The sequence below is a fragment of the Pedobacter mendelii genome (genome assembly GCF_014635725.1).
GTDB classification, from domain to species: Bacteria; Bacteroidota; Bacteroidia; order Sphingobacteriales; family Sphingobacteriaceae; genus Pedobacter; species Pedobacter mendelii.
Map to the genome: position 1 here is coordinate 173,014 of NZ_BMDJ01000009.1, position 41,406 is coordinate 214,419.

At 36.6% G+C, this 41,406-nt stretch carries 36 protein-coding genes and 2 tRNA genes (1 of these 38 only partly in view); 28 read left to right on the forward strand and 10 right to left on the reverse strand.

Annotated features, from left to right (window positions below; all coding sequences use genetic code 11):
- Nucleotides 1–1,576: the 5' portion of a CocE/NonD family hydrolase gene (locus tag IEV50_RS15270; protein WP_188415933.1), read on the reverse strand. The gene continues 293 nt to the left of window position 1, outside the view; the window shows 1,576 of its 1,869 coding nt (coding positions 1–1,576); it begins with the start codon at nt 1,574–1,576; its stop codon lies beyond the left edge, outside the window.
- A 201-nt stretch (nt 1,577–1,777) separates the two neighbouring features.
- Between IEV50_RS15270 and IEV50_RS15275 the strand changes: the two genes are divergently transcribed.
- The 5 genes from IEV50_RS15275 to IEV50_RS15295 all read left to right on the forward strand — a co-directional run bounded on the left by IEV50_RS15275 (nt 1,778) and on the right by IEV50_RS15295 (nt 8,992).
- Complete coding sequence (locus IEV50_RS15275; protein WP_188415935.1) at nt 1,778–2,671, forward strand: DUF6515 family protein; 894 nt, start codon at nt 1,778–1,780, stop codon at nt 2,669–2,671.
- Nucleotides 2,672–2,935: 264 nt separating this feature from the next.
- Nucleotides 2,936–4,096, forward strand: coding sequence for an esterase-like activity of phytase family protein (locus IEV50_RS15280; protein WP_188415937.1), 1,161 nt, complete (start codon nt 2,936–2,938; stop codon nt 4,094–4,096).
- A 167-nt stretch (nt 4,097–4,263) separates the two neighbouring features.
- The gene (lpdA, locus tag IEV50_RS15285) at nt 4,264–5,670 is read left to right on the forward strand and encodes a dihydrolipoyl dehydrogenase (RefSeq protein ID WP_188415939.1); all 1,407 of its coding nucleotides are present in this window, start codon (nt 4,264–4,266) and stop codon (nt 5,668–5,670) included.
- 443 nt (nt 5,671–6,113) lie between these two features.
- On the forward strand, nt 6,114–7,637 hold the full coding sequence (locus tag IEV50_RS15290; RefSeq protein WP_188415941.1) for a choice-of-anchor I family protein: 1,524 nt from the start codon (nt 6,114–6,116) through the stop codon (nt 7,635–7,637).
- Between the two features lie 152 nt (nt 7,638–7,789).
- The gene (locus IEV50_RS15295; RefSeq protein WP_188415943.1) at nt 7,790–8,992 is read left to right on the forward strand and encodes an MFS transporter; all 1,203 of its coding nucleotides are present in this window, start codon (nt 7,790–7,792) and stop codon (nt 8,990–8,992) included.
- On the opposite strand, the gene IEV50_RS15300 is transcribed toward IEV50_RS15295, so the two are convergent.
- The 5 genes from IEV50_RS15300 to IEV50_RS15320 form a co-directional block, all read right to left on the reverse strand.
- On the reverse strand, nt 8,993–9,799 hold the full coding sequence (locus IEV50_RS15300) for a hypothetical protein (protein ID WP_188415945.1): 807 nt from the start codon (nt 9,797–9,799) through the stop codon (nt 8,993–8,995). It abuts the gene before it with no gap.
- A 144-nt stretch (nt 9,800–9,943) separates the two neighbouring features.
- Entirely contained in the window at nt 9,944–13,138 is a 3,195-nt protein-coding gene (locus IEV50_RS15305; protein ID WP_188415947.1) for an efflux RND transporter permease subunit, read from the reverse strand.
- An 84-nt stretch (nt 13,139–13,222) separates the two neighbouring features.
- On the reverse strand, nt 13,223–14,290 hold the full coding sequence (locus IEV50_RS15310) for an efflux RND transporter periplasmic adaptor subunit (RefSeq protein WP_188415949.1): 1,068 nt from the start codon (nt 14,288–14,290) through the stop codon (nt 13,223–13,225).
- Between the two features lie 2 nt (nt 14,291–14,292).
- Entirely contained in the window at nt 14,293–15,633 is a 1,341-nt protein-coding gene (locus tag IEV50_RS15315; RefSeq protein WP_188415951.1) for a TolC family protein, read from the reverse strand.
- Nucleotides 15,634–15,796: 163 nt separating this feature from the next.
- The gene (locus IEV50_RS15320) at nt 15,797–16,402 is read right to left on the reverse strand and encodes a TetR/AcrR family transcriptional regulator (protein WP_188415953.1); all 606 of its coding nucleotides are present in this window, start codon (nt 16,400–16,402) and stop codon (nt 15,797–15,799) included.
- A 163-nt stretch (nt 16,403–16,565) separates the two neighbouring features.
- Here IEV50_RS15320 and IEV50_RS15325 point away from each other — a divergent pair, with 163 nt between their 5' ends.
- From IEV50_RS15325 to IEV50_RS15345, 5 genes are all read left to right on the forward strand, one after another.
- The gene (locus tag IEV50_RS15325; protein WP_188415960.1) at nt 16,566–17,003 is read left to right on the forward strand and encodes a sterol desaturase family protein; all 438 of its coding nucleotides are present in this window, start codon (nt 16,566–16,568) and stop codon (nt 17,001–17,003) included.
- 13 nt (nt 17,004–17,016) lie between these two features.
- On the forward strand, nt 17,017–17,469 hold the full coding sequence (locus IEV50_RS15330; protein WP_188415962.1) for a protein-disulfide reductase DsbD domain-containing protein: 453 nt from the start codon (nt 17,017–17,019) through the stop codon (nt 17,467–17,469).
- A 12-nt stretch (nt 17,470–17,481) separates the two neighbouring features.
- Nucleotides 17,482–17,925: a hypothetical protein gene (locus IEV50_RS15335; RefSeq protein WP_188415964.1), complete on the forward strand. Its 444-nt coding sequence runs from the start codon at nt 17,482–17,484 to the stop codon at nt 17,923–17,925.
- 40 nt (nt 17,926–17,965) lie between these two features.
- Nucleotides 17,966–18,982 (forward strand): UDP-N-acetylmuramate dehydrogenase, encoded by a 1,017-nt coding sequence (gene murB, locus IEV50_RS15340; RefSeq protein ID WP_188415966.1) that lies wholly within the window; start codon nt 17,966–17,968, stop codon nt 18,980–18,982.
- A 134-nt stretch (nt 18,983–19,116) separates the two neighbouring features.
- On the forward strand, nt 19,117–19,647 hold the full coding sequence (locus IEV50_RS15345) for an RNA polymerase sigma factor (protein ID WP_188415968.1): 531 nt from the start codon (nt 19,117–19,119) through the stop codon (nt 19,645–19,647).
- Between the two features lie 412 nt (nt 19,648–20,059).
- On the opposite strand, the gene crtID is transcribed toward IEV50_RS15345, so the two are convergent.
- Nucleotides 20,060–21,541, reverse strand: a complete 1,482-nt coding sequence (gene crtID, locus IEV50_RS15350; RefSeq protein ID WP_188415970.1) for a bifunctional phytoene desaturase/3,4-desaturase — start codon at nt 21,539–21,541, stop codon at nt 20,060–20,062.
- 185 nt (nt 21,542–21,726) lie between these two features.
- On the opposite strand from crtID, the gene IEV50_RS15355 reads away from it, so the two are divergent.
- Genes IEV50_RS15355 through IEV50_RS15365 form a run of 3 tightly spaced genes read left to right on the forward strand, consistent with a single transcriptional unit; the run spans nt 21,727 to nt 23,237 of the window.
- Nucleotides 21,727–22,257, forward strand: coding sequence for a hypothetical protein (locus tag IEV50_RS15355; RefSeq protein ID WP_188415971.1), 531 nt, complete (start codon nt 21,727–21,729; stop codon nt 22,255–22,257).
- 1 nt (nt 22,258) lies between these two features.
- Complete coding sequence (locus IEV50_RS15360) at nt 22,259–22,951, forward strand: lycopene cyclase domain-containing protein (protein ID WP_188415973.1); 693 nt, start codon at nt 22,259–22,261, stop codon at nt 22,949–22,951.
- A 52-nt stretch (nt 22,952–23,003) separates the two neighbouring features.
- The gene (locus IEV50_RS15365; protein WP_188415975.1) at nt 23,004–23,237 is read left to right on the forward strand and encodes a cytochrome b5 domain-containing protein; all 234 of its coding nucleotides are present in this window, start codon (nt 23,004–23,006) and stop codon (nt 23,235–23,237) included.
- A gap of 92 nt (nt 23,238–23,329) precedes the next feature.
- On the opposite strand, the gene IEV50_RS15370 is transcribed toward IEV50_RS15365, so the two are convergent.
- Entirely contained in the window at nt 23,330–24,250 is a 921-nt protein-coding gene (locus tag IEV50_RS15370) for a PfkB family carbohydrate kinase (RefSeq protein ID WP_188415977.1), read from the reverse strand.
- Between the two features lie 145 nt (nt 24,251–24,395).
- On the opposite strand from IEV50_RS15370, the gene IEV50_RS15375 reads away from it, so the two are divergent.
- Both IEV50_RS15375 and IEV50_RS15380 read left to right on the forward strand, forming a co-directional pair.
- A tRNA-Asn gene (locus IEV50_RS15375) sits at nt 24,396–24,469 on the forward strand.
- A gap of 86 nt (nt 24,470–24,555) precedes the next feature.
- A tRNA-Asn gene (locus IEV50_RS15380) sits at nt 24,556–24,632 on the forward strand.
- Between the two features lie 249 nt (nt 24,633–24,881).
- Here IEV50_RS15380 and IEV50_RS15385 read toward each other — a convergent pair.
- Complete coding sequence (locus IEV50_RS15385; RefSeq protein ID WP_188415979.1) at nt 24,882–25,778, reverse strand: helix-turn-helix domain-containing protein; 897 nt, start codon at nt 25,776–25,778, stop codon at nt 24,882–24,884.
- A 160-nt stretch (nt 25,779–25,938) separates the two neighbouring features.
- Between IEV50_RS15385 and IEV50_RS15390 the strand changes: the two genes are divergently transcribed.
- From IEV50_RS15390 to IEV50_RS15420, 7 genes are all read left to right on the forward strand, one after another.
- Nucleotides 25,939–26,505: a sugar O-acetyltransferase gene (locus tag IEV50_RS15390; RefSeq protein ID WP_188415981.1), complete on the forward strand. Its 567-nt coding sequence runs from the start codon at nt 25,939–25,941 to the stop codon at nt 26,503–26,505.
- Nucleotides 26,506–26,517: 12 nt separating this feature from the next.
- On the forward strand, nt 26,518–27,696 hold the full coding sequence (locus IEV50_RS15395) for an NAD(P)-dependent alcohol dehydrogenase (protein ID WP_188415983.1): 1,179 nt from the start codon (nt 26,518–26,520) through the stop codon (nt 27,694–27,696).
- A gap of 18 nt (nt 27,697–27,714) precedes the next feature.
- Complete coding sequence (locus IEV50_RS15400) at nt 27,715–28,188, forward strand: cyclophilin-like fold protein (RefSeq protein ID WP_188415985.1); 474 nt, start codon at nt 27,715–27,717, stop codon at nt 28,186–28,188.
- Nucleotides 28,189–28,198: 10 nt separating this feature from the next.
- Complete coding sequence (locus IEV50_RS15405; RefSeq protein ID WP_188415987.1) at nt 28,199–28,711, forward strand: cupin domain-containing protein; 513 nt, start codon at nt 28,199–28,201, stop codon at nt 28,709–28,711.
- Between the two features lie 181 nt (nt 28,712–28,892).
- Nucleotides 28,893–29,750 (forward strand): alpha/beta hydrolase family protein, encoded by an 858-nt coding sequence (locus IEV50_RS15410; RefSeq protein ID WP_229746756.1) that lies wholly within the window; start codon nt 28,893–28,895, stop codon nt 29,748–29,750.
- A 58-nt stretch (nt 29,751–29,808) separates the two neighbouring features.
- Nucleotides 29,809–30,555 carry an SDR family oxidoreductase gene (locus IEV50_RS15415; RefSeq protein WP_188415989.1) on the forward strand — a complete coding sequence of 249 codons (747 nt, stop codon included), beginning with the start codon at nt 29,809–29,811 and terminating at the stop codon, nt 30,553–30,555.
- 107 nt (nt 30,556–30,662) lie between these two features.
- The gene (locus IEV50_RS15420; RefSeq protein WP_229746757.1) at nt 30,663–31,586 is read left to right on the forward strand and encodes an aldo/keto reductase; all 924 of its coding nucleotides are present in this window, start codon (nt 30,663–30,665) and stop codon (nt 31,584–31,586) included.
- 188 nt (nt 31,587–31,774) lie between these two features.
- On the opposite strand, the gene IEV50_RS15425 is transcribed toward IEV50_RS15420, so the two are convergent.
- Nucleotides 31,775–32,746, reverse strand: a complete 972-nt coding sequence (locus IEV50_RS15425; RefSeq protein WP_188415992.1) for a helix-turn-helix transcriptional regulator — start codon at nt 32,744–32,746, stop codon at nt 31,775–31,777.
- 337 nt (nt 32,747–33,083) lie between these two features.
- Here IEV50_RS15425 and IEV50_RS15430 point away from each other — a divergent pair, with 337 nt between their 5' ends.
- The 6 genes from IEV50_RS15430 to IEV50_RS15455 all read left to right on the forward strand — a co-directional run bounded on the left by IEV50_RS15430 (nt 33,084) and on the right by IEV50_RS15455 (nt 41,221).
- On the forward strand, nt 33,084–33,875 hold the full coding sequence (locus tag IEV50_RS15430) for a hypothetical protein (RefSeq protein WP_229746758.1): 792 nt from the start codon (nt 33,084–33,086) through the stop codon (nt 33,873–33,875).
- A 25-nt stretch (nt 33,876–33,900) separates the two neighbouring features.
- Nucleotides 33,901–36,297 carry a TonB-dependent receptor gene (locus IEV50_RS15435; protein WP_188415994.1) on the forward strand — a complete coding sequence of 799 codons (2,397 nt, stop codon included), beginning with the start codon at nt 33,901–33,903 and terminating at the stop codon, nt 36,295–36,297.
- Nucleotides 36,294–37,118, forward strand: a complete 825-nt coding sequence (locus IEV50_RS15440) for a DUF4249 family protein (protein WP_188415996.1) — start codon at nt 36,294–36,296, stop codon at nt 37,116–37,118. Before IEV50_RS15435 ends, IEV50_RS15440 begins: the two co-directional genes overlap by 4 nt.
- A 294-nt stretch (nt 37,119–37,412) precedes the next feature.
- Nucleotides 37,413–38,363 carry an alpha/beta hydrolase family protein gene (locus IEV50_RS15445; protein WP_188415998.1) on the forward strand — a complete coding sequence of 317 codons (951 nt, stop codon included), beginning with the start codon at nt 37,413–37,415 and terminating at the stop codon, nt 38,361–38,363.
- Between the two features lie 1,121 nt (nt 38,364–39,484).
- Nucleotides 39,485–40,399, forward strand: coding sequence for a helix-turn-helix domain-containing protein (locus IEV50_RS15450; protein WP_188416002.1), 915 nt, complete (start codon nt 39,485–39,487; stop codon nt 40,397–40,399).
- A gap of 258 nt (nt 40,400–40,657) precedes the next feature.
- Nucleotides 40,658–41,221 (forward strand): Crp/Fnr family transcriptional regulator, encoded by a 564-nt coding sequence (locus IEV50_RS15455; protein ID WP_188416004.1) that lies wholly within the window; start codon nt 40,658–40,660, stop codon nt 41,219–41,221.
- Nucleotides 41,222–41,406 lie beyond the last annotated feature (185 nt).

Genomic DNA, 41,406 nt, shown 5'->3' on the forward strand with positions numbered 1-41,406 from the left:
GAACCAGCATTTCATAACCTCCCATTATTATATTATTTGGATTAGGGATAGGATTTGGAGCATCTTCTGGATAAACGTCTATCAATTTAACCACATAATCGGCATCTGTTCCTGTTGTAGAAACCACAAGATTTGCTAAAACAGGGCCTGTTAAAGTAATGTCTTCATTTAGTGCATCGGTTTGATAGGTTTTTACATCTGGCCTGCGGGCAGCAAAGCGCTGATCGTCTATCATATATTCTCGGGTACGCCTCGTTTGTACGCCATCTTGGTAAGGCACCGGATTATTGGGGTCGCTAACATATTCATCCCAGCTATCGGTTCTGCCAACTTTCTCAAAAGCTAGTTTTCCGTTAGGTTGTAAATACAGATTTTTTGTTTCTACATCTTTAGGCGGCCACGCGCTAAACTTTTTCCATTCGTTGCTTCCTGTTACAAAAATATTTGCTTCTGCAGCATTAAAATCGCCTTCGCCTTTTAAATAATGTTTAAAAAATGGCAGTTCGAATTGCTGTTGGTAATCGATGCTTGTGGTTTTACCGAAATTAATATCTCCAAAAGATGAGCCGTCGCTACGAACCCAGCCGCCGTGAAACCAAGGCCCGGCAACTAAAATATTGTTTGCACTGGGATTTTGTTTTTCTATGGCCTTGTAAGTTGCAAAAGTTCCGTAAGCATCTTCAGCATCGAAAAAACCACCAACAACCATAACAGCAGGTTTTACATTTGTTAAATGTGGAAGTATGAATCGTGCTTTCCAGAAAGTATCTAAATTAGGGTGTTTAGTTAAATCATTCCAGAATTTAATGCTGTCTGCAAAATATTTATCTTTTAAATTTTTAACTGAACCAGCTTCTAAGTAAAATCGGTAATTATCCTGAATAGGAAATTTAAAGCCTTTAGGACCTTTATCTGGTGTAATTGGCTTTGGTCTTGGAACACCGAACCCACTCATAAAACTGAAAGCATCCATTAAAAACAATGAGCCTCCGTGATGAAAATCATCGCCAATAAACCAATCAGTTACTGGAGCTTGAGGCGAAACTGCTTTTAAAGCCGGGTGCGAATTTGGTAACGATGTGGTAGAGTAAAAACCCGGATATGAAATGCCATAAATACCAGCGTTACCATTATTGTTTTTAACGTTTTTGATCAGCCAGTCAATTGTATCATAAGTATCGGTGCTTTCATCAATGTCTTTTTTGCCTTTTTTCAAAGTCTGCGGGCGAATATCCTCAAATGTTCCCTCGCTCATCCATCTTCCGCGAACATCCTGATAAACAAAAATAAAGCCTTCGCGCATCATCGCAGGGAAATTTCCTAAACTGAGTTTGTACTTATCCTCGCCGTAAGGTGCTACGGTATAAGGTGTTCTATTAATTAAGAAGGGGTATTTTTTGGATTGATTTTTGGGTATATAAATTGAAGTGAAAAGTTTAACGCCATCCCGCATTGGTATTTTACGTTCTATTTTTGTGTAATTTTCTCTTACGTAAGCCGAATCGGATTGCTGAGCCATTAAACTGCTGGATACAAACAGACAAATTAATAGGCCTAAAATTTTACAAGGGTTCATTTTTGAGGTTGATTTTTAGGAATAAAATTTAAATATAGGGTTTATCAGAATTGAATAGAAAAAACATCTGGTAAAAGGTTTGTTAAGATGTAAAATACATTGATAGTCATTCCATTATCAAAATTTAGTTAAATTAAAATTGTTAGATAATCTTTTATAGATTTTTCTCGTCTTATATATAATTGTTTTAAACACAAAAAAATGAAAAGGTTATTAAATAAAACATTAGTTGTTTTTGCGGCAGCAGCTGTGATGGCAACATTAGCTGTTGACAGTGCTTCAGCTCAAAGACCAAGCAGAGGCGGCGGTGGTGGTAGCATTGGTGGAGGAGGAGGTCGTTCTAGCTCTGTATCACCCTCAAGAGGTGGCGGCTTTAGGCAACCATCTGCTCAAGCGCCTTCATCAAACAATAGGATTTCTCAAGCACCAAATCGTAGTGGCTTTAATAATTCGCAGGGTGGTCGTTACAGTTCTGGAAGACCCGAACGTCCAGGATATCGTCCTAATAATGGCTACAGACCAGGTGTTGGATACAACAGACCTGGGTATGCTTATCGTCCGGGTTTTGGTTATCGTTCAGGATTTAGAAATAGAGCATATTACGGTTACTATAATTATTATAGACCATTCATTGGCTTTCGCTTAAATGTTTTGCCATTTGGTTATTATCCATTTTATTATGGGCAAGACCAGTTTTATTATTCAGGCGGGCTGTTTTACCGTCAGTATGAAAACAATTATCAAGTTGTTGTTCCGCCTGTGGGTGCCGAAGTGCCAAATTTACCATCTGAAGCAGAATTGGTTACGATTGATGGTGTAGATTATTACGAGTATAAAGGCATTTATTACACGCAAGGAACTGATAAGGATGGTAAAACAGTTTATATTGTTGCTGGTAAAGATGGGGTTTTAAATACAACTGATGGTCCGATTGATACACACCAAATTGGTGATATTATCAATGTATTGCCAGAAGGATGCAGGGAAGTTACCATTAAAAATGAGAAATATTTTGTTTCCCCTGATGATGTTTATTATGAAGAGGTTATAAGTGGAAACACTACAAGTTACCGTGTTATTGGTAAATTATATTAGTATTTTTTTAAAATAGATGAAGCCGCTTTGATTTTTATTAAAGCGGCTTTTTTGTTTTCATAAGTTGCTAGTCGTTTTCAAAAATCTATTCTGCGTTATCTGCGGGACAATATTTTAAATAGCCCAAATAGATTGGCAAATTTTACAAAATTATTGTTTGGCTAAAGAATTCCCGCTAATCTCACGGATCTCCGCAGAATTAAAATTATTCATTCATTATTTCCTTCAACATTTTAAATACTTTTACCAAAAAACTATTTCAATTTGAAAAGAGCATCACATAAAATTTCTTTTATCTATTTATGCTTTATTTTATTGTTGGCTTCTTGTTCGTCAACACGAAATATATCAAAGCAAGCAGAAACATCAGTTTCATCTATCAAGTTTTTGGATGAATATATTTTGTCTCAAAATGTTACTTTTCAAAATACATTGGTTGGTGGTTTATCTGGAATTGATTATGATGTAAAGAACGACCAATACTTTTTAATTAGCGATGACCCATCACAATATAGTCCGGCGAGAGTTTATACAGCAAAAATTGATATTAAAGAGCATAAAATTGATACGGTTAAATTTACTGGCGTTACATCAATTTTGCAGAAAAACGGACAGCAATATCCAAAGTACCAATATGGCAAAAACTCTAAAGCTGATGGAGAATCAGTACGTTTCGACCCAACACGAAACCAATTAGTATGGAGTAATGAAGGCGAAAGATTATGCAGGTCAGCGGATACAACAATTGTACAGCCAGCTTTAACTTTTATATCTCCTCAAGGAAAATTTTTAGATACGGTTCCGCTGCCTAAAGGATTTGAAATTACTAAAAAGGATTATGGTGTGCGTAAAAATGCCTTTTTTGAAGGCTTAAGTTATGCGGATAATTATAAATCGCTGTATGCAAGTTTAGAAGAGCCACTTTATCAAGATGGAAAGCAAGCTGCATTCGGCTTCGCTGGAGCCGTAACCCGGATTTCTAAATTTGATGTTGATAGTAAAAGAAATATAGCGCAATACGCTTATAATTTGGGTGAGTTGCCAGTAAATCCAACTTCAGCAAGCGATTGGAATTTAAATGGCATTTCAGAGATTTTGGCAATTAATAACCATAGGCTTCTAATTATGGAGCGGGCTTGGGCAAAAGGGCATAACGATCATACTTTTATAAAACTCTATCTTGTAGATTTAAATGGAGCAGAAAATGAAATAAATAACCCATCGTTTATACAAGATCCTCCAAAACCATTAAAAAAGAAGTTGCTTTTTGATTTTGATGTATTAAATATCCATATCGATAATTTTGAAGGTATAACTTTTGGTCCCAATTTACCTAATGGCCATAAGACCTTAATTTTCTGTGTAGATAATAATTTCTCTAAAATGCAAGTACAGCAGTTTTTTCTTTTTGAGGTAATGCCGTAAATCAGTTTGCAGTTGACAATTTTCAGTTTGTAGTACAGCGTTTGCAGTTCTTAGTTCTGTTCAGATTGCTGAAATTTTACTGCATCATGTCTTTCATCTTCAACCTTGCACCTTTCACCTTCAACCTTTTTTCCCTACCTTTGGCCAATCAAAATCAATAAGAAATTATGCAATACGATGTCGTTGTTATCGGTTCAGGGCCGGGCGGTTATGTTGGCGCAATCCGTTGTGCTCAGTTAGGATTAAAAACCGCAGTTATAGAAAAATATAAAACTTTTGGAGGTACTTGCTTAAATGTTGGCTGTATTCCATCAAAAGCTTTATTAGATTCATCAGAACATTTCCATAACGCGGCTCATACGTTTGCTACTCATGGTATCGATTTAAAAAACCTTAAAGTAAACATGCCGCAAATGATTGCTCGTAAAGACGACGTTGTTGCTCAAAATACTGCTGGTATTACTTATTTATTTAAGAAAAATAAAATCGATTCTTACGAAGGTCTTGGTTCTTTTGTAGATAAGAATACCATTCTAGTTACCAAAACAGATGGTTCTACAGAAACACTAACAGCTAAAAACGTTATCATAGCTACTGGTTCAAAACCAACAACACTGCCATTTTTGCCAATCGATAAAAAACGAATTATCACTTCAACAGAAGCTTTAAATATTAAAGAAGTTCCAAAATCAATGGTTGTTATTGGTGGTGGTGTTATTGGTTTGGAGTTAGGATCCGTTTACGCCCGCCTGGGTACAAAAGTTTCTGTAATCGAATTTTTGCCTTCCATCATCGCAACAATGGATGCCAGTTTGGGTAAAGAACTTCAACGCGTTTTGAAGAAAAACTTAGGTATGGAGTTTTACATGAACCACAAAGTAACCGGTGCTACTGCAAAAGGTAAAATCGTAACCGTAACTGCAGAAAACGCAAAAGGCGAAGCCATAAATTTCGATGCAGATTATTGTATCGTGGCCGTTGGTCGTACAGCTTACAGCGAAGATTTGGGTTTAGATAAAATCGGAATTACCATTGAAGAAAGAGGTAAAAAAATCCCGGTAAATGAACATTTAGAAACTTCGGTTCCTGGGGTTTATGCAATTGGCGATGTAATTACCGGTGCCATGTTGGCCCACAAGGCTGAAGATGAAGGAACTTATGTTGCCGAAACCATCGCCGGACAAAAACCACACATCAATTATAATTTAATCCCAGGAGTAGTTTATACCTGGCCTGAAGTTGCATCTGTTGGCTTAACAGAAGAGCAATTGAAAGAAAAAGGCACAAAATACAAATCGGGTTCATTTCCTTTCAAAGCCAGTGGAAGAGCTAAAGCAAGCATGGATACTGATGGTTTCATTAAAGTATTAGCTGATGCAGCTACAGATGAAGTTTTAGGTGTACACATGATTGGTCCACGTGCTGCGGATATGATTGCAGAAGCTGTTCTTGCTATGGAGTTCCGTGCATCTGCGGAAGATATTGCCCGTACAAGCCATGCGCACCCAACCTTTACAGAAGCTTTCAAAGAGGCTGCATTAGCTGCTACTGATAATAGGGCTATACATATTTAATAAACAAAAACGTCATGCTGAACTTGTTTCAGAACTTCTCTCAATAAGAATAGGCTGTTTTATAAATCAAATTACTCTTTGAATATTGTCATGCTGAGCCTGTCGGAACGCTTAAAATAATGTTTTATAAGTCCTTAGACAGGATCAGGATGACAGTTCGTATGGATGAGACAGTCTCTTTCTTACTAAAGTTTTTTGGGCATGCCCCAAGCTGCGCAAGGGTCGGGCTATCCGTTACAATCTTTTTTGAAGAAAAATCAAAAAGGATTTTCACTGCTATCCCTCATGCAAAAGCCAAGAACAAAAAAAATCGAAACATTTTTTCAGCCGTTCCTTTCAGCTTAATCTCTATTTCTTAATTCCTTAACAAAAAGATAACAGTAAATGGATAAAAATCAGCGTTGCTGAATTATATTTTTGCGATTCAGATATTACAAAAAACCATGAACCCTAAAAAATTGTTTAGCGCTTTGTTAATCGCTTCTGTTGCATTTACAGCTTGCAAAAAATCAGATAATCCAATTGAAGACCCTTCAGAAACCATCATCCCAGAAAACATTTCTAGTTTTAAAGAAATTGCTATGATAGATTTGGGTGGAGTAACTTCAGCAGAAATATCTGCTTACGATCCTTCAACCAAAAAACTTTTTGTTGTTAGCAATGATGGCGGTACAAAAGTAGAAGTGATAGATTTAAGTGCTTATCCAACACTTACCAAATCTAGAACACTTACTTTTCCTACAAATGCAGGCATAAATAGTGTTGCAGTTAGTAATGGATTATTGGCTATTGCATTGGATGGAGTAACCAAGCAATCTAACGGCGATATCGTTGTTCTTAAAACAACCACTTTAGAAGAAGTGAAAAAAATTAGCGTTGGCGCAATGCCAGATATGGTAACTTTTAGTCCGGATGGCAATTACATTATAAGCGCAAATGAAGGAGAACCTAACGATGAATATACAATCGATCCAGTAGGTTCTGTTTCTGTTATCAATGTTAAGTCTAATTATACAGTTAAAACTTTAGATTTCTCTGGATTTGAAAGTTCAAAAACTTCACTTGTTGCTGCGGGTTTAAGAATTTACGGACCAAAAGCAACTTTTGCACAAGATATAGAACCTGAATATGTAGCTGTTTCAACAGATTCTAAAAAGGCTTACATTACCCTGCAAGAAAATAATGCAGTTGCCGAACTTGATGTTGTTGCAGGTACATTAACCAAAATTATGCCTTTAGGGATAAGAGATATTAGTCTTGCAGATAATGCTTTTGATGTAAGTGATTTGGATGGAAAAATACAACTTGGTGTTTGGCCAATTAAAGCTTTTTACTTGCCAGATGCAATTTCTTATTTTTCTGCTAATGGTTCCAATTATTTAGCCTTGGCCAATGAAGGTGATACCCGTGCCTGGAAAGGTTATGATGAAGAAGGAAGAGTTAAGAGTTTAAATTTAGATCCAACCAGGTTTCCAACTGCTTCAACGCTTAAATTAGATGCTAACCTTGGTAGATTAACCGTAACAAAGGCTTTTGGTGATACCGATGGTGATGGTGATTACGATGAATTGTATTCAACAGGCGGACGTAGCATGAGCATTATTAATGCAAATACCGGGCAATTAATTGCCAATGTTGGTAAAGATTTAGAGCAAAGGGTAATTGATGCTGGCAAATATGATGATACCCGTTCAGACAATAAAGGTGTTGAAGTTGAAGGTGTTACAGTTGCGCAAGTGAATGGAAAAACCTTAGCTTTTATAGGAATGGAAAGGGTAGATATGGTTGCTGTTTATGATGTAAGCATACCCGAATCTCCAAAGTTTGTTCAGTTGTTTTCCACCGGAGATGCACCTGAAGGTTTAATGTTTGTTAAACCTAAAGATAGTCCTAACGGACGCAGTTTGCTTATTGTTTCAAGCGAAGATGATGGAACGGTTAGGTTTTATCAGCCAGATAAAGCTTAAAATTGATAAATAATATTTAAAGAGGCTCCTATTTTATTCATAGGTGCCTCTTTTTGCTTTAATAATTATTTACAAATGATATTTTTGTCTTTCTATTTTCAATAGATTTAAAGACCTTTGCAGAACAACCTCGTTCATATTAATATCGTATTTTGGAAGACTTTAAAGCAAATCGGGAAATAATAAATCAAGCAGTAGATAAACCTGTAATAGCGCAAAGCAGTCCAAATAGAACTCGCCTGGCAGTATCCTTATTTTATTTCGGGCAAGGAATTGCATTTGCTTCCTGGGCAAGCCGTATTCCTGATATTAAGCACACATTGAATTTATCTGATGGTGCATTGGGTAGTATTTTACTTGCATTACCACTTGGTCAATTGATTACGATGCCAATTTCCGGTAGATTAGTTACTAAGTATGGAAGTAAAATAATTCTTACCATTACCGCTCCATTATATGTTTTGGCACTAAGCAATTTGGGTTTGGCCACAGCTCCATGGCATTTGGCTGCTTTTCTATTTCTTTTCGGTGTAATAGGGAATATGTGCAATATAGCCGTAAACACGCAAGGTGTAGAAGCCGAAAAATTATTTACTAAACCAATAATGACTTCTTTTCACGGGGCATGGAGTATTGCTGGTTTTTCAGGGGCTTTGGTTGGACTGCTCATGGTTAATCTTCATGTCATTCCATATTATCATTTTTGGATTATTGTTGCCTTAATATGGATAAATGTTTTCTTTAATTATAAACACCTTGTGCCGGGGAAGGGTGCGCAAACAGAAAGAAAACCAAAGCTCTTTATTAAACCTGAGGGTGTTTTATTGCAGTTGGGAATTATAGGTTTTTGTAGCATGGCTACTGAAGGAGCAATGTTCGATTGGAGTGGGGTTTACTTTAAGGAGATCGTAAAAGCGCCATCATCTTTAGTAATTTTAGGCTATGCTTCTTTTATGGTAATGATGGCAACAGGACGTTTTGTTGGCGATACAATCATTGCCAGGCTAGGGCGGAAACGCACCATCCAATTTAGCGGAATTATTATTTCAACTGGAATGTTTATTTCTGTGTTTTTTCCTTTTGTTGTTACGGCAACTCTTGGTTTTATGCTTGTGGGGTTAGGCGTTTCGAGTATTGTACCAACTGTTTACAGCGTGGCAGGTAAAAATGGAAAAATAGCTCCTGGTATGGCGATTGCTATGGTTTCAAGTGTAAGTTATCTTGGCTTTTTAATGGGGCCACCCATAATCGGCTACATTTCGGCCTTATCGAGTTTGCAATATTCTTATGCGGTAATAGGTTGCTTTGGGCTTTTTGTAAGCTTTTTGGTTACCAAAATAAAAGCAATTGCATAATCATTCAGGTTTTTTAATAAGATTATGCTCTTTTAGTGCGGCTATCGCAAGCTCTATTAACCTTAAGTTTTCTTCTAAATGGCCATGTTGCACTTCTACATTTATATATGGAAGATCATTTTGCATGGCATAAACAGATAAAGAACCATCATTTTCTACAAATTTAGATTGAAGCATCACGTTTACATTTGCCTTTTTCAAGCTGTTAAAAAGCTTTAAATCAGTTACGTAAAGCATGTCGTCGCCATCCATTTCAAAATTAATATAAACAGAATCAGCAGCGCTTGATAAATCGTAACCAGGCAGGTAAGATGAAATTCCAAAACCACCATCGCCATTATTGTGTAAAGTTAAAATGTAACCTAAAGATTTTGGGTCATAGAAGTCTATAATCTGTTTTCCGGCAGCGTTTAAAGCTTTTTCGACTTCGCCTGAGCTGAATTCGTCTTTTTTTAATCTCGTGTTGATGCCTCTTTCGGTGTAAATTGCATTTGGGTCGATGCGGTAAATATCATCCATATAACTGAAATTATAATCGCGAACGCCGCCATATTGGCTATCAATAATTTCTCCACCATTCCAACGAATATAATCAAAACCTGCTTTAACTCCAGTATCTTCATTATCGTGAACCACTAGAAAACGAATACCATTTGGCTTGTAACTATATTTAACCAGGGTAATGTCTAAATCGTAAATTTTTATAAAAGAAGAATCACTTTTCATGGCATCGAAAATGGGTGGATGCTGAGCATGAGTAACTAAAACGATAAGTGCCAGAATTATTTGAGGGATAATTTTAAACATATGCTCTAATATACAAGAATTGGCTATTATTTGTTTCGACTGTGGATTTTTATTCTAAATATTTATTTTAAAAATTGACTAAAATAAAAAAGCTGCCCTTGGGTAAAGGCAGCTTAATTTGATTGTTAATCCTGAAATGTTGTATTAGTGTGTTGCGTCTATATCGTATTCTAAAACGTCTTTATGGTCATAGGGTTCTTCCAGTAATTCATCTATTGTTTTACCTTTTTTGTTGAAACCTAGTTTCTCTAACATCATATCAAAAATTAGATATACCACCGGTACAACAATTAAAGTTAAGAATAACGAACTTGTTAAACCACCAACAATTACCCATGCCAAACCGTTTTTCCATTCTGCACCTGCACCACTCGCCAATGCAATTGGAAGCATACCAAAAATCATGGCAATGGTTGTCATTAGAATTGGACGTAAACGAGCATGGTTAGCTAAAATTAATGCTTCAATAGTCGATTTTCCTTCAGCTTTCATGTTGTTTGTAAAATCGACAAGAATAATCGCATTCTTTGCCACCAAACCCATTAACATAATAAAACCTAATATGGTGAAAATACCGATTGAGTTGTTTGTTAAGGCCAATGCTAAGAAAGCTCCAATTAATGCCAGAGGCAATGAGAACATCACCACAAATGGATATACAAAACTATCATATAGAGCTACCATAATTAGGTAAACCAAAATTAAGGCTGCCAGCAATGCAATGCCTAAAGTACCAAAACCTTCAGCCTGGTTTTCTTCATCTCCACCCCAAGTATAACTTACCCCAACAGGCGCTTTCAATTTGCCATTCTTTTGTAGTTCTATTAATTTAGCTTTGAAATCGCCAACAATTGTTCCTGTAGGGCGACCAATAGATTGTGCCTGAACAGATACAGAAGTCGATTTGTTAAAACGTTCTAACTGACTTGGGCCTGAACCTTCGGTAATGTTTGCAAATTGAGATAACTTAATCTGCGCACCTTTATCATTTACAAAAATCAGATTACGTACATCATCAATATCTTTTCTGTTGAAATCCTGATACTGGATGTTAATGTCGTATTCGTATTCGCCTTTTCTATATTTACCATCAGTATTACCTGCGAAAGCAGTTTGCATAGTAGAACCTACAGTTGAAAGGGTTAGGCCAACAGCTGACATTTTATCACGATCTACCTGAACATTAATTTCAGGAGTTCCTTTTTCTACAGAAAGTTTTATCTCTGTTGCTCCTGGAATTGATGCCAAAACTTTCTTAGCACCTTCTGCATATTTTAAAGCACTATCTAAATTAGAGCCCATTACTACTAAACTAATAGGCGCATTCTCAGCGATACCCAAAATACTAATCGGTACGGTTTTAACTTTTGCTCCAACCAATACTTTAGCTAAAGCACGACTCATTTTTGTAGCGAATACATCAGATGACATACCTTCGCGTTTATCCCGATCAACTAACTTTACGTTAATCTCTGATTTATATGCTGTTGCCTGAGTTCCGCCAAAGTCACCACTGGCCTGGCCAACTGTTGTAATTAATTGTGTAATTTCAGGTTGTTTATCTAAGAAAGCTTCAGCCTTTTGTGTGTAGAAATTCGTTTGCTCTAAAGGTGCATCCTTAGGTAATTCAATCTGTACTAAGAACTCTCCCTTATCCGATTTAGGGAAAAACTCTGAACCGATGAAACCAGCTCCAGCTAACCACATTGCCGCCACGAATAATACAACAACTGCTAAAATGGTACGTCTTTTATGGTTTAACGACCAGGTTAAAATACTTGTAATCCAAACGGTGAATTTTTTAAGCTGTTTTTCGAACCATAAAATGAAACGACCAAATATGTTTTTGCCTTCAATATGTTCTAACTTTCCAAATCTTGAAAAAAGTAAAGGTACAATTGTAAATGAAGCCACCAATGAAAGTAAGGTTGCTATAATTACAACCACACAGAATTGACGTAAAATGTTAGAAACCAATCCCGAACTGATTGCAATTGGGAAGAATACCACCACAATAACCATCGTAATCGATATAACGGTGAACCCAATTTCTCTAGTTGCATCAGAAGCTGCTCTAACCTTATTTTTACCCATCTCCATGTGTCGCTGGATATTTTCCAGTACCACAATCGCATCATCCACCAGAATACCTACCACGAGAGATAAGCCTAATAAAGACATTAAGTTTAAGGTATAACCAAACAAACTAATACCAATAAAAGTTGCAATTAAAGATGCCGGGATAGATACCATTACAATTAACGCATTACGCAAACTGTGCAAGAAAAACAGCATTACAAATGCAACCAAAATAACCGCAAGAATTAAATCGTGTATTACCGCATCTGCCGATTCTAATGTAAAAATCGAACTATCGTTAACAATTTTAATATCAAGCTTATTGCCTGCATACTCTGTTTTAAGCTTAGCAATGATGGCGTGAACGCCTTCACTCACTTTTACTGCATTCGCATCACTCTGTTTAATTATTTGAATGGCAATTGATGACTGACGATTAATACGAGCGAGTTTCTCGGTTTCTTTTTTCGAATCCTGAACGTCGCCTACATCGCCTAAACGAATTTGAGCACCGTCTTTAGATGTTGTTATTACTAAATTTCTTAATTCATCAATGCTTCTATACTTACCTGATAAACGGATTAAAACGTCTTGATTCTGAGTTTTAACACTTCCGGTAGGGAAATCTAAGTTAGAGCTCAAAATCATTTGCTGTACTTGAGGAACAGAAAGATTATAGCCTTGTAATTTAGCTGCATCTAATGCAACCTGAATTTCACGCTCAGAACCACCAACTAAGTTTACTTGTGCAATACCACTTACCCTCGAAATTACCGGAGCGATTCTTTGGTCGATTAAATCATAGAAACTAACGTCATCCATGTTTGCCGAAGCCGTCATGGTTATAACCGGCAAATCATCCAGCGAGAACTTACTAAGTGAGGGTGTTTTTACATCATCAGGCAAATCAGAAAGGATGGCATTAACTTTACGTTGCGCATCGTTCAATGAAATATCGATGTTTGCTGCATCTGTTAAAGTAATTGTTACAACAGATAAACTCTCATAAGAAACAGCATTTAGTTTCTTGATATTTTCCATCGATGATACGGCGTCTTCAATTTTTTTGGTTACCGTGTTTTCAACCTCTGCCGGCGATGCACCAGGATAAATGGTTGATATAGATACTACGTTGTTCGAGAATTTAGGAAGTAATTCATAACCCAACGAAAAGTAACTTAACAGCCCAAGTAGCGTAAGTGCGGTAAAAACCACAATTACCAGCGAGGGTCTTTTTATAGATATGTCTGTTATCTTCATTTTAATTTTTTATTGCGATTGAAGTAAAATTGTCCTTCGACAGGCTCAGGATGACAATCTGCAAACTGAGTATTATAAACAGAATTATTTTACGATACTAACAGCAGTGCCCTCAGCCAGGTTGATTTGTCCGCTGGTAATTACAGTTTCACCTTCAGTCAATCCATTAATAACTTCTACGTTATCGCCTAAAATTCTACCTGTAACAACTTTTCTTATTTTAGAAGTGTTGTTCGATTTATCATAGATAAAAAGTTGGTTACTACTTACACTACCAACAAAAGAGGTACGTGGTACAAGGATGCTTGGCGCTTGTTTAGGGAAATTAAATACAGCCGTTCCATACATACCGGCTCTTAAGCTGTTTTTTGTATTGTTAGATACTTCAATTTCAATTGGGAAGTTTAATGTTGCATCAGCTTTTGCTGCAATGAAAGTAACTTTTCCTGAGAATTTTTCGTCGGGAAAAATGGATGATTTAATGTCAATTTTGTCGCCAATTTTTAAACTTGCAACCTGCGATTCATTGACATTAACTTTAAGCTTTAGTTTAGAAACATCAACAATTTCGAATAACTGTGTTCCTTGAGCAGTAACAAAAGCACCAACTTCAATGTAGCGTTTATTTACTATCCCATTTATTGGCGATTTTATATTAGCATCGCTTAACTTTCTTTGTGAAGCTTGTAAACGAAGCTTTGCATTTTGCGTTGCCAATTTTGCTTGGTCTAGCTGTTGTTGTGTAACGCCACCTGTTTCGTAAGAGCTTTGGTATCTCGCCTCATCTCTTTTAGCATTTTGATAAGAAGCTTCAGCAGTTTCTCTGTCGGTATTTATAATTTCAGCATCAATACGAGCTAAAAGTTGTCCTTTACTTACGCGAGCACCTTCATCAACATAAATTGCTTTTACACGACCAGCATTTTCAGATAAGAAGTTTAATTCTTGTTTAGGAACAAAGTTTCCGTTTGCAACAAAATCCAAATCAACAACTTTTTTCTCTACAGTAGCAACACGAACAGCAACGGCTCCGCCACCTTCAGCTATGAATGCGGTTTTCGCTTCGTTCTTCTTTTTATTGTTGCTTAAAACATAAGCTATTGCGCCCAAGGCAACAACAATTACGATTATTATGGTAATTATTCTTTTCATTTTTATTGTACTAGCGATTTAATATTTCCGTTTGATTTTATTAATTGTATTTCGGCTATTTTGTAATTTAATAAGGCCTGGGTGTAACTGTTTTGTGCTTGGGTTAACGAGTTTTCGGTATCCAATAAATCTGTTAAAGAGGCTAAGCCGTTGTTATAGTTGTTTTGTGTGCTTTTGTAAATCTCCTGCGCCAACTCTGCGTTTTTACGTTGAGAAGTTATAGTATTTAAATTGTTTCGAAGCTGAATTTTAGCATTCTCGTAAGCTAAGTTAAGCGAGTTTACAGATTCCTTTCTGTCTTCTTTTGCTTTTTTGATATCCACATCTGCCTGGCGAACTTTTGAACGGGTTAAAAAGCCGTTAAAAATTGGCACTTTTAGCGTTAAGCCAATTGCCGATGCGCCATAACCAATTGCAGCAGCATTTGATGATAGAAAATCAAAGCCATCACTCTGACTGGAATAAGTATAGTTTCCGGTTAATGCTAAACTAGGGTAATATTCGGCCACATAAGCTTTTCGCTGAAGCGACAGAAGCTTATCCTGAGTATTCAATAGTTTAACTTCTGTCCGGTTTGTAAAATCAATAGCTTCTGAAAATTGCGGCAGTTTGCTAACTTCAGTTAATTCTGTTTTTGGTAATAGAACATCTGTTGTTACAGGCATTCCCATCGAAAACTTTAATTGATTTTCCAGTTGAGTAATCGCATTAAGCGTTTGTTCGCGTTGTGTAGTTAAGTTTGTAATGTTTACACTAATCCTGTCTACATCAATTTTTCTGGCTAAACCATTTTTGTATTGATTAGAAACAATTTTTTCTACCACTCTTACATTTTTAATATTAGTATCAATTACATTTAACTGCTCTCTATTTACTAAAACCTGATAGTAGTTATTGGCAACCAATTCTATAATCTGCTCTTCTGTAAGTTGAGAAGTTAGGTTATAATACTCTTCGCTCGATCTTGCGGCTTGCAAACCTGTAAAAACCTGTTGGTTAAACAACTGTTGAGAAAGCTGAATACCAGCAGATGAATTCCAGTTCTGACCGAGTTTAATTGCCTGAGTTTGACCGCCAAAATTTGCAACCAATTGACCAATAATAGGGTTGTATGTTAATCCTGCATTACCAGAAATTTGAGGCAAAGCTTGCGCCCTAACTTCCTGAACTTTATATCTTCCACCTTCAATATCTAATTTCGATTTACGAACGTTAGTGTTGTTTTGGAGCGCATAAGTTAACGCATCTTTTAAGGTAATCTGCTGCTGAGCGGATACCAGCTGTGGTAAAGCCATGCCAGTTATCAGGATAAGCATTAATTTTACCATTTTTACTCTAAGCATAATGTATTGATTTTTGTTTTTAGGTTCTTATTTAGTGTAAAGAAGCGAGTATCAAGATTAGTAACTTGCTAAACTTGCTTTTCGTTATTATTAAGCTTTGCGGTTTCTTCTCTAGTCTTTCTACTTTAGTTTTTATTGTTTTTGCTTTGCTCTATATTCTTTTTCAACACATCAATCCTTTAGTGAAAATTGAAGAGAGATCTTTTTGCTTTTGTGTCATTTTGTTTAAGATTTTTTTATCGGGCAAAATGTCTTTACCTGTTTGCATTACACACATGGTGGTAAGGCCCATCAAACTTTCCAGGTATAGTTCCGAAACATGTTTCATATTTATATGGTCTATTTCGCCTTTCTCCTTCGCCTGGGTAAAAACAATTGTAAAAAAATCCTTTTCCAAATCTTTCATAGAATTGAGCTTGGTTTTAATGATATCATCATTTAAAAGATCTGGAATCCCTTCGGCAATTCTGAGCATGTAATATTTTTGAAAAAATGTATTTCGAACATCAATGGAGTTAAATAAGATTTCTTCTAATGATTGATCGGGATTGTATTTTTTCTTTAAAACTTCATAGAAGTCAGTAAATACTTTCTCAATTACACCTAAAATCAAATGCTTTTTATCCGGAAAATAATAATATAAAGAAGGCTTGGAAACAGCTAAATCTTCTGCGATATCATTCATCGTGGTTTTGTTAATTCCAAAATGAGTGAATCGTTTAATTGCTCCTATAATAATTTGCTCTCTCTTCTTATCTGCTACAATCATTTTACTTTTCTACTTTCTGACTTTTTTAATATTTTAGTCAAAAATAGATCTAAAATTTTAATTGCTAATCAATCGATTGAAAAAATGTAAAATCGTTACATTTTAATGACATTTAAAGCGGTTTCCATTGGTTTATATATATTTACAAATCAAATTTTTAGATGTGCAGGCTTTGATAAACGTATTTGTAGTTTTATTGACCATTATTTTAATGGAGTGTTTCTCCTGGTTTATCCATAAATATTTATTCCATGGGCCGCTATGGTTTATGCATAAAAGTCATCATGAGCAATCGAAATCTTTTTTCGAATGGAATGATTTGTTTGCTTTTATATTTGCAGGAATTTCGCTTTTCCTGATGTATATTGATAAAGAAAATTTAGGTGTAAAATTTTCTGTTGGTCTTGGAATTTCTTTATATGGAATGATTTATTTTGTTGTTCACGATTGGTTTGTTCATAGGCGATTCAAAGCCTTTAAAAGCAATAATTCTTATTTACGGGCTGTTCGAAAAGCACATAAAATTCATCATAAAAATATGGGTAAGAAAAACGGCAAAGCGTTTGGATTGTTGTTTGTTAGGAAGAAGGTAACGAATTGATTATTTTTAAAACATGAGAAAACTTGCGATAATTATAATCTTCTTCTTACTAAATTCAAAATATCTAAAAGCTCAATTCAAAATTACATCTCCGGTTAAGTGGAGCTATGCAGCTACAAAAGCAAAAAATGGCGGAGCAATTGTATATCTAAAAGCTACGATTGGTAATGGTTGGCATATTTATGCACAAAGCGGTGGAACAAAGACTTTACAGACTAGTTTTGTTTTCTACAGAGGAAAAGATTATTTAATCATTGGCAAAACATTAGAGCCTAAACCTTTAGTTAAGTTTGAGAAGGTGTTAAAAACAGATGTTAGTTATTTTGAAAAGTCTGTTGTTTTTCATCAGAAAATCAAATTAAGGCTAACGCAGGTTAAAGTTAAAGGTAAGCTGGAGTTCACAGTTTGTAATACAAAAGAATGCCGTCCTGCAGAAGAAATCGAGTTCAGTATACCAGTAATTTAGAACCAAAATCTTATGAAAAATAAATATATTCCAATTCTCTTAATTACGGTTTTTGCAGTTTCTTGCTCGAAGAAAACCGACAAAGACAGAGCAATAGATTTAGTGGAATCGAAGTATGAAAGTAGCACTCAAAAACTAGATTTCGATGATTCTACTTTAGATAGTATTTACAATATTTCGCCTAAAGCATACTCTGATAGTTTAAAGAAAGGCAATGATTTGGATTCTGTTCTTTCAGTTTTGGAAGGTGAGATAGAGCATTTAGAACAGAAAGAATCTGATAGTGTAGGAAAAATTAGTGCTTCTTTAACAAAAGAAAGATATCGTTTATTGGATTTGGAAAAAACAAAACCAAAATTTGTAGGCTGGAAATTGGTGGGTGTTAAAATTAGAGGTGAAAAAGCAGAAACCTTAAGCTTTAATTTTGATAAGGCCATTGGCAAAATAACGCCTTAATTAATTTTTATTTTACTTTTGTGCACAACACAAAATCACCATGCTGCAAATTCAAAAAAATATTTCTCTTAAACCATATAATACTTTTGGTATCGACGTAAAAGCTGCATTTTTTGCTGAAATATTTAGCGAGGCCGATTTAAAAACTTTATTTGAAAGCGATTTAACAAAAACACAAAGTATTTTAATAATTGGCGGAGGAAGCAATGTTTTATTTACAAAAAATTATGATGGTCTCGTTATCAAAATGAGCATTATGGGTATTGAATCTTTTGTCGATAGTGATATTGTAAAAGTTAGAGCAGGAGCAGGGGTTGTTTGGAACGATTTTGTAAACTATTGTGTTGAACACAATTTGGCGGGAGTTGAAAATTTGAGTTTAATTCCGGGTACAGTTGGTGCATCACCTGTACAAAATATAGGAGCTTATGGTGTGGAGCTAGCAACTATTTTTGAAAGTTGTACAGCATTTGAAATAAAAACAGGAGAAATAAAAACCTTTGCTTATGCTGATTGCCATTTTGGTTACCGTGAAAGTATTTTTAAAGGAGAATTAAAAGGTAAATACATTATTACGTCTGTCACCTTCAACTTAAAAACTGAATCCAAAATAAATACATCATACGGTGTGATAGAAGCCGAATTACAAAAAAGGGGAATCGAAAATCCTGGTATAGCAGATGTTTCTGCTGCAGTTTCGCACATTCGGGTAAGCAAATTGCCCGATCCATCAACTATTGGAAACGCAGGCAGTTTTTTTAAAAATCCGGTTATAGAAAAGTACGAATTTGCAGATATCGTTGCAAAATACCCAGATTTGGTTCATTATCCAACAACAGATGATAAAATAAAACTTGCAGCTGGTTGGCTAATTGAGCAATGTGGCTGGAAGGGTAAAATACACGGACAAACAGGTACCTGGAAAAATCAGGCGTTGGTTTTAGTTAACCATGGAAATGCTTCAGGTAAAGAAATTTACAATTTCTCCGAACAAATTATAGACAGTGTGAAGTCTACTTTTGGAGTCACTTTAGAGCGTGAAGTAAATATATTGTGACGAATACTGCTCTCTATGTAATTTTATGCTTTTGGCACCGTGCCAAAAATTTTTGGTACTAAGTTTGTTTGAGTAAATGCAGAATAGAACACAATTCATTTGTTTTTTTAATCTTACCCTAAAGCTAAAACATCATGACCAAATTTGAATTCAATCATCTAGTTAACCACCACTCTGTATCTCTTAGATCTTACGCTTTAAACTTTACAAAAGATGCTGAAGATGCAAATGATCTTGTTCAGGATACAATGCTTAAAGCAATAACCTACTATAATAAGTTTAAAGAAGGTACTAACTTAAAGGGCTGGTTATTTACCATCATGAAAAACACATTCATTAACAATTATCGTCGTTTAGTTAAAACGAATACATTAATAATACAAAGCGAAGATATTTCTTCAGCAAATTTATCATTTAGTGCAACTAAAAATCAGGCTGAAAGTAAATTTGTGTTAGGTGATATTGATAAAGCATTGGCGCAATTGCCAGAAGAATACTACGTTCCATTTATCCGTTATTTTGAAGGCTTTAAATATCATGAAATTGCTGATATGTTAAATATTCCAATTGGAACCGTAAAAACACGAATTCACGTAGCTCGTGGTATTTTGAAAAAATATTTAAAAACATATTCAAAAGATATTGCCATAGCAGAATTGGCATAAATTACATCAATTGAAAAACTGGAGGCCTGAATTTATTCAGGCCTTTTTTGTTTTTGGTACCACGAAATTATCTAACTGAGATTTATTTGCTACAGAATGCACGGAATTGGACTTAAACATTGCTCCGTGTAGCCATATACAAAAATTTACCACGAAAGCACTACAGGCAAGGAATTGAGCTTGTACATTGGTTCGTAAAAACCAAAGTAGGTTAAAAAGCAAAAGGCCTGGAAAAATTCCTGGCCTTTTCACTTATCATATATTTGGTTAGTTGATTCTTATGTTTTATTTCAATAATAATCCTTCTCTCTAATTTCGAAACAAATGCAAACCTTTAATAATTATGTGTTTTAAGGTTGTTTTGCAATGTTTTTGTTTTGTGGTTATAAAGATAAGGGAAATTTTATATTTGTCAAGCTTTTTTTAACTTTTTTTTTATTTCTTTTGCTACCACTTGTCCTGAGATGATTGCAGGGGGTACGCCAGGCCCGGGAACTGTTAATTGTCCTGTGTATAATAAATTTTTTACTTTACTCTTCATACTTGGTTTAAGGAAAGCTGTCTGTTTCAAAGTGTTTGCTAATCCATAAGCATTTCCCTTAAAGGCATGGTAGTCTTCCATAAAATCGTTCATGGCATAACTTCTTTTAAACAAAATGCTATCGCTTATATCATTTCCAGTTAAATCTTTAAAGCGTTTAACCAATAAATTAAAGTATTCTTCTCTTTTGGTTTCACTATCTTTCAAGCCTGGTGCAACCGGAACTAAAAAGAAAAGATTTTCGCATCCCTCAGGTGCAACGCTTAAATCAGTAACGGATGGGCAACAAGCATAAAACAAAGGCTTAGATGGCCATTTTGGTTCGGTGTAAATTTCTTCAGCATGTTCATCAAAGTTCTCATCAAAAAATAAATTATGATGAAGAACGTTTTGAAGTTTTTTATTTAAGCCGATGTAAAAAAGTAAACAAGATGGTGCCATAGTTCTGCTGTCCCAATATTTTTCATCGTACTTTCGATTAACCTTATCCAAAAGATGTTGTTCAATATGGTTATAATCGGCGTTGCCAACTACAAAATCGGTTTTGAAACTTCCTTTATTGGTAATTATTTCTTCGGCAATGTTATTCTTAACTTCAATTTTTGTAACCTCGGTATTAAAAATAAACTTTACACCTTGTGTTTCGGCAATATTTTGCATGGCCGAAACTATTTTATGCATGCCACCCATTGGGTACCAGGTGCCTAAAATCAAGTCGGCATAGTTCATTAAACTATATAAAGCTGGGGTATTCTGTGGTGTGGCACCCAAAAACAAAACCGGGAATTCCAATAGTTTTCTTAGTTTTTCGTTTTTGAAAAGTTTATGTACGTGCTTTCGCATATTTCCGAGCAATTGCAATTTAATTCCGCTGATGGCAAGCCTTGGGTCGAAATACTCCATAACACTATGCGAAGGTTTGAAAACATACTCATTCATTCCAACATCATATTTATATTTTGCCTGCGATAAAAAGGAATCAAGGTTGTTACTGCTGTTTGGTTCTAGCTCTTCGAACAGCTTATATAAAGCTTCTAAAGTTGCAGGAATATCTAAAATATCGTTTTTGCCAAAATATATTCTATAGGATGGACTTAATCTTTTCAGTTCATAAAAATCGGATGCAGTTTTTCCAAATAGGTTATAATAGTTTTCAAAAACATCAGGCATCCAATACCAGCTTGGACCCATATCGAAAATGAAGCCATCTTTCTCCCATGTTCTGGCTCTACCACCAGCCATTTCATTTTTTTCGAGAACTGTAACGTCGAAACCATCTTTGGCTAATAATGCTGCAGCAGATAAGCCTGCAAAACCAGCACCAATAATGGTTACTTTAGGTTTTTTATCCATTGTGTAAAGAAAGCGATTTTTCGGGATTTTGTTGAGTGCAATTTGTCATTTTGAGGTATGAAAAACCTTTGATTTTTTGGTGCATCCTCTTATTTACTTATCGCTTTTTTTGGTTGTGTTGAAATTCATCGCCGCCCATTCACTTTAATAAATTTAAATAGCTTTTATTACCTTTGCCATAACACATGATTAAAATACCATTATTATTTCTGCTGCTCTTTGGTTCAATCCAAATCTGTAAAGCTCAATTATCACCGAAAGAGATTTCCGTTTTAAAAACCGATTTGATTAGAGCTGTAGAAAGCTCAAAACTTACCGATTCTTTATACGATAACTTAACTAAGCTACCGAACAAAACCGCATTAATTACAGCCTACAGCGGTACTTTAGAAGCCTTAAAGGCAAAACATTCGTGGAATCCTTATAACAAAATTAAATACGTAAAGGTTTCTTTGGCAACCATGCAAAAGGCAATTAATATGGATAAAGAAAATATGGAGATCCGTTTCATGCGTTTTTCCATAGAACACTACACGCCAGGCTTTTTGGGCTTAAGTAAAGATTTGACGATTGATAGAAAAGAAATTGTAAAACATTACCAAAACAATAACTTTGGGGTTGCCGATAAAGAATTGATTAAAAACGTAGCCAAATTTATGATTGATAGTAAGCGTTGTACTGCCGGTGAAATTAAAATTTTAAAGAAGTTTAGTTAAAATGAATTACATCTATCTGCTCATCAATATTGCGGTAATTTTCTTTCCCATGGTTTTATCTTTCGATAAGAAGGTGCATTTTTTTAGCAAATGGAAATTCGTTTTACCAGCCATCCTGTTAACTGGTGTAGTTTTTTTAATTTGGGATTTGCTTTTTGTAAAGCTGAATGTGTGGTCTTTTAATCCTGATTACATTGTTGGCATCCAGTTTTTTGGTTTGCCACTCGAAGAAATCCTTTTCTTCTTAACAGTTCCATACGCATGTGTTTTTATTTACGAATGCCTTAATGCTTATTTCCCAAAAGATAGCTTGCAGAAGTATAGTTTTTCATTAAGTAATTTGTTTTTGGGTCTTTGCATTGCTATGCTTTTTTTAGGTTACAATAGGTGGTATACTGTTATTAATTTCGGTTTCCTTTTTATTGTTTTGGCTTATGTAGAATACTTTAACGTGAAATTCAGGTTTATGTATAAGTTTTACAGGGCTTATCTGGTGTCGTTAATTCCATTTTACATTGTAAATGGATTTTTGACCTCCATTCCTGTGGTGATTTACAATGACAAGCAAAACCTGGGTTTTAGAGTTGGGACTATTCCATTCGAAGATCATTTTTATTTAATGGGATTACTTTTAATGAATATTTATTTGTACGAATTTTTTAAGAGTAGAGCAACTGGAAAAGGAATAAATTAATTGTTTTGCAAAAGCATTGCGCTTCCAAAATTGGCATAAAATATTTACTTAAATGGATTTACCGGTTTACACCAAACAACAGCTTGCTTTACGAAACGGACAGGATAAGCCACAAATTTGGGTGGCTTACAAAGGTTTTATCTATGATATGACTGAAAGCCGGTTATGGCGAAATGGTAAACATTATGAACATTGGGCGGGTCAGGATTTGACTGATGAATTGCCAGATGCACCACATACCGAAGCGGTTTTCGAAAAATTTACGCCGATTGGAAAAATAAAATAGCCGCAGATTCGCAGATTTTAATTAATCTGTAAATCTGCGGCTAAGTTTTTATTGGCTATTGTAGTTAGTTTATAACAGCAATAATTAAAGATTTAAAGTTCTATAGTAAAAGAGCTTAAGCTTACAAATTCCTGGATTCTTGCTGCAACTTCCTTGTCTGTTAAGTTTAATAATTTCTCTGTACCAAATTTCTCTACGCAGAAAGATGCTAATGCAGAACCATAAATAATCGCATTTTTCATATTATTGAAATTTACTGTGCCAACCTTAGCCATGTAGCCGATAAAGCCACCTGCAAAAGTATCGCCAGCGCCCGTTGGATCAAAAACTTCAGCCAAAGGCAATGCGGGGGCAGAGAAAATCTGATCTTCGTGAAATAACAATGCGCCATGCTCACCTTTTTTAATGATAAGGTATTTAGGGCCCATGTTTAGAATTTTTTTAGCCGCTTTTACCAAAGAGTACTCTCCAGATAGTTGACGAGCCTCGGCATCGTTAATGGTTAATACATCAACCATTTTAATGGTTTCTAATAAATCGTCCATCATAATGTCCATCCAGAAGTTCATCGTATCCATTACAATTAATTTCGGACGGTTTTTAAGGCGTTTAATTACCGTTTGCTGTATTTGTGGGGTAAGGTTGCCCAACATTAAATAGTCGCAATCCTGATAGCTTTCAGGGATAATTGGATCAAAGTTTTCCAATACATTTAATTCGGTAATTAAAGTATCGCGACTGTTCATGTCGTTATGGTACTTTCCCGACCAAAAAAATGATTTTTCGCCTGCTTTAATTTGCAAGCCTTCCGTATCAATACCGTGTTTATTTAAGCCATCAATATCTTCTTTTTTGAAATCATCGCCTACAACTGCAACGATTTTGCACTTGTTATAGAAATAAGATGCCGCTAAACTGGCATAAGTAGCTGCGCCACCAACAATTTTATCTGTTTTTCCGAAGGGAGTTTCAATAGCATCAAAAGCTACAGTACCTATGATTATCAGGCTCATATATATAATGTTTGTTTTTTTTTGAAAAATTTTACTGCAAATATTGCATAAATAATTTAAAAGCCCTAATATTGCATTCCCAAAACGAACAAGGGTATATGTGCCGCAAAGTACAAATAACCTCGTTTTAGGAAATAACCAGTACTCCTTCTTAGCTCAGCTGGTTAGAGCATCTGACTGTTAATCAGAGGGTCGCTGGTTCGAGCCCAGCAGAGGGAGCAAAATCCTCACAGTAATGTGGGGATTTTTTATGAAAGAAATGCCAGATGATTTTGGTAAAATTTATAGAATAACCAGAAAAAAATTCCTTCTTAGCTCAGCTGGTTAGAGCATCTGACTGTTAATCAGAGGGTCGCTGGTTCGAGCCCAGCAGAGGGAGCCAATGCCCTTCACGATATCGTGAAGGGCATTTTTGTTTTTAGGTGATTTTCAAATCATTGCTTAGCGTAAATATAGGCCAGTTTCAGGTTCAAAACCGGTATCTCTGACCAGACTCTGTGCAAACCTCCTAAAAAACTCAAACTTGCTTCAATAACACCTTCTTAGCGAATAGATTATAGTTTATATTCTCTGGTTTTTTTGGTTCGATGCTGTTAAAATTGATAGGATAAAGAGTTTTGTTGGGATGGCATTAATTCAAGCCTCGGTACTCATTTGGCGTAACGCCTGTTTTTTGCTTAAACAATCGAGTAAAATGTTGCTGGTATTTAAAGCCTAAATCAGAGGCCACATTGTTAATGGTTTTGGTATGGTCGAATATTTTAGTTTTGGCTTCGTCTATCAGTTTGTTTTGAATATAATCCAATGCCGTATTTCCTGTTTCTTTTTTAATTAAATCACCAAAATAATTGGATGATAAATGCAGTTCATCAGCGCAATAAGCCACCGTTGGCAAACCCAATCTTAAGCCTTTATCCGATTTAAAATAGTCGTTCAGCAAGTTTTCAAAACGGCTTAAAATATCTTTGTTAGCATGGTTTCGTGTAATGAACTGGCGGTCGTAAAAGCGTTGGCAATAGTTTAAAAACAATTCAATATTCGATACAATTAATGTTTTGCTGTGCTTATCAATATTCAGGTTAATTTCTTCTTCAATTTTTTTGAGGCAATCGACAATGGTTTGGCGTTCTTTTTTGGATAGATGCAATGCTTCGGTCACTTCATACGAAAAGAAGGAGTAGTCTTTGATGGTTTTATCCAGCGAAGTGCCTTTCAATAAATCGGGATGAAAAACCAGTCCATATCCCGCAGGTTTGGTCACAACGTCCTTGCTGTCGATGCCATAAACCTGGCCCGGCGAAATAAAAACCATTGTACCGTCATCGTAGTCATAATGTTGGCAGCCATACTTCATATCACCGCATTTTATATTTTTCAAGAAAATGGCATAAACACCAAGATACATCCTGAAATTTTGAATGGATGGTATTTCGTTGAAATTAATTACACTCACTAAGGGGTGAAGCGTATCTATACCCACTTTTTCATTGTAATTTTTTACCGTATCTATTCTGTCAACCTTTTCCATTGTTTTGATTTTGAGAGTACAAACTTACTAAATGCTGTCGCACCTTCACTAATACAAATCCCAAATCTGTAAAAGTGGTAAAAAGAACCGTAATGTGTATAAAGCTTTGGTGCCCATTTATGGTGAATTTTGAAGTATCAAATCACCAAGAAAATTTTGAATGCAAATACCTGATATTTTCCAACGATTAAAAAATGGCGAAACGATTTCGCCAAACGACCCTGAAGCACACAAAATGCTGGAGGCATCTTATCATACAAAAAAAGTATTGGTTCAGATGAACAACGAGGCAGAGCCGAGCGAAATTCGGCATTTGCTGAGCCAAATAACGGGTACAGAAATCGACAAAACTGTTACGGTATTTACACCATTGCATATCAATTACGGAAAGCACACCAAAATTGGCAAAAATGTTCTTATCAATTTCGATTGTATTTTCTTGGATCTAGGCGGTATCACTCTAGAAGACAATGTGCTGATTGCACCGAGGGTGAGTTTACTAACTGAAGGCCATCCCTTAGAAATTGAAAACAGACACGCACTTGTTCCAAAGCCCATCCATATCAAAAGGAATGCATGGATTGGTGCAGGAGCTACCATTTTGCAAGGTGTAACCATTGGAGAAAATTCGGTGGTTGCTTCCGGAGCAGTTGTTTCAAAAGATGTTCCCGACAATACCATTGTTGGTGGAATTCCTGCAAAAATTATAAAAGAAATCAAATCCTAAATCATAACTAAGATGTCATTCAATACATATAATTCGAGAAGAAAATTTATTCAACAGGCAGGAATTGCAAGCGCTGGTTTAGTGCTTGCCGGACCTTTAAAAACTTTTGCAGAAACTAACAACGAAACATTTATTGGTAACAACATAAAAACCAAAGGTTATGCCGGAAAAGATGTAGCAGGAAAAATGGTTCCCTGGAACTTTGAGAGAAGGCCTGTGGGCGATAACGACATTTTAATCGAAATAAAATATTCGGGCATTTGCCATTCAGATATCCATACCATAAAAGGACATTGGGGCAAACAACAATATCCGCAGGTTCCAGGACACGAAATTGCTGGGATCGTAATTGCGGTGGGAAAAAATGTGACCAAATTTAAAGTGGGCGACCAGGCAGGCGTGGGCTGTATGGTAAATAGCTGTATGCAATGCGACAGTTGTAAAAGTGGCGAAGAACACCACTGCGAAGTTGGAATGACAGGAACTTATGGTACTCCCGAAAAATCATCACCTACGGGCATTACACAAGGCGGTTACGCCAATAACATCGTGGTTACCGAGCATTTCGCAATAAAAATACCTGAAAGTATGGAGCTGAAATACGCAGCGCCATTGCTTTGTGCGGGAATTACCACCTATTCGCCAATGATGAGGATTAAATTTAAAAAAGGCGACAAGATTGGCGTGATTGGCATTGGTGGTTTGGGACACATGGCCGTGAAATTGGCAGTATCAAAAGGAGCAGAAGTGTATGCATTTACCACTTCGCCTGCAAAAGTAGATGATATCAAAAGTTTTGGTGCAAAGGAAGTTATCGTGGTGAAATCGGCTGAAGATTTAAAACCTTATAAAGGCAAACTCGACTTTATGATTTCGACCGTTCCATATGCTTATGAAATGTCGCCTTACATTGATTGTGTGAAAAAGTACGGATATTTTACCCAAGTCGGACAGCCTATTAATGGTGAATTGACCATCAATAATTTCAATATGATTTTCAATCGGGTAAATTTCAACGGTTCGCTAATTGGTGGCATTCCCGAAACCCAGGAAGTAATGGATTATTGTGCCGAAAACAAAATCTATCCACAAATAGAAATCATTAAAGCTTCAGAAATAAATGATTCCTGGGACAAAGTAGTGAACAAAGAAGCGAGATACCGATATGTAATTGATGCATCTACATTTTAAATTTTAAAAATGAATGTTATGAAACACTTGGTAACCCTTTTCGCAATTCTCTTTACTTTTTCTTTTTGCACGGCAAGTTGCAGTAAAGATGAAGAAAAAACAACTAGTCAAAATAATGGGAGTGAAAATAAGAACCCATCAACAACCAAAATGAAAATTACCATAGGCACAGCTGTTTTTACAGCAACCTTACACGACAACCCAAGTGCAAATGCCTTCAAAGCAAGGTTTCCGCTTACGCTTAACATGACCGAACTCAATAACAACGAAAAATATTACGACTTTTCAAAAAGTTTGCCAACCAATGCATCCGTTGGTGGCGACATTAAAGTGGGTGATTTAACACTTTACGGAGACAATACGCTGGTTCTATTTTATAAAAGCTTCAACACTTCATACAGCTATACCAGATTGGGCTATGTTGATAATCCTACCGGCCTTGCTGCCGCTTTGGGGACTGGAAATGTAGTGGTGAAATTTGAAAATAATTAAATCAATAAAGATGAAAAATCATTTAAAAATGGCGTTGACTGTTATGCTTTGCGTATTGGCAACGGCCTGCAACAACAATAAAAATCAGGAAAAAATGAATACTAACAAAAGTGAATTGAACAAAATTTTTCCCAAAGGTAAAAAAGGATCAGGCGAAACATTTACTGGAAACGCTTACAATATTGGCTTGGTAGATGCGGATAGTACTTATACCACAGCCGTTGGGAATGTATATTTCGAACCTGGTGCCAGAAGCAATTGGCACAGCCATCCTGCAGGTCAGATTTTAATTATTACAGACGGTGTAGGTTATCATCAAATTGAAGGTCAGCCTGTCGAAATCATCAAAAAAGGAAGCGTTGTAAAATGTCCGCCAAATGTTCGCCATTGGCACGGAGCAAGTGCTGATGTAGGTTTACAGCAATTGTACATTGTTCCCAACACCGAAAAAGGAATTGTAAACTGGGAAGAAGCAGTAACGGATGAGGAGTATAATACATCGCCAACGAACTCATCATTATAAAAAAACGAAAATTCGTAACTTTTAATTTTAAAAACAAATTATTAAATAAAGTCAAAATGAAACAAATTATCAAACTTTCATTGCAGTTTGCTTTGCGCTTATCTCAATAGATTCTTCAGCACAAAACAATAAAACAGCAGCTGTAAAAAACGCTGAATTTATCGATGGATTGGCAGAGATAATGGCACATTCTCTCCGTACACCAATCTTGCGTACGCCCGATCAATATGGAATGCCATACGAAGACATATTTTTCCCTGCAATAGATGGTGTGCCTTTGGAAGGTTGGTTTATCCCCGCAAAAAATTCAAAAAAGCTAATTATCTGCAATCATCCGATGCCCGCCAACCGCTATGGTTTTCCAGGGCATTTGGAGCCCTGGAAAATGTTTGGAGGCTTTGAAGTGAATTTTTTACCGGAATATAAAATTCTGCACGATGCCGGTTACAATATTATTGCTTACGATTTTCGTAATCACGGACGAAGTGGTACAGGTAATGGCGGTATTGTAGCACACGGTATCGTGGAATATCGTGACGTAATTGGCTCATTGCGATATGCAAGGTCGAGGCCAGATACAAAAGATATGCAAATAGCGCTATATAGCCGATGTGTGGGTGCAAATTCTACATTTGTAGCGATGAATAAACATCCTGAAGAATTCAAAAATATCGTGGCAATGTTAGCATTGCAACCTTCACCACCACGTGCCTTTGTGAAAACGGCAATGGATAATGCAAAAATACCTGACGGATATGAACTGTTTGATGAAGCTTTTAAAAAGAAAACCGGTTATGTATTGGATGATTTCAGACCTGCCGAACAATCTCAGGCCGACTATATCCCTACGCTAGTGGCTCAGGTAAAAGCTGATTTTTCGATGCCGTTTCATTATGTGGAAGAAATCTACAATAACATTTCAGCAAAAGACAAAAAGCTTTTTTGGATTGAAGGAACAGATCAGCGTTTTCAGGGGTACAACTATTTCGGGCAACATCCAAAAGTGATGTTGGAGTGGTTCGATAAGCATTTCAAATAAAAGCTATCTGATGGCTTGAACCGTAACAGACGAACGATACAAATTAAAAAATTAAAGAATGGAAAACAATATCAAAGATAAAGTAGTAATTATTACAGGAGCAAGCAGTGGTATGGGTGAAGCAGCAGCGAAACATCTGGCGTCACTTGGCGCAACTGTGGTTCTTGGGGCAAGAAGAGCCGATAAAATTGAAAAACTGGCAAAAGATATTCAGGAGAATGGCGGGAAAGCGCTTGCAGTTGAAGTTGATGTTACCAAACGAGAAGAGGTAAAAAAATTAGCCGTTGAAACGGTAAAACAATTTGGAAAAATTGATGTAATTTTAAACAATGCAGGTGTTATGCCGCTTTCTCCTATTGACAGACTTAATGTTGAGGAATGGGACACAATGATTGATGTGAATATCAAAGGTGTACTTAACGGTATTGCTGCCGTTTTACCCTATATGAAAGAACAAAAATTTGGTCAGATTATTAACACTTCTTCTGTGGCTGGTCACAAGGTGTTTAACGGCTCTGCAGTTTATTCTGCAACAAAATATGCCGTTCGTGCATTAACGGAAGGTTTACGGATGGAAGTGAAACCTTATAACATCCGTACCACCATTGTTTGCCCTGGAGCAGTTAAAACAGAATTGCTGGAACATATTTCTGAGGCAGATATCCAACAGGCTAATAAAGATTATGTGGGAGAAGTAGGAATTAGTCCCGATAGTTTCGCCCGTGTGGTAGCTTTTGCCATCAGCCAACCGGAGGATGTGGATATTAATGAAGTCATCTTCCGCCCGACAGCGCAGGAGCTTTAAAAATCAGGTTTTAACTTTTTAGTTCATCAAAAAAAATCAAAATGAAAAAACGTAAATTAGGGAATGGGGGACTTGAAGTTTCCGAACTTGGATTGGGTTGTATGGGGATGAGTCACGGGTACAAGCCAACTCCTGATAAAAACGAAATGATAAGCTTAATCCGAAAAGCCTTTGAGCAAGGTATTACTTTCTTTGATACGGCTGAAGTTTATGGACCGTTTACTAACGAAGAATTGGTAGGAGAAGCGTTAGCGCCTTTCAGAAATGAGGTGGTTATTGCAACGAAATTTGGTTTTAAAGCTGCTGCCAACGGAACGTGGACCGACCTCGACAGTCGCCCTGAAAACATCAGGAAAGTGGCAGAACAAAGCTTAAAACGGTTAAAGACTGATGTCATTGATTTGTTCTATCAACATCGGGTAGACCTCAATGTACCTATTGAAGAGGTTGCGGGAGCCGTTAAAGATTTAATTCAGGAAGGAAAGGTAAAACATTTCGGTCTGTCGGAAGCTGGAGCCGAAACCATCCGGAAAGCTCATGCCATACAGCCGGTTGCAGCGCTACAAAGCGAGTATTCTTTATGGCACAGAAAACCGGAAACGGAAATCATACCAACATTAGAAGAATTGGGCATCGGCTTTGTGCCGTTCAGTCCTTTGGGCAAAGGTTTTCTGACTGGAAAAATAGATGAAAACACGCAATTTGACAAAGCAGATTTTCGAAATACGCTGCCTCGCTTTCACGAGGAAAACAGGAAAGCCAATCAAGCGATGGTAGACTTACTCAGCAATATTGCAAAACAAAAAAACGCAACACCCGCCCAAATTGCATTGGCTTGGCTCCTAATCCAGAAACCTTGGATTGTGCCCATTCCTGGCACAACGAAATTCAACCGTTTAGAAGAAAACTTAGGTTCATCAAATGTTGAAATTACTGCCGAAGAATTACAACAGATTAATGAAACAGCTACTCACATTGTCGTATACGGTGAGCGATACACACAAGCTGGCGAAAAGATGACAGGTAGATAAGTGCTTCTAAAAAAGCACTAACATAGTTTGATTGAGCTTCTTTCCAGTTTGCTTCGGGATGGCCAGATAGTGCCATAATTAAAGGGCTAAATGCCTTTTCTGAGATTGAACTAAATATCAGTAATTGTTTATTAATTAATTTTTGCGGACGTTGGCCAATGTTGAGCTCTAATCTAATATGCAGTAGACTAAGCTGTATCTATAGATATAAATTTTGCATATTTTTTAGGCGTCAAACCATTGTATCGTTCAAAAAGTCTGGCAAAATGACTTAGGTTCGAAAAACCTAATTGGTAGCCTATTTCCGCTATAGATAAATTATTCTCTTTGATAAGATAACCAGCATAATCCATTCTAAAGGATTGGTAGTAGCTGTAAATACTATTGCCAAAAATTTGCCTAAATAATCTGGTAATTTTACTCTCACTCATACCATAGCTACTAGCAAGTTTCACTAGACTTGGATTGATGCTTAAATCCTCAACTATATTATCTTTTATTAGATATATTTTTTTTATATCTTCATCATTCAGTGCGTATTGCGACCGGATATCTCGCCGCTCAAGTTCTGTGAAAAGTAAAAGGATTAATTCCTCTGCCTTAACTCTGTAGAAAAAATCCTGTAAATGGCCTGGCATTACTTTAGATAAAATCTGATTGGCTACTCCATGCATGTCAGGCGAGATGAGCTCTTCATAGATAAATGGCTTATCATTACAGAGGATATCATGCATAATCCTGCGGTCTCCTCTCGGATTGATAAGTGCCTTAAGCTGTTCTACATCTATCATGATGATAATTGTATTGAACCGTGTTTTCGAAGGGAAAAGCTCCTGGTAATCTATTCCTGCCGATTCGATTTGGGCAAAGGGCCTGAACAATTTATGGTTTTTTCTTGTATCCTGGTCCTGATATATATTATGAAAAGTTAGAACAATGCCGTTTGCTCCAGTTGCATTTGTCTTTATATTCAATTCTTCCAACAATTCATATTGCCTGATCATAATCGTAGGGCCATTGAGAATTGATATTCCTTTAATGTATCCTTTACCGTATATTGCAGGAATTTGCATTGTTCCATCTATTACTTCGGTATCAACAGCTTTTGCAATCGCGTTGACCAATTCTTCTGGACTCTTACAATTAATTTCTAAAATCATATTTAACCGGATAGGACTATTTTTATCACGAATATAGCTATTTAATGAATGTTTCCGCAGGTACTTTTGTGGAAGGTTATATCAGCGCATGTTATTGCTTTTGAATTTTAACAAAAGGATTAACGAAAACAAAAATGGTCATGGCTTATAAATGGTGTAAGTAAAAATAGCCCTGAGCGATAACGGAGAATCTTGTTAAAAATTTTTTATTCATTTCTTCAGGGTTAGCAACCTTTTTGCAAACAAATGATTAAAACAAAAGTGCTAGAACAAATAATATCACAGTAGGGAAAAGTAATAACCTTCCGGTGGTCATTACCTAAAAAAAATAATTAAAATGATAAACAGCTTAAAAATATTAGCAGAAAGAAACAGCTTGCTTTTCTGCTTCGGTCTATTGAACATGATTGCAGCCATCGCTTTCCTTATCTTTTTACTGTCGACGGATGCTGTGGTTGCTGGAAGCAATACGTGGCTAAAACCCTTTAAGTTTGCCGTATCTATAGCAATTTTTTCATGGACCATGGCCTGGTATGCCTTTGAGCTGAAAGGCCAGGGAACTGTGACAGCATACAGCTGGGTTGTAATCATAACCTTGGGTTTCGAAATCATTTATATATCGATTCAGGGTGCACGGGGACAGTTGTCACATTTCAATACCAGCTCTAGTTTTTATGCTACCATGACTTTGATGATGGGTATAATGGCCCTAATTGTAACGCTATGGACACTATACATAGGGGTTTTATTTTTTACTAATGACGTGAAGCCTCTTCCAAACTATTACTTATGGGCAATACGGACAAGTATCATTCTTTTTGTGATTTTCGCTCTTGAGGGCGGTCTCATGGGTGCCAGGCTAAGCCATAGCGTCGGCCGGGTTGGAAATGATATGGGCTTACCGCTTGTCAAGTGGAATACGCGAATAGGTGACCTTCGTGTAGCCCATTTTATTGGAATGCACGCCCTTCAAATCATTCCTATTTTTTCCTGGTACATTTTAAAAAGCACAAAAGGAACGCTCGCCCTTGCATTTGCTTACGCGCTACTCGCATCATTTACATTCCTACAGGCCATAAAGGGTAGGCCTTTATTGAGATTTCCCGTTAAAAATATCGTACACAAATAATCCTAAGAACTAACTGTTCCATTTAATGTTTAATCCCCGATCCTCTTATTTTATATTACCAGTATATTTCATTTTACTGTTTTTTCTAAATTCCTTTCAACTTAGCGCCCAGCAAATATACCCTATCAAGGGAACTGTTGTCGATAGAGATTCAGGAATTCCCCTCCCTAAAGTTAGCCTCGTGGAAATAGGTAGGGGCCAGAATACGATTGCCAATGACCAAGGTGAATATTTGCTTGACCTTGCAAAAGGAACTCATTTCATCCGAATTGCTTATGTCGGTTATGCTTCCCAGACCATTGAGATTGACGTCCAGGGTGCTGATGTAAGAAATATTCAATTGCAGCAGAACTTAAACCAATTAATGGAAGTTAGTGTGGTTGGTAGCACAAAAGCCACTGATATTAGTAGCCCCCAAATGAGCCAAAACCGGCTAACCATAAATGAGATTTCTAAGATTCCGGCCATATTTGGTGAGGTTGACCCACTTAAAGCAATTCTTCAACTTCCTGGAGTTACCAATGCTGGCGAGGGATCATCCGGTTTTAATGTCCGTGGAGGTAGCTCTGATCAAAATCTTGTACTACTTGATGAAGCTCCCATTTTTACCTCATCCCATTTGCTTGGTTTGTTTTCGGTTTTCAACCCTGATATAATCGAGAATCTTACGCTCTACAAGGGGGGCATTCCTGCCCGTTATGGCGGCAGGGTTTCCTCGGTTCTAGATGTAAAAACCAGAATTATGACAGCGCCTAAATTTGAATTAAACGGTGGAATAGGTTTAATAACCAGCAGGCTAACGACCATTGTTCCATTTAGTAAAGATAAGGGTGCAATCCTTTTATCCGGTAGAAGCTCATATGCCCATTTATTCCTAAAAGCTACGGGTAATGAAAATATAGCCTATTTCTATGACCTGAATGCAAAAGTAAATTATAGCTTTGGTGAAAATAACCGGGTGTCACTCTCTGCTTATCTTGGAAGTGATGCCCTTGGTATAAGCGACAACTTTATTAATGATTACGGCAATACATTCATTAATGGAAATTGGGAACATAAATTTTCCAAAAAACTCATCAGCACACTTACGCTATTATATTCAGGCTATGACTTCAGGTTAAGGATTAATCCGATTGGACTGGATTGGACTGCCGGAATAAACAGTACGAAATTTCAGTATGATATTGTGCAACAAGCATCCCAAAGACTTAAGCTTAGCTATGGGTTGAGTAGTGTATATTACCAGATCAAGCCAGGGGAGATAGTTCCATTTGGTGATAGATCACCTGTCAATGCCTTAAAACTTATAGACAAGAATTCTTTTGAAACTTCAGCATATATCCAGGCTGAGCAAGAACTGAGTCCAGGCTTGAATCTAAGCTATGGCGTGCGAATTAGTTCATTTTTGAGGATGGGTGGACGCGATCTCAATTTATATGAATCCGCTCCGGTTGTATATGATAAGCAGCTCGGTATTTATAACTCGGCTCAGCCTAATGCAGTACAGCGCTTTGCTAAGAACAAAATAGTGGATAAATTCATATATCCTGAACCAAGACTCGCCCTATCGGTGCAGTTGAACGAGCGGGAAAGTATCAAACTTAGCTATCATAGGATTGTTCAATACCTACATCTGATCTCAAATACGAATTCACCGACACCTGTAGATGTATGGACGCCTAGCGACCGATATTTCAAGCCCCAGATTGCAGATCAGCTAGGTTTAGGATATTTCCGCAACCTGGATAACAATCAATATTCACTGGAGGTGGAAACCTATTTTAAAAAAGTACAGAACAGATTGGATTATATTGATGGTGCAAATCTAGTGGGGAACGATGCCCTTGAGCAAGTGATTTTAAGTGGAAAATCCAGAGCCTATGGTCTGGAAGTATTATTCAGGAAAAATTATGGAAAGCTTACTGGTTGGTTATCCTATACCTTAAGCAGAACCGAGCAGCAAACAAGAGGTGCAAATTCTGATGAGCCAGGAATTAACAATGGTAACTGGTATCTTACCAATTTTGATAAACCACATAATCTATCATTAACCTCATTTTATAAGCTTAACGATAAACTTTCAATTGGAGCAACGTTTACCTATCAGACAGGCAGGCCGACAAGCTATCCAGTTGGTAAGTTTGACTATGCAGGAATACAGATTCCTATATATGGTGCGAGGAATGCCTATAGACTCCCTGACTTCCATCATTTAGACCTTTCCTTATCCTATATTCCAAATCCAAAATCCATTAAAAGAATTAGGGGTGAATGGGTACTAAGTATATATAACCTATATAATAGAAAGAATACATCCTCGGTAAACTTTGGGCAAAATGGAGATACCTACCAAAGCGAATCAATTAGACTATCCATATTCGGCATTGTACCAGCCATTACCTATAACTTTAAATTTAAATGAAACTAAAATCCGCTATTGTCATATTGTGTTTTTTTAACCTGATACTATTTTACTCCTGTGAGAAGTCTGTTGTCTTAGAATTAGAGACCGCTTCGCCGAAGTTAGTCGTAGAAGCTGATATTAATTTGCTCAAAGGTACCTCAGGGAATTACCAGAAGATTAAGTTATCTTTATCAACCCCATATTATGCTAATCAAAGATCACCAGTTGAAAATGCTCAAAGTGTCACGGTGAGTAACAGCAAGGGTCTGGTTTTTAATTTCGTTCCAAATAAAGTTCCAGGTGAATACGTATGCCAGGATTTTTTAGCCCAACTTGGCGAGAAATATGAATTAAATATAACCTACGAGGGAAAGAAATATTCAGCATCTGAACAGCTCATTGAATGCCCAAATATTTCGAAGGTTATTCAAAATGAAGATGGTGGATTTGGTGGAGGCGAAATGGAAGTGACAATGCTTTATACTGATGTCCAAAATGTCGATAATCAATATATGACCATATTTAGGTCACCTTATAACCAGTTACCCCAGCTATCTGTATATGAGGATAAGTTTTATCAAGGTGTTCAAATGTCTGCCAGCATTACCGAAAAGAAACTCAAGAAAGATGATATATTGGAGATTAGACTGGAGGGTATTTCAAAATCTTATTTTAACTACCTGAGGTTATCTCTTCAAAACGCAGCGGGTGCAAATCCCTTTCAGGCTATTGCAGCCAATGCAAGAGGAAATATTATTAACAGGGATATTCCTGGCGACAATGCATTAGGGTATTTTCGGTTATCTGAAACTGATAGTATTGATTATATAATTAGATAGCCATTTCAAATTTAAGACTATTCTAAGCCATTCTATTTATTTGATTCGTTTCATAGGCCCTGATAAATAGGGCCTCTCGTGAAATTTTTCTTTGTCCATGAGTAATGATAACTTATGAGGCCCTAGAAGTACAAAGCCGCGAAAGTTAAGGTGCAAGGACCAGCCATTGGTAAGGGGAACATCATAGGATCAGAACTAAATTTTTCTCATTCTGGCTACCAGAATCCTCTATATGGTTACTTCTAAGTTGATAATGATACAGACCTTTACTATCGTTAATTAAATCATAAGAAAATGGAAAATCAAAATGCCGTAAGTTTAAGCCAAGGTACTTTCACCTCTTCAAGCCCGATAGTACTATCGGTCCCTGGTCGCCAGGTAGAATTGCAAATCAAGGTTTCAGCACCTGCCATCGGGAATAACCTTCCTATTATACTGCTGTCACATGGCCATGGGATGTCAAACTTCCTTTCTTCATTGCGTGGTTACGGACCACTTGCTGATTTTTATGCAAGTCAAGGCTTCGTGGTAATACAGCCAACTCACCTGGACTCGAAAACACTGAATTTGGATCCGGATGGTCCCGAAGGGCCATTATTCTGGAAGTCTCGTGCTACGGATATGCATGTTATACTTGACTACCTTGATCAGATAGAAGAGATAGTTCCGGGATTAGCAGGTCGCCTGGATAAAAACCAGGTAGTCGCGGTAGGGCACTCACTGGGTGGGCATACCGTGTCCATTTTGGCAGGCATGCGCCTTACCGATCCCAAAGATAAAAAAGAAGTAATTTTAAATGAACCACGTATAAAGGCTGCTGTAATCATTGCCGGACCTGGAAGCCCAGCGGGACTTGCACCTTTCGCAGCAGAACATTATCCAATATTTGGAACCTCAGATTTCACTGAGATGACCTTGCCATGTCTGATAGTAACCGGGGATAATGATAATAATCCCATGTTCTCAGAACGTGCCGATTGGCGTAGCGATGCATACCATTTAAGCAATGGTCCCAAGTGCCTGCTTACCATACTGGGTGGAGAACATATTCTGGGTGGAATTTCCGGATATGATGCAGCCGAAACAACCGATGAAAGTCCTGAACGAGTTGCGTTGGTCCAACAGGCTACCCTGGCCTATATTCGTACAGCACTATATCCGGAAGATTCTAGTTGGGAAAATATCCAAGACCAATTACAATCGGAGGATGAACCGAAGGCCATAATCGAATTGAAAGGATATTAAAATACAAACTTTATCTAAATATAATTAGAATGCTTTTATTAAAGGTTCTTTAGAAAACTTAGTAAATCTCTGACGCAAGAAACTTATGCATAAGAACGTTCAGTCACCATATTAAGCCCCCAACGCATTAATGGCAAGCAGCTATTGATGCGCTTTGGGGCTATTGTTGTTATCAGTAAAATGCATAATGTCAATTTTTCAGGTCGGACTTAACTGGTGGAGATATATCATATTTGATTGGAAGGCTGGACTAAAAAACATTTTTTTATCTCAAGTAGATGTCCTTGACTAAGTCAACGCGACTATATTGAAGAGCCCAAATTCAAAGATTTCGCTATACAATTTGCTAAGGATTAAAATACAACTAAAGTTAAAACGCTGAAAATAATTAAACTGCTTAGACAAATAAGACCATAGATTTACAGACCGCCCGCTAATTATTAAGAGAGAGATTTTGTATATTTGAGAACGAGAAGCATGATCAATGGCAGAAAGCGGTCTTAAATTTGTTTGCTGAGTGTCTTTTAGTTCATGTACAGCGATACAATTAGATTTGACCGACCAGCAATTAGTAGATGCCGTCCTAGAGGAGAGTGGAAATAGAACAAGTTATTGGATTTACTTACAGATAATTATTGAAGCAATGGAGCTATGCCAAAATCTTCACCTCAAGCATCTATAACGCAATAACACATTTTTGATTAAACTTTTACCCTGTGGTAATTCATTGGGGGTGATAATTTTTTTAGGTGCTGAAAAGTTCGCGAAAGCCATTCATTTTAAATGTAGCTACATTGGGAGTAACTATAATGTAAATAATGATCCAGGTTGGAAATATCATAACCAGGAGGAAGCACTTTACCTATCATAAAAACTCGCATTAATATATATAATTGAACTCGCGTTTGATTTTAAGAACATCCTGCTCAACACAAATTTCATAGAGCATGGTTTTAATAGAACCAATTTTATTAACCATAAGGGAACCAGCAATATTTAGTATGCTTTTGAGATAGTAATTTACGCCTCGATGGGTGGAGATGAACCAAAAGGAAATTTATAAGTGAAAAGAAATCCATAGACTGATTTTATTCCATGGTAATAAATAATTAGAATATAAAATGACTATTGACAAAGACTTTCAGAAAATTAGCTCATTAAGCGAATTGCATAGGATGTTGGGGCTGCCAAAACCTCTACATCCATTACTTAGTTTGATTGAAAATATGGATAACAGCTTGTCGCACGAAGCATTGGGCAGACCTCATATTCTCAATTACTATAAAATGTCCTATAAATCCAATCATCAGGGAAAGTTTAGATATGGTCAGCATTTTTACGATTTTGATGAAGGCGGGCTTTTTTTTTGTTCTCCCAACCAAGTGATTTCAGATGATGATGTTACTGGCGATCATTCAGGTTATACCCTATTGGTCCACCCAGATTTTTTTCTGACCTATCCGTTAGCAAAAAAAATAAAACAATATGGTTTTTTTTCATACTCAGTCAATGAAGCATTACACCTTTCAGATAAAGAAAGAGATACCATAATTTCAGTATTTAGAAATATTGATGAAGAATTACAGGGCAGGATTGATGATTTCAGCCAAGATGTTATTATTTCCCAGATAGAATTACTTTTGAATTATGCCAATCGTTTCTATAAACGGCAATTTATTACTCGAAGGGCATTCAATAACAATTTTTTGCAAGTGATAGAGGATACCTTGGAACAGTGCTTCGAAAAATCAGATTTACTGATTCCCGGAATCCCCACTGTACAATACCTTTCAGGAAAGGTAAATATGTCTCCGGGCTACTTAAGCGATATGTTGAGGTCACTTACAGGCCAGAATGCCCAGCAGCATATCCACAACAAATTGATAGAAAAAGCAAAAGAAAAATTGTCCATTAGCAGTTTGACAATAGGAGAAATTGCCTTTCAGCTGGGATTTGAACACCCACAATCTTTTAGCAAGTTTTTTAAGCAGAAAACCAGCTCCTCTCCAGTAGAATTTCGCAGATCATTTAATTAACTTTTAGCCTCTATCTCTCTGAAAAATAGTCATTTGAAATTAGAAAATCGGACATTAAATTTTCGGCTTCATTCTACTTCTTCGTATTTAAACCATTTAAAGGACTATGTGGTATAAATACATTGGTTAAACACTTTAATTCTGTCCTTAGGCTATGAATGGTTAAGCGAATACTTTATTAAATCTGCCGGAACAATTTCCTACCGGAAAAACTGTGATTAATAACTTAGCTTTGGTATTGCTTATAAATAATTCCAGATGCATAATAAACTAAGGGAGCATATTGAAAAGATTGTACAACTTAATGATGATGAATTCGAATTTGTTTGCACTCATTTTACTAGCAGAATGTTTAAAAAACATCAACTTCTTATTCAGGAAGGTAATCCTGTAAAGTTCTCTTATTTTGTAGTTTCTGGATTATTAAAACTTGTCCATACTGATAATTCAGGGAAACAGCACATCGTTTCTTTCGCTATGGAAGACTGGTGGGAGAGTGATTTCAATGCCTACTTCGCAGGAACCAACGCAACACTGTCACTGGAATGCCTTGAGGATACAGAGGTTCTTTGTCTGTTGTTCGAAGACTATAAAAAGTTGTGCGAGGGCCTGCAGAAGATGGAAAGATTCTTTCTCTTCAAAGCAAACCATGGCTTCCTCGCTTCACAACACCGCATTATCTCCTCGATGACATCTAATTCTAAAGAGCGTTATGAACAATTGCTTGTACAATATCCTTCTCTAATTCAGCGAGTTCCGAAAGGGCTTCTGGCCGCTTACCTTGGAGTTTCTCGTGAAACGCTCAGCAGGCTTACTCCATAATGTGATTTATCTCACCTAATAGTTGTGCGTTTCATCACATATTATATTTAGTAGATATCTGTGTAATCGGGAAATAACACTGCACAAGAATTGGCAATTAAGAGTGCACAGAAAACGGCAACAAGAGTGCACAGCTTTACAAAGCTAATCTTCTGGTTCTAACTTGCAAATATTGTTTTCCTATT

What these genes read in the sequence shown, in the direction of transcription:
- IEV50_RS15275 (WP_188415935.1), top strand. Translation starts at nt 1,778, where the DNA reads ATGAAAAGGTTATTAAATAAAACATTAGTTGTTTTTGCGGCAGCAGCT.
- lpdA (WP_188415939.1), top strand. Translation starts at nt 4,264, where the DNA reads ATGCAATACGATGTCGTTGTTATCGGTTCAGGGCCGGGCGGTTATGTT.
- IEV50_RS15290 (WP_188415941.1), top strand. Translation starts at nt 6,114, where the DNA reads ATGAACCCTAAAAAATTGTTTAGCGCTTTGTTAATCGCTTCTGTTGCA.
- IEV50_RS15300 (WP_188415945.1), bottom strand. Translation starts at nt 9,799, where the DNA reads ATGTTTAAAATTATCCCTCAAATAATTCTGGCACTTATCGTTTTAGTT.
- IEV50_RS15305 (WP_188415947.1), bottom strand. Translation starts at nt 13,138, where the DNA reads ATGAAGATAACAGACATATCTATAAAAAGACCCTCGCTGGTAATTGTG.
- IEV50_RS15310 (WP_188415949.1), bottom strand. Translation starts at nt 14,290, where the DNA reads ATGAAAAGAATAATTACCATAATAATCGTAATTGTTGTTGCCTTGGGC.
- IEV50_RS15315 (WP_188415951.1), bottom strand. Translation starts at nt 15,633, where the DNA reads ATGCTTAGAGTAAAAATGGTAAAATTAATGCTTATCCTGATAACTGGC.
- IEV50_RS15320 (WP_188415953.1), bottom strand. Translation starts at nt 16,402, where the DNA reads ATGATTGTAGCAGATAAGAAGAGAGAGCAAATTATTATAGGAGCAATT.
- IEV50_RS15330 (WP_188415962.1), top strand. Translation starts at nt 17,017, where the DNA reads ATGAGAAAACTTGCGATAATTATAATCTTCTTCTTACTAAATTCAAAA.
- IEV50_RS15335 (WP_188415964.1), top strand. Translation starts at nt 17,482, where the DNA reads ATGAAAAATAAATATATTCCAATTCTCTTAATTACGGTTTTTGCAGTT.
- murB (WP_188415966.1), top strand. Translation starts at nt 17,966, where the DNA reads ATGCTGCAAATTCAAAAAAATATTTCTCTTAAACCATATAATACTTTT.
- IEV50_RS15345 (WP_188415968.1), top strand. Translation starts at nt 19,117, where the DNA reads ATGACCAAATTTGAATTCAATCATCTAGTTAACCACCACTCTGTATCT.
- crtID (WP_188415970.1), bottom strand. Translation starts at nt 21,541, where the DNA reads ATGGATAAAAAACCTAAAGTAACCATTATTGGTGCTGGTTTTGCAGGC.
- IEV50_RS15355 (WP_188415971.1), top strand. Translation starts at nt 21,727, where the DNA reads ATGATTAAAATACCATTATTATTTCTGCTGCTCTTTGGTTCAATCCAA.
- IEV50_RS15360 (WP_188415973.1), top strand. Translation starts at nt 22,259, where the DNA reads ATGAATTACATCTATCTGCTCATCAATATTGCGGTAATTTTCTTTCCC.
- IEV50_RS15365 (WP_188415975.1), top strand. Translation starts at nt 23,004, where the DNA reads ATGGATTTACCGGTTTACACCAAACAACAGCTTGCTTTACGAAACGGA.
- IEV50_RS15370 (WP_188415977.1), bottom strand. Translation starts at nt 24,250, where the DNA reads ATGAGCCTGATAATCATAGGTACTGTAGCTTTTGATGCTATTGAAACT.
- IEV50_RS15385 (WP_188415979.1), bottom strand. Translation starts at nt 25,778, where the DNA reads ATGGAAAAGGTTGACAGAATAGATACGGTAAAAAATTACAATGAAAAA.
- IEV50_RS15390 (WP_188415981.1), top strand. Translation starts at nt 25,939, where the DNA reads ATGCAAATACCTGATATTTTCCAACGATTAAAAAATGGCGAAACGATT.
- IEV50_RS15395 (WP_188415983.1), top strand. Translation starts at nt 26,518, where the DNA reads ATGTCATTCAATACATATAATTCGAGAAGAAAATTTATTCAACAGGCA.
- IEV50_RS15400 (WP_188415985.1), top strand. Translation starts at nt 27,715, where the DNA reads ATGAAACACTTGGTAACCCTTTTCGCAATTCTCTTTACTTTTTCTTTT.
- IEV50_RS15405 (WP_188415987.1), top strand. Translation starts at nt 28,199, where the DNA reads ATGAAAAATCATTTAAAAATGGCGTTGACTGTTATGCTTTGCGTATTG.
- IEV50_RS15410 (WP_229746756.1), top strand. Translation starts at nt 28,893, where the DNA reads ATGGCACATTCTCTCCGTACACCAATCTTGCGTACGCCCGATCAATAT.
- IEV50_RS15415 (WP_188415989.1), top strand. Translation starts at nt 29,809, where the DNA reads ATGGAAAACAATATCAAAGATAAAGTAGTAATTATTACAGGAGCAAGC.
- IEV50_RS15420 (WP_229746757.1), top strand. Translation starts at nt 30,663, where the DNA reads ATGAGTCACGGGTACAAGCCAACTCCTGATAAAAACGAAATGATAAGC.
- IEV50_RS15425 (WP_188415992.1), bottom strand. Translation starts at nt 32,746, where the DNA reads ATGATTTTAGAAATTAATTGTAAGAGTCCAGAAGAATTGGTCAACGCG.
- IEV50_RS15430 (WP_229746758.1), top strand. Translation starts at nt 33,084, where the DNA reads ATGATAAACAGCTTAAAAATATTAGCAGAAAGAAACAGCTTGCTTTTC.
- IEV50_RS15435 (WP_188415994.1), top strand. Translation starts at nt 33,901, where the DNA reads ATGTTTAATCCCCGATCCTCTTATTTTATATTACCAGTATATTTCATT.
- IEV50_RS15440 (WP_188415996.1), top strand. Translation starts at nt 36,294, where the DNA reads ATGAAACTAAAATCCGCTATTGTCATATTGTGTTTTTTTAACCTGATA.
- IEV50_RS15445 (WP_188415998.1), top strand. Translation starts at nt 37,413, where the DNA reads ATGGAAAATCAAAATGCCGTAAGTTTAAGCCAAGGTACTTTCACCTCT.
- IEV50_RS15450 (WP_188416002.1), top strand. Translation starts at nt 39,485, where the DNA reads ATGACTATTGACAAAGACTTTCAGAAAATTAGCTCATTAAGCGAATTG.
- IEV50_RS15455 (WP_188416004.1), top strand. Translation starts at nt 40,658, where the DNA reads ATGCATAATAAACTAAGGGAGCATATTGAAAAGATTGTACAACTTAAT.